At 46.2% G+C, this 57,671-nt stretch carries 44 protein-coding genes and 1 tRNA gene; 13 read left to right on the plus strand and 32 right to left on the minus strand.

Annotation, left to right across the window (positions count from 1 at the left end; translation table 11 throughout):
* Positions 1–760: 760 nt before the first annotated feature.
* Entirely contained in the window at positions 761–1,246 is a 486-nt protein-coding gene (locus IAQ59_RS00005; RefSeq protein ID WP_245189323.1) for a nucleoside deaminase, read from the plus strand.
* 50 nt (positions 1,247–1,296) lie between these two features.
* Here the strand turns inward: IAQ59_RS00005 and IAQ59_RS00010 are convergent, their stop codons facing one another.
* Genes IAQ59_RS00010 through IAQ59_RS00035 form a run of 6 tightly spaced genes read right to left on the minus strand, consistent with a single transcriptional unit; the run spans position 1,297 to position 7,522 of the window.
* Positions 1,297–2,265 (minus strand): UbiA family prenyltransferase, encoded by a 969-nt coding sequence (locus IAQ59_RS00010; protein ID WP_209328720.1) that lies wholly within the window; start codon positions 2,263–2,265, stop codon positions 1,297–1,299.
* A gap of 3 nt (positions 2,266–2,268) precedes the next feature.
* On the minus strand, positions 2,269–3,204 hold the full coding sequence (locus tag IAQ59_RS00015; RefSeq protein WP_209328721.1) for a diacylglycerol/lipid kinase family protein: 936 nt from the start codon (positions 3,202–3,204) through the stop codon (positions 2,269–2,271).
* Positions 3,205–3,229: 25 nt separating this feature from the next.
* Complete coding sequence (locus tag IAQ59_RS00020) at positions 3,230–4,177, minus strand: hypothetical protein (protein WP_209328722.1); 948 nt, start codon at positions 4,175–4,177, stop codon at positions 3,230–3,232.
* A complete protein-coding gene (locus tag IAQ59_RS00025) occupies positions 4,174–5,235 on the minus strand; it encodes a DUF3419 family protein (RefSeq protein ID WP_209328723.1) in 1,062 nt (353 codons plus the stop codon). The genes IAQ59_RS00020 and IAQ59_RS00025 overlap by 4 nt, the downstream gene beginning before the upstream one ends.
* Positions 5,232–6,485 carry an aminotransferase class I/II-fold pyridoxal phosphate-dependent enzyme gene (locus IAQ59_RS00030; protein ID WP_209328724.1) on the minus strand — a complete coding sequence of 418 codons (1,254 nt, stop codon included), beginning with the start codon at positions 6,483–6,485 and terminating at the stop codon, positions 5,232–5,234. The genes IAQ59_RS00025 and IAQ59_RS00030 overlap by 4 nt, the downstream gene beginning before the upstream one ends.
* 8 nt (positions 6,486–6,493) lie before the next feature.
* Positions 6,494–7,522, minus strand: a complete 1,029-nt coding sequence (locus IAQ59_RS00035; RefSeq protein ID WP_209328725.1) for a thiamine-phosphate kinase — start codon at positions 7,520–7,522, stop codon at positions 6,494–6,496.
* Positions 7,523–7,784: 262 nt separating this feature from the next.
* Between IAQ59_RS00035 and IAQ59_RS00040 the strand changes: the two genes are divergently transcribed.
* Positions 7,785–8,588 carry a hypothetical protein gene (locus IAQ59_RS00040; RefSeq protein WP_209328726.1) on the plus strand — a complete coding sequence of 268 codons (804 nt, stop codon included), beginning with the start codon at positions 7,785–7,787 and terminating at the stop codon, positions 8,586–8,588.
* A gap of 192 nt (positions 8,589–8,780) precedes the next feature.
* On the opposite strand, the gene IAQ59_RS00045 is transcribed toward IAQ59_RS00040, so the two are convergent.
* Complete coding sequence (locus IAQ59_RS00045) at positions 8,781–9,830, minus strand: amidohydrolase family protein (protein ID WP_245189324.1); 1,050 nt, start codon at positions 9,828–9,830, stop codon at positions 8,781–8,783.
* 194 nt (positions 9,831–10,024) lie between these two features.
* Here IAQ59_RS00045 and IAQ59_RS00050 point away from each other — a divergent pair, with 194 nt between their 5' ends.
* Positions 10,025–12,724 (plus strand): DUF7133 domain-containing protein, encoded by a 2,700-nt coding sequence (locus IAQ59_RS00050; protein ID WP_209328728.1) that lies wholly within the window; start codon positions 10,025–10,027, stop codon positions 12,722–12,724.
* 138 nt (positions 12,725–12,862) lie between these two features.
* Positions 12,863–13,243 (plus strand): hypothetical protein, encoded by a 381-nt coding sequence (locus tag IAQ59_RS00055; RefSeq protein WP_245189325.1) that lies wholly within the window; start codon positions 12,863–12,865, stop codon positions 13,241–13,243.
* Between the two features lie 254 nt (positions 13,244–13,497).
* Here the strand turns inward: IAQ59_RS00055 and IAQ59_RS00060 are convergent, their stop codons facing one another.
* The 22 genes from IAQ59_RS00060 to IAQ59_RS00165 all read right to left on the minus strand — a co-directional run bounded on the left by IAQ59_RS00060 (position 13,498) and on the right by IAQ59_RS00165 (position 42,043).
* Complete coding sequence (locus tag IAQ59_RS00060) at positions 13,498–14,802, minus strand: ATP-binding protein (protein ID WP_209328729.1); 1,305 nt, start codon at positions 14,800–14,802, stop codon at positions 13,498–13,500.
* Position 14,803: 1 nt separating this feature from the next.
* The gene (locus IAQ59_RS00065) at positions 14,804–15,673 is read right to left on the minus strand and encodes a tetratricopeptide repeat protein (protein ID WP_209328730.1); all 870 of its coding nucleotides are present in this window, start codon (positions 15,671–15,673) and stop codon (positions 14,804–14,806) included.
* Positions 15,674–19,204 (minus strand): eCIS core domain-containing protein, encoded by a 3,531-nt coding sequence (locus tag IAQ59_RS00070; RefSeq protein ID WP_209328731.1) that lies wholly within the window; start codon positions 19,202–19,204, stop codon positions 15,674–15,676.
* Positions 19,205–19,219: 15 nt separating this feature from the next.
* On the minus strand, positions 19,220–20,794 hold the full coding sequence (locus tag IAQ59_RS00075; RefSeq protein ID WP_209328732.1) for a contractile injection system tape measure protein: 1,575 nt from the start codon (positions 20,792–20,794) through the stop codon (positions 19,220–19,222).
* A 248-nt stretch (positions 20,795–21,042) separates the two neighbouring features.
* Entirely contained in the window at positions 21,043–23,727 is a 2,685-nt protein-coding gene (locus IAQ59_RS00080) for a hypothetical protein (RefSeq protein WP_209328733.1), read from the minus strand.
* Positions 23,728–23,739: 12 nt separating this feature from the next.
* Positions 23,740–26,415 (minus strand): hypothetical protein, encoded by a 2,676-nt coding sequence (locus IAQ59_RS00085; RefSeq protein WP_209328734.1) that lies wholly within the window; start codon positions 26,413–26,415, stop codon positions 23,740–23,742.
* Positions 26,416–26,424: 9 nt separating this feature from the next.
* Entirely contained in the window at positions 26,425–29,565 is a 3,141-nt protein-coding gene (locus tag IAQ59_RS00090; protein WP_209328735.1) for a baseplate J/gp47 family protein, read from the minus strand.
* A gap of 7 nt (positions 29,566–29,572) precedes the next feature.
* Positions 29,573–29,983 carry a GPW/gp25 family protein gene (locus IAQ59_RS00095; protein ID WP_209328736.1) on the minus strand — a complete coding sequence of 137 codons (411 nt, stop codon included), beginning with the start codon at positions 29,981–29,983 and terminating at the stop codon, positions 29,573–29,575.
* Between the two features lie 10 nt (positions 29,984–29,993).
* Complete coding sequence (locus tag IAQ59_RS00100; protein ID WP_209328737.1) at positions 29,994–30,284, minus strand: PAAR domain-containing protein; 291 nt, start codon at positions 30,282–30,284, stop codon at positions 29,994–29,996.
* Between the two features lie 18 nt (positions 30,285–30,302).
* The gene (gene vgrG / locus IAQ59_RS00105) at positions 30,303–32,048 is read right to left on the minus strand and encodes a type VI secretion system tip protein VgrG (RefSeq protein ID WP_209328738.1); all 1,746 of its coding nucleotides are present in this window, start codon (positions 32,046–32,048) and stop codon (positions 30,303–30,305) included.
* A gap of 5 nt (positions 32,049–32,053) precedes the next feature.
* A complete protein-coding gene (locus tag IAQ59_RS00110) occupies positions 32,054–32,734 on the minus strand; it encodes a CIS tube protein (protein ID WP_209328739.1) in 681 nt (226 codons plus the stop codon).
* Positions 32,735–32,738: 4 nt separating this feature from the next.
* Complete coding sequence (locus IAQ59_RS00115; protein ID WP_209328740.1) at positions 32,739–32,903, minus strand: DUF5908 family protein; 165 nt, start codon at positions 32,901–32,903, stop codon at positions 32,739–32,741.
* Positions 32,903–33,346, minus strand: a complete 444-nt coding sequence (locus tag IAQ59_RS00120) for a phage tail protein (protein ID WP_209328741.1) — start codon at positions 33,344–33,346, stop codon at positions 32,903–32,905. Before IAQ59_RS00120 ends, IAQ59_RS00115 begins: the two co-directional genes overlap by 1 nt.
* Positions 33,347–33,348: 2 nt before the next feature.
* Positions 33,349–33,777, minus strand: coding sequence for a phage tail protein (locus IAQ59_RS00125; RefSeq protein WP_209328742.1), 429 nt, complete (start codon positions 33,775–33,777; stop codon positions 33,349–33,351).
* Between the two features lie 27 nt (positions 33,778–33,804).
* The gene (locus IAQ59_RS00130; protein ID WP_209328743.1) at positions 33,805–35,775 is read right to left on the minus strand and encodes a phage tail sheath family protein; all 1,971 of its coding nucleotides are present in this window, start codon (positions 35,773–35,775) and stop codon (positions 33,805–33,807) included.
* 11 nt (positions 35,776–35,786) lie between these two features.
* Positions 35,787–36,638, minus strand: a complete 852-nt coding sequence (locus tag IAQ59_RS00135; RefSeq protein WP_209328744.1) for a hypothetical protein — start codon at positions 36,636–36,638, stop codon at positions 35,787–35,789.
* The gene (locus IAQ59_RS00140; protein ID WP_209328745.1) at positions 36,635–37,234 is read right to left on the minus strand and encodes a Pvc16 family protein; all 600 of its coding nucleotides are present in this window, start codon (positions 37,232–37,234) and stop codon (positions 36,635–36,637) included. Before IAQ59_RS00140 ends, IAQ59_RS00135 begins: the two co-directional genes overlap by 4 nt.
* Positions 37,235–37,707: 473 nt before the next feature.
* Positions 37,708–39,381, minus strand: coding sequence for a DUF6909 family protein (locus IAQ59_RS00145; protein WP_209328746.1), 1,674 nt, complete (start codon positions 39,379–39,381; stop codon positions 37,708–37,710).
* Positions 39,382–39,560: 179 nt separating this feature from the next.
* Positions 39,561–40,133 (minus strand): peptide-methionine (S)-S-oxide reductase MsrA, encoded by a 573-nt coding sequence (msrA, locus tag IAQ59_RS00150; protein WP_209328747.1) that lies wholly within the window; start codon positions 40,131–40,133, stop codon positions 39,561–39,563.
* Positions 40,130–40,390, minus strand: coding sequence for a DUF3253 domain-containing protein (locus IAQ59_RS00155; protein ID WP_209328748.1), 261 nt, complete (start codon positions 40,388–40,390; stop codon positions 40,130–40,132). The genes msrA and IAQ59_RS00155 overlap by 4 nt, the downstream gene beginning before the upstream one ends.
* Positions 40,387–41,448 carry a PA0069 family radical SAM protein gene (locus IAQ59_RS00160; protein WP_209328749.1) on the minus strand — a complete coding sequence of 354 codons (1,062 nt, stop codon included), beginning with the start codon at positions 41,446–41,448 and terminating at the stop codon, positions 40,387–40,389. The genes IAQ59_RS00155 and IAQ59_RS00160 overlap by 4 nt, the downstream gene beginning before the upstream one ends.
* Before the next feature lie 49 nt (positions 41,449–41,497).
* Entirely contained in the window at positions 41,498–42,043 is a 546-nt protein-coding gene (locus tag IAQ59_RS00165; protein WP_209328750.1) for a class I SAM-dependent methyltransferase, read from the minus strand.
* Between the two features lie 240 nt (positions 42,044–42,283).
* Between IAQ59_RS00165 and IAQ59_RS00170 the strand changes: the two genes are divergently transcribed.
* The 7 genes from IAQ59_RS00170 (at position 42,284) to IAQ59_RS00200 (ending at position 54,019) form a co-directional block, all read left to right on the plus strand.
* A complete protein-coding gene (locus IAQ59_RS00170; protein WP_209328751.1) occupies positions 42,284–43,939 on the plus strand; it encodes an amidohydrolase family protein in 1,656 nt (551 codons plus the stop codon).
* 120 nt (positions 43,940–44,059) lie between these two features.
* Positions 44,060–45,451, plus strand: a complete 1,392-nt coding sequence (locus IAQ59_RS00175; protein WP_209328752.1) for an amidohydrolase family protein — start codon at positions 44,060–44,062, stop codon at positions 45,449–45,451.
* A gap of 210 nt (positions 45,452–45,661) precedes the next feature.
* Entirely contained in the window at positions 45,662–46,963 is a 1,302-nt protein-coding gene (locus IAQ59_RS00180) for an amidohydrolase family protein (RefSeq protein WP_209328753.1), read from the plus strand.
* A 136-nt stretch (positions 46,964–47,099) separates the two neighbouring features.
* Positions 47,100–48,266 (plus strand): C40 family peptidase, encoded by a 1,167-nt coding sequence (locus tag IAQ59_RS00185; RefSeq protein WP_209328754.1) that lies wholly within the window; start codon positions 47,100–47,102, stop codon positions 48,264–48,266.
* Positions 48,267–48,520: 254 nt separating this feature from the next.
* Entirely contained in the window at positions 48,521–50,626 is a 2,106-nt protein-coding gene (locus IAQ59_RS00190; protein ID WP_209328755.1) for a M28 family peptidase, read from the plus strand.
* Positions 50,619–51,845 (plus strand): MFS transporter, encoded by a 1,227-nt coding sequence (locus tag IAQ59_RS00195; protein WP_209328756.1) that lies wholly within the window; start codon positions 50,619–50,621, stop codon positions 51,843–51,845. Before IAQ59_RS00190 ends, IAQ59_RS00195 begins: the two co-directional genes overlap by 8 nt.
* A gap of 122 nt (positions 51,846–51,967) precedes the next feature.
* Positions 51,968–54,019, plus strand: coding sequence for an FG-GAP repeat domain-containing protein (locus IAQ59_RS00200; RefSeq protein ID WP_209328757.1), 2,052 nt, complete (start codon positions 51,968–51,970; stop codon positions 54,017–54,019).
* A gap of 22 nt (positions 54,020–54,041) precedes the next feature.
* Here the strand turns inward: IAQ59_RS00200 and IAQ59_RS00205 are convergent, their stop codons facing one another.
* Entirely contained in the window at positions 54,042–54,701 is a 660-nt protein-coding gene (locus IAQ59_RS00205; protein WP_209328758.1) for an ABC transporter ATP-binding protein, read from the minus strand.
* Positions 54,702–55,068: 367 nt separating this feature from the next.
* Here IAQ59_RS00205 and sucC point away from each other — a divergent pair, with 367 nt between their 5' ends.
* Complete coding sequence (sucC, locus tag IAQ59_RS00210; RefSeq protein WP_209328759.1) at positions 55,069–56,286, plus strand: ADP-forming succinate--CoA ligase subunit beta; 1,218 nt, start codon at positions 55,069–55,071, stop codon at positions 56,284–56,286.
* Between the two features lie 48 nt (positions 56,287–56,334).
* Positions 56,335–56,408: transfer RNA gene (locus tag IAQ59_RS00215), tRNA-Arg, on the plus strand.
* Between the two features lie 66 nt (positions 56,409–56,474).
* On the opposite strand, the gene IAQ59_RS00220 is transcribed toward IAQ59_RS00215, so the two are convergent.
* Complete coding sequence (locus IAQ59_RS00220; protein WP_209328760.1) at positions 56,475–57,092, minus strand: NADPH-dependent F420 reductase; 618 nt, start codon at positions 57,090–57,092, stop codon at positions 56,475–56,477.
* 27 nt (positions 57,093–57,119) lie between these two features.
* Positions 57,120–57,647 (minus strand): hypothetical protein, encoded by a 528-nt coding sequence (locus tag IAQ59_RS00225; RefSeq protein ID WP_209328761.1) that lies wholly within the window; start codon positions 57,645–57,647, stop codon positions 57,120–57,122.
* Positions 57,648–57,671 lie beyond the last annotated feature (24 nt).

A 57,671-nucleotide genomic window follows, 5' to 3' on the forward strand; every position in this document is an offset into this window, starting at 1 on the left:
AAATTGGTCCCATATCCGTGGGAAAGGGAAGACTATGCCCCGAAAATTGACCACCTACAGCCAAAAGCGAAAAAAACACACTTTCGGCGAAAGGAATTCCAATCACAAAACCTTAACTTAATAGCATTGGGTAATGGCTCCCTTAGCATTTTGTAACGCTTCGTTCCTTCCCTTAAATGGTGGGGTCACAAGGGTGTATACTAACCATATTGAAAATAGTCCAGGGGCTGAATCGGCAACACCCCAATCGTAAAATAGATGTTCATTCTGATAGGGGCGGTAATAGCTTATCGAGAATTTATTGATAATGGCTAGACCAAGAATTTTTATATAATAGGTCTTTATGGAAAATGAATGAACCTGGTTCATCAACGAACAATGCATCTTCGCGAGGATTAAATTATCTGTAGATGTTCACCATGATACAAATTTAGCTTTGTAGACTGAAAAAATATTTCAGTGGGTACACTAATTCGAAGTTTGATCAGCTGATGTATTTTGAAGTTAGACCGTGCTATTCTTGGCGTTTCTTTAAAGAATGAAGGTAGGGGCAAATTGGGTTGGTAGTGGTGGCGAATGACGTACAGCAAGTCTGGAGCAAATAGTAAGGCGAAAATTATTATTTAACATAATATAAATTATGTAACAAAAAACAAAGTAACCTTAAAAACTGGTCTCCGCAATCAAAAATGATTATTTTACCACGCTATCAGAAACAAACCTTTGCACCATCACTTAGCCAAAATTAAATAACCCTAGAATGTGTACAACGAACAAGCCACCTGAATACTGGATGAAAGAAGCGATCGCATTGGCAAGTTACGGGATGCATCGTGGATACGGCGGACCCTTCGGCTGCATCGTCGTCAAAAATAACCAAATAATCGGTAAAGGATTCAATTCAGTTCTTGCCACCAACGATCCGACTGCGCATGCCGAAATCGTAGCCATACGGGATGCCTGCAAATCCTTGGGGTCTTTTCAGCTAACGGGATGCGACCTTTATACCTCCTGCGAGCCCTGTCCCATGTGTCTGGGGGCCATTTACTGGGCACGTCCCGATCGCGTATTCTACGCCTGTACCAAAGAACAGGCGGCAGAAGCCGGCTTCGACGATGCCTTTATCTATAAGGAACTGGATCGGGCTCCCAATGAACGCAAGATTCCCTTTATACCTCTCCAAATTCCCACATCTGATAAACCCTTTCAGGATTGGAAAGAAAAAGAAGACCGTACAAATTACTGATGACAAAATCTGCAGGTCTCACAACGACGTTTTTCGAAAAAAGCTAGTAATCAGACCTGGTAGGCAGACGGACGCTTATAAAGCGCCCATTCAAACAACGCATAAAAAACCAAGGCAATCCAATACCAATCCGGCTGAAATTGAACAATAACCGCGAGATGCAAGAGAATAAATCCTCTCACCGTGGATTTGATTGGTATCAACGCTCCTACCTCGTTTTTCTCGCTGGTCAAATGGGCAGCCACTTGGCCAAAGACCATCACCGTAGTTCCGGTGACACCAAAAAACCAAAACCAACGTTCCCCTAGCGGTTGCAGCCAAAATAACAAGAGAGATAGCAATACAAAGAGATCCCCTACCCAAACCGTTTTGGTCCAGCCATATACCACCGGAAAAGTACGGTAATTAGTGGCCCTATCGGCCTCAATGTCTTTCAGGTAACCGATTAGCACAAAATTGGCATAACTGATCAGGGTTAGGAGTATATATCCATAGTAGGCGGAAGGAAATTCCCAATCGGTGGACACGCGGACACCAAAATAACCCATCATAGGTAGTAAAGCAACGATCCAACCGTTGTAAAACGGCCCTCCAAACCAAAAATGCCTTTTAATATAGGAATAGGTGGATAACCCCACTACCGCCGTCAAACTGAAAATGAAACTCAGTGGATGTAGCCAAAAAAGGATCAAGCCAGATAGCAAAAGACCCAACACACTGGTAATCAAAACCGAACGTATGGAAATGATTTCTTGCGACAAGGGCCTATAAGGAGCCGATAGCTTATCCGTATCGGTTTGAAAACAATCGGTAAGCGCCTGACCAAAGCCATATCCCAAAAATAAGGGGAGAAATGTCAGACACCACTTCCACACAGCTTCATCGCCCTGACTGCCCATAGCGATACCCGTTGCCCCTGCCGCTCCGGATACAAAAAGCAGATAAGGGCGCATTTGGATCCCATAAGCCTTCCAAAAAGGCCATTCGAAAGCGGTAAAAACGCTAGTTGGTGTTTTCATAGGCTAGTCGGAACCTAGTAGTTTGATTGCTTGGTTTTTTACCGAAAACTTTAGCATGCTCCCTTCAGCTGTTTCCCCGTCACATTCAAAAACAAGGGGTTCACTGCATAGTATCTCTAATCTGTCTGTAAAGGTTGACAGCCGGTTTTCGCTGGGCTCAAAATTACCCTGTCCCAATTGAATCAACGTTTGGATCAGCTGCCATTTGCTCATGCTTCTACAGATATGCAGGCCCAATAACCCTGCTTCTGATTGTGGGCCTTGAGGATAACGTAGGTTTCCTGATACAAAGCGGGATCTTAGGAGATGTATGTTGGATACCTGCATGTCCGAGTCAATGTCGTTGTATCTGATGCGCAGCCTTCTATTTCGGTGCGTCAGAATGGTCGATAGCGCGGTCAATGGTATCGCCGCATCGGTGCTTCTTTTCTTAAGCCATTTGATGAAGAACCCTGGATGATTGAAGCGTTGGTTGCCCTCCGCTGTCACCCCTATGCTGGCGTTTATCAGGAAATATTTCTGCTGTGGTGTCCGAAAACTGTCTTGGTACGAGACTTCTCCTACATCTTGAAGGGTATCCTTCACTACATTAATACGGACCGGAACTTTTCCTATACATGCTTGAAAAGGTTTTAGAAAATCATTGCTTGATCCGAGGCCGACAGCGCCCAAACCTATGTCGCTGGCCCGGCCTGATCGCAAAAGCACATTGGCGAGTTGGTGCATGCTACCATCGCCACCGGCAGAAACGAACGTGCCCTGATGAATCGTGGCAAGGATCTCCCCTGCCCGATTGGCCATTTCACTTACACTTTCCGTAATTATTTCCGCTGCGCCGGGAAGTCGCTTTCCCACCTCATTACGAATGGCTTGCCATCTTTTCCATCCCGCTCCGCCGTGACAGTAAGGATTGACGAACACAAATACGGGCTTTTGCATATCTGAGGTTAAATGCTGTTTTAAACTAAAGACATCGTACATCAAGTTGCACAGCGTCGCTCGACCGCAGCGGAAAATCAGTTACCAAGTAATACCCGTACCGATTGATTGCTAGGTGGCGGATTGACCGATAGACCATGTCCCCTTTGCGGCAGCATACGAGCAGATGGGCAATTCCGGATTGTTCAAGATCCTCCAATACAGGATTCAAGTGAGCTATGTTGCTTGCCGACTGATTGTAAAGGATGGAAAAGGACAGGATATCTCCTTCGTTTGGGACATCCTTGTATTTGCTCGGATGGAGCCTTTTAAGAATTCCCATACCCCATTTGATTATACTCTGTATCTTTCTGATTTTCAATGTATAAACATGATGCATATGAAAGCACCCCAGGCCACTCCTATAGGCAGTGTAGTACCTGTCAGGTATCTTTTCCGCATCGAATAAGCGTACGCCAAAAAGCTCCTTTCCCGCCTTCACATGGGGTATTCCATTGATTCTGGCATTCGTGGGAATGGTCAGGTAGACAAAATCATACAAGAAGATACGAGAAAGAATTCCTGCCGTCATCCGGATGACAGGGGCATTGGACAATTTGGCTGTAATGAAATTTTTTGTCAATCCATGGGGAGAAAAAAAACGCCTGTACATTTCTCTTGCCATATGTTTACCCACCCCCCTATTCCTGGCGCTAGTAGCAACCTTTGCATCCAAACCAAACCCGACAGGTATCGTAGTGCCGTTAATCTGAATCGTGGTCCTTGCAGCGATGGCCGTTCCCAGGATGTCGCCATGCACATCAATAGCCATTCCGGCATAATGCTCTTCAAAAAGCAACGCTCTACTCAGAAAATGCGCTTTTACCATTTGCAATTGGATGTTTTTGCCTTGGACGATGGAGCTTTCAAACTTCAAAAGTTCCTCGTCATAATCTTCCCGATAGGAAATTATTTCGTAGTTAGACGGGCTCATAGACTATTAACATAAGAAAACACCTGATACATCCCTGTACTTTCATCAGAGGTATGATCCCTTACGGAGTTATTGCCTGGAAGCCTGCCCTGCCAACCACCAACCATTCGGTTACGTAGAAAGGTGCGCCACACCAAAACATGTTCTTGGTTGGTTAATTTATCGATCAAGTGATACAGGTAATCCGTGTCCTCAAAACTCAAGATATCTGACAGGGAATAAAACACCGGTTCAGTAAGCCCCCAGGTGTTTTGGGTTACAAATCGTAATACATCCACGTGGTGGTATTGGATGGTGATTGATGTTCGTAATAGGTTGGATTTAACCTCGGAAAGCACGGCTTGACGCACAGAAGGAGGCAGATCCGTATCGTCCATGTCATGTAGGTTTCCCTTGAAAATCAGATGAGCCATAAAGCAGCGCTGCATCTTATTGGGGTTGCTCAGTTGCTTCAGCCCTTCGGCGATATAATTCACTTGTGCATCTTTGCTGACAAATGCCATGTCTTTGTTGCCGGCTATGCGGTAAATGGCCCTGAGGGAAAACAGGTTGAGCAACAGGTTCCATCTTATCCTAAGTAATCCTTCGAATGACGTTCCCCGGTGAAATGCATCCTGAAAGTCCTTTCCAAGGTATTTGATCACCCAGGGCCTCAGGCGGCCCAAGAACCGTTCAAAATGTCCCGCATGGATAACTCCTCCTTTAATCAGCCTTTTTTCTTCTTCCCAGTAGGCTATACATGAAAGGGAAAGACCCGCTTTCAGTTCTTCAAACCAATTTATTCGGATGGAGGCTACCGCGGGCTTGTGCCCACAAAAACGTAGATAATCGTCAACGCTTAGCATCTTCAGTGCGCAAATTTTTAATTCCAACAGGAAAAGCGCTGCCGTATTTACATCTACAGCATGGACGGTCTGAAGCCCCTTCTTGTCCAACAAGGCAATGACCCGTTCCCCGCTACCGGTTACAGCGACCAGGGTTTTGCAGGATGTCTCCTTAAGCAAGGCCTTTTCCACCCGATTATCCTCATTTACGTGGGTATAAAACAACCTCCTCATAATGGGTACGCGCTTGGGTCGTTCCAGACTTCATCAAGCGCGGTAGCGAGCCGATCGATATCTTCTTTGGTATGCGTGGCCATCAGACTGACCCGGAAGCGTTGCTTATTAGCCGGCACGGCGGGATATTCAACGGAGTTGACAAATATTCCCTTTTGATGCAACAACCAAGCTGCTTTTCGAATATCCATTCCGGCCGGTATAGCTAAGGTTAGAATCGCAGCCTGTGGTTCTGCATACAATCCCAAGTGCCTTAGTTTGCCCACCGCATAGGCCATATTCTGAAATAACTCAATACGTAGCCACGGTTCTCGCTCCATCACTTCCAATCCAGCCAGTACAGTGGCTGCAACGGGTGGCGGAATAGAGGCCGAAAACATGTACGGTCGGGCGTAGTACCGCATATATTCCACCAGAGGTTTGGATGCTGCGACGAATCCACCACAGGTAGCGAAAACTTTGCTGAAAGTCCCCATAGAAAGGGCTATTTCTTTTTCGCAGTTCAAATGGGAAGCTGTACCTCTCCCACCTTCACCCAAAACCCCTGTACCATGGGCATCATCGACGATCAATGCAGCGCCATATTGCAAGCATAACGCTGCGATTTCATCTAGCGGGGCCATGTCTCCATCCATGGAGTAAACGCCCTCTACGCAAACGTAAACCGAGCCTTCCGTGTCGGCGCCGTAGCTCTCCAGTAGTTGGCTTAGGTGGCTTACATCGTTGTGCCTTAAAATATGTGATTTCGCTCTGGTAGTCATTAGGCCATCGTAGAAAGAAGCGTGACTTAATTCATCGTAGATTATGGAGTCCCTATGCTCGGCCAAGGCTCCCAAAATGCCCAAATTGGTCATAAATCCAGACGAAAACAGCATAGCAGATTCTTGCTGCTTGAATGCGGCCATGCGGTCCTCTGTTTCTTCTATTAACTTAACGTAACCATTGAGCAACGGAGGCCCGCCAATTCCAGCGCCATACCTGTCCATCGCTTTCTTCACTTGTTGAATGACGTAGGGATGGTTGGCGAGTCCGAGGTAATTGTTGGATGCAAACATGAGCATCCTACGTGGCAAATGGGTCAGTGGGTCAACCACCTCTACCTCCCTTTCTGACGCACTGTAGACGGTTCGCCTATAGGTATGTTGCAGGTCAGACATAAACCGTGAAAATTCATCCACCCTTTCCGGTAGTTTTTTTCGCCTTGTCTGTAGATGCATGGTTCTTAGGTTGGCAATCGTGGTGTTTGTCATGGCTAAGTTCATTTTTGTGAGCACCAGGAGGTATGCTGCGCGTACAATCGTTCCAGGTAATTGGAAAGATTGCCGTCTGCTCCAGCATATAAGTTGGGAATAGTGGCCGGCTGGCATTGCACCCGTAAGCCGTCTGTATCAAATGAAAGGTATGGCTCCGCAGTTATCCGTCCCAGATATACCGGGGCCCATTCATCAATCACACAGGCCTTCAAAAACGGCGCATTCAAAGCTTCCGAGACGGTAAATACCAATTCATAGTCTCCGTGGGGTCCAGCCAACAAGATCCATTCGGGAAGGTTGGCATGCCTATGTATAGTCAATGCCTCATCTATCAGCAAATCGGTCACCGGCACCTCCAAGCGGCAACCGATGTGGTTAATTTCACATAATACTGCCAGCGCAGGAAGCAACCCATCGCTGCTGTCCATGCAGGCACTTGCAAAACCCCGAATGGTCTTGCTTTCCTTTAGTCTGGCAAACGGCTGATAGCGCAAATCGACAGATGCATCAAAAAAACGGGCATACGCAAATGCATTGCCCGCCCCTGCAAGCGATGTGGTATAGACATGGTCACCGGGAGCCGATCCACTGCGCATCAAAGGCCTGCCCGTTTTGATATGGCCAATTGCCGTTGCGCTGATCGAAAATCCATCGGCAAAGCTTGTGTCTCCACCCAGCACGTAGACGCCATAAAAGCTGCAGGCCGCGCTGATTCCCTCTTGAAGCGCCGTCTCCCAGCACTCCTGCCGGTGCTTGGTTACATGCAATGAAAGTAACAGTCCCCATGGGACTGCACCCACGGCAGCCATATCACTTAGGGGGGCGATAACTGTCATCCAGCCGATCAGAAAAGGATCCGTATACAGCCCGAGGGTAATCTCCTCGTGTATGCCATCCGTCTTTAGCACCAGATACTCCCCGTGACACCGAATGATCTCCGCATCAGCTTCCATCAGACCATTTACCTGCAAAGGATGTCTCGGAAATACGCCGACAAGTTTACGTACGAAGTCAATTTCCAGGTTATTTTCCATAATACACTGAGTCAGCACATTGATCTACTCGGATTAGGACATCTCCGTTGTTGCCCCATCCCTGTCTTAAACGTTGTTAAAAATCTGAATTAATGTCCGGTAATGGAAATTGGATATTGCTAATCGATCGACTATTTTTTGCAAAAAATACTAAAGTTTTTATAGCAATATCTAGCTATATTTGATTAGACACAACCCTATCAGATATACCAAGCCCCTTATATATATCCTATGTTTTTAAGTTCATCTAGCATATTGTCCCATGAAAGAAGATCCACATAAAAGCGTTTATCCCGAAAATAACCAGGGATTGGAATTTGAAAAATTCAAATACAAGGTTGAGTTGGTAAAATGGTTCATTGGCAGCGTTACGTTGGTTATCGTTTCCATGGTCATCGAATGGGGATTTCGGGATCGTGCGGCTGGATTAAGTGAAATAAAGGAATACGATAAATATGCAACGGAACTCATAATCCTAAACCACGACCCCGTCAAAAAACGGATGTTGGCGCAATATTTCTCCTCGGTCACTCCCTCTAAAAAGCTGAAGCAGGGTTGGCTGGACTACTATAACCAAGTGGATAAGGAATATCAAGCATTTATGTATCAGGATTCCCTTGATAGAGTTAGAATTGCGCAGCTAAGGGGCGACTCGGTAGCTTTACTTGATCCAACGACAAAGAATGAACTACAGGAATTGGAAGAACGAGTTAGTGAAAGCAATAGAATAATAGCGCAACCGCTGATTCTACCCGATAAGCCAAAAGTACAGCCAATTGTCTACATTCAAATTGGGGATAATGCCGGTCGAAGTAAGGCTAATATGCTAAGAGCAAAGATCACCACAACTGGAATGCAGGCACCTGGGGTGGAAGTTGTGGAAAGTGCCAAGGGGTTAGCGATACATGAAATTCGGTATTTCTGGGAGCCCGATGCGATCTATGCTAACATGCTAAAATCTTTACTGGACGAAGATGATATCACAACTGTTGTTAAATTCATACCAGCCTTTAAAAGTACTGCGAAAGAGGGAACCATAGAATTGTGGTTGAGCTCAAATTACTAATAGCCAAAAATCATCCCATTAACTTGGTGCCAAAGGGGATCTGGGAATTGGGAAGAACGCGAGTCTTTCCAATTCCTTCAAACCCAAACGAACAACCACCCGGCAGGTCGTTCCCTCCTGATATGGGCAATTCGGGTTATTGGGTGTAGCCAATACTGATATTTCCACATAGTCTGCAAAGCATTTCTCATTTTAATCCACAAGCCCAAACCACTTCACCGCATTCTGGTAGAAAACCTTATCTACCACTTCCCTGGGCAAATCCAGCCCTTGAAAAGACGTATCTATCAGCGAACTCTCCATCGTGTTCGAAGTGACAAAAAACTCCCAATCCCTTTTCCAGTTATCTTCCATGGCCTGATTGAGTTGTTCCCGGGTTCGTTCGCCGTTGTCTGCCAAGTCCGTTCCGTACAGGATGCGGTCCTGGTACTGGATAAAAAAATTACGCACCTTTTCCCTATTCTCCGCGGTTTGGTAAAACACCTGCCCCATTCGAGCGGCAAGGTCCACTGCCATATTGGGGAAGCGATCCAGGCGCTTGGCCAACTCATCCACGTCGTATTCCAAACTGCCCATGTGGGCACCTACAAACTTCAGGTCAGGGTTTTTCTCCAATACCCGGTCCCTTCGTCCTATTAACTCCTCATGGGAAGGCATATCTGGTTGCAGGTACATGTGGTATTCGGGATGCCGTCCATAATACCGGCGGTCGTTATTGGTAGTCATTTCCTCCAGTGGCAACCAACAGTTTTTGGGTTCGGCCAAGTGCCCCATCAGCACTTTGCCCCGGCTTTTTATATGCGCAAAGATTGGATCAAATTTCGGGTCGTCGATCTGAATGAGGTTTCCCGCTGTGTCTCGGGATACCATGCCGATATTTTTCCACACCTTCACCCCTACCGCACCCGCGTCAAAGCAGGAATCCAGCCAAGCCAAGGTTTTCGACTCCCAAGCAGGGTCATCCCAATCCGACACCGCAAAAGCAGTAACCATATCAACCCATCCCGGTGCTGCCTGATGTTGATTTAGCCCAAAAGCAAATTTTCGAAATACATCTTCCCAACCCTTGGTGTACTCCAAGGATACATTTACCAACCGAACATTATGTTCTTTGGCCAGGTCAACAAAAAGAGGTCGCTCGGTTTCCAAATGTACGTGAACATCCAGTTTCGGTACATTTTGATAATCCGCCAACGTGTACTTTTCCGGAGCATGTTGACAAGAAACTAGAAGCGTCGACAAAGCGATGAAGCAGGTGGCAAGAGTTATCGATATCTTTGGCATCACGAGGGAAGGGCTGAGAGGTCTATTGGATTTTATCTGAACGGGGTGAAATTATTCCTAAAATTACGTTAATTTGGCCAGCAAAGGGTATAGCTACAAATCAGCTTTGCCATGTTGAAACAAGATTTAATCGTAAACTCTCTTCAAATTTAATGAAATACGCGAGAATTGCGCTGTATGGTGTCTTTTTTACCCTATGTATCAGCGTAGGATGCAATCAAACTACCCGCCCACCGGAAATATCTCCCTTGGATCGATTGGACCCAAAGCGTGCGGAAGCTCCTTTTCCAAAAGTCCAGATTCCAGAAGGTGTAGATTTGGAATCACCCAGATGGCAGGGAATTGACCTCTCGCCCGTGCCACCGGTGATGCCGCTTTCAGCCTCCCAGCAAAAAGAAACCTTTATTCTTAAGCCTGGCTACCGGATCGACCCAATCCTTACCGAACCGCAGATAAAGGAACCCGCAGCCATACAATTTGACGGTAATGGACGCATGTACGTGCTGGAGCTGCGCAGCTATATGCAGGACATCGATGCTACCGGGGAGCTGTTACCTACCTCTCGAATTTCCCGCTGGGAGGATAAAGACAACGACGGGTACTATGAAACCGGCGTAGTCTTTTTGGATAGTCTGGTCTTTCCGCGTTTCGTAGTTCCGTTTGGTCCGAACACCATTCTGTCCATGGAATCCAATGAAGACCATGTATATAAATACACCGATACGAATAATGACGGACGTGCTGATAAGAAGGAGCTGTTTGCCACCGGTTTGGGAAGATCAGGGAATGTAGAACACCAAACCAGCTTCCTGACCTGGGCGATGGACAACTGGATGTACAGCACGTACAATGCCAAACGAATCCGCTGGACCCCTGACGGCGTACTGCAGGAACCTACCGGTAACCCTTGGGGCCAATGGGGAGTAACCCAGGACAACTACGGGCAAGTGTGGTTTCAGGACGGAGCTGGCGGGGTTCCTCAAAACTTCCAGTTTCCGCTTGTTTATGGAAATTACCGTGTCGAAGGCCAATTTCAAGAGGGTTTCCGCGTCCCGTACAGTCTCGTAAAGCTTGCAGACTTCGAACCAGGCATGCGGGAAACCAAGCCCGACGGCTCACTAAACAACGTAACCGGAGCTGCCGGAAACGACGTATTCCGGGGAGACCGCTTGCCCAAGGAATTGGTTAACCAATATTTTTATGGCGAGCCGGTTGGACGGATTATTCGTCAGGTTCGCTCGGACAAGAAAGAAGGACTTACCTACATTCAGAATGAATACATAGATTCAGAAAGTGAGTTTATCCAATCTACCGATCCCTTGTTCCGTCCGGTAGATATTGCAACCGCACCGGATGGGACCATGTACATTGTAGACATGTATAGAGGGATCATTCAAGAAGGAAACTGGACGCAGGAAGGCAGCTACCTACGAACTAAACTGCTTCAATACCAAATGGATGACATCATAGAAAACGGTCGTATATGGCGGATTACTTACGATGGAATGCCCCGAAGCAAGGAAAAACCCCGAATGTACGAGGAAACCTCGGCCCAACTGATAAGACACCTCTCCCACCCAAATGGCTGGTGGCGTGACATGGCCCAACAGACCATAATCCTAAACCAAGATAAATCGGTTGCTAAGGAGTTGGAAGAACTGGTGAAGACATCTGACAACGAGTTGGCACGAATCCATGCGCTATGGACCCTGGAAGGCCTGAGTATTTTGGACATACAACTCGTGAAATCGCTGTTTAAAGACACAAGTACCAAAATGCGGATTCAGGCGCTTCGGGCCGCGGAAACGCTCTATAAATTTGGTGACAAAAGCCTGGAGCAATCCTTTAAAGAGTTAGCCCGTGACAGCGATTCGGAAGTAGCCATTCAGGCCATTCAGAGTGCCTATGTACTTGCTATAGATGGGCTGGAAGACCTGCTGAAATCCAGCCATCAGACCGTAAAGGCAAAAGGTCCTCAGTTGGTTGTAACCCAATTAGTAGATCGCATGGAAGAGGCCAAAAAGGTTGCGGAAACACAATTTACGGCTGAGGAACGTTCTTTGTTTGACCATGGAAAGTCCATCTTTGACAGCTACTGCGCCACCTGCCACGGACCGAAGGGACTTGGCACGCCAACAGGCGGTGCCGGAGGAGAACTGATCGCTCCGGGATTTTCGGGTTCTCCCCGTATCATGGGGCACCCGGAATATGCTGTTAAAGCATTGCTGCACGGCCTTACCGGTTCAATAGAAGGAAAGGAATACGAGGGTGTAATGATTCCTATGGCAGTGAATGATGATCGTTGGATAGCTGCCGTGGTTTCTTATATACGCAATGATTTTGGAAATAAGGCTTCTTTTGTCTCTCCCGACTATGTCACAGCGATTCGAACTCAAACCGCCGGCAGGAAAGAGAACTATCGGTATGATGAATTGATTCAAGAGGTTCCCAAAAGCATGTTTCCTCAGGAAAACTGGATGGTGACCGCAAGTAGTACGGCCCTGCAAGGAGTAGGTTCTACACGGGATCCTTCGTATGCATTTTCATACAAAGGATGGAAGACGGAAGGTCCACAGCGAAGCGGAGGCTGGTATCAGATCAGGCTCCCAACTCCCGCAACGGTCACCGAAATTCAATTTGAATCGGACGGTGACCAATTTCCAGTATCCTATGGCGTATCTGTTTCTTCAGATGGACAGACTTGGAAGGAAGTAGCCGGGGGATCAGGCACTAAAGGATTGAACACACTAGCTTGGAGTCAACAAGATCCGATAAGAGCAATCCGGATTCATTGTACGCAGGACGCCGATCAGCCCTGGATGATGAAAAAACTGACCTTGTTTGCAAGGTAAGGGACGATTGTTTTCTGACCATTGATTAGTGGCTCTAACCAATGGTCAGAAATTATAAATTTTAGTCATTTGCGATGGATGAAGTAACTTCCAAACCAAACGCCCAGGTACGCTTGTTCTATTTAACCTTATCTACCTATGAATTATAGATTGATTACCTCTTTCATTATATTTTTTGCTTTTCATCAGCTACATGCCCAAGAGCAGGTAAAAAATGACTCGATAATGATCACCATCTTTTTAAAGCACCACCAGGATAAAAATATCGATGAGCTAATCGAAATACGGGAGCGAAATGGATTTACCGAAAACTTTCCACCGGCCTCGGCAAGGGTCATGTCCTGGTATGTCATGATGGGTATCGGACAGGTAGTCACTGTAAAAATCCCGGCATCGGAGCTTCGAAATCTGAATATATCGGTAGAACGAAGTGTCTGGGGAGCATTTTCTACCGAGTTTTATCCTACTTACGACCTATACCCGACGGTATTGGAAAATAAAGCGAAGTTGGAGAAATAAGGTAAGCTAGTGAGATCTGCCACCGCCTTATCTACCCAAGGAGCTGATGAGTTCATTATTTCTGATTTCTGTTTCTCAAAAAATGAATCGCCGCTAGTAGCGGTTTAAAATATTTCCAACTATACCTAAGTATATCCCCTTACTGCACCAATTGACGCAAAACTGGGGTTATTAGTTGACTAGGGAAAATACACCTTGCCAGTGAAAAAAATTTCAGTGCGGATAAATAATTTGAACCAAAGGGATAGAACGGATTAGTGCATCTTGCCTTCTTTACTAAGCTCATTTTTAATCGCTTGAAAAAGGAGCTCCTTTTGAATCGCTGCCCCGCAAGTGGCCATCGTTCTTAGCCCCACCTGCTGTATGATGTTTACAATATTCGCACCGGTAAGGGTAAATCTCCGAGCCAGTTCGTCAATGTCTATGCCATCTTCCAAAGGGACATTTTCGGGCAGGCTATTTTTCCAAAGGGTAACCCGCTCCTTATAGCTGGGCATATCAAAATCCACCACAGTTTGAAACCGGCGCAAGAAGGCATTATCAATATTGGATCTGAAATTTGATGCTAAAATTACGAGACCGGGATGGCTTTCTACGCGTTGTAGAAGATAGGACACCTCTTGGTTGGCATACTTGTCATGGGCATCCCGCACAGTTGTACGCTTTCCAAATAATGCATCTGCCTCATCGAAAAAGAGAATCCAATTTTTATTCGCTGCTTTATCAAACAACTGGGACAATTGCTTTTCCGTCTCTCCTATATATTTGGAAACCACCAGCGATAGATCTATTCGAAAGACATCTCTATTGGTATGCTTTCCCAATAGACCTGCCGTCAGCGTTTTGCCCGTGCCTGGCGGTCCAAAAAACATGACACGATATCCCGGCTTAATAATCCGCCCTAGTCCCCACTCATCCGTTAATCGCTCATGGTATTGGAGCCAATGTTCGATCTCCCGGATCTGATCCAGGGTTTTTGTCGGAAGAACCAGATCTTTCCATTCCATCTGGGTTTCTATGTGTTCTGCAGGGAATTGGCTGTTAAAGGTAGGCCTGCGCGGCCCTCCGAAAAGTAACTTTTCCAGGTATTCATCTTCCAACAGCAGGGGGCCAGAAAAAAAGGGTTCTTCCTCCCCTGTTGAACCCAGCCTTACGATCTCCATTTTGAAAAGAATGGAATCTTTGAACAAAGGAAGGTATTTTCTCCGAACATCTACATCTGAACCTGCCAACAAGTATAATAACGTTTCGCCAGTGGGAATGATGCCCCTGTGATGCTTGCTCCTCACTCCTCCAAACTCGGGAAACTCTCCACCCTTTGGAATATATCCTGCTATCTTTTGAGACAAAAATTGAGGCGACAAATAAGGCAAAAGCGTCAAGAACAATACCAAAAGGTCTTTTTTTTCGAGCGCTAGGCTCTTAATCAGGATGGCAATGGGATCCATTTCGTCTAGGATCACATTAATCTGTGGCCTAACCAGCGTATCTGTCCTTCCAAATTCCCGATCTAATCGTGCCGTTAACACAGCGTCCAAATAATTCAATATCGCCTCCATCCTAGTCTTTTTGGATCTCCCGGATTCGGTTTTTGTAAAGTAATGCCTTAGGATGGTCGGATTGAAGGTTCAACGCCCGATCAAGGTAGGTTTCTGCTTCTGCATACCGTTCCATCCCGCACAAGACGACGGCGGTATCCGTGAGTAAATCCGTATCATTAGAAAAGAGCTTTAACAGGAAGCGGTACTGTTTTAGTGCTTCCTCGTGTTTTCCAAGTGCCAGCAAGTTTACGGCAAAAAAATTGCGGGAAGCTTTATCATCGGGATTTTCGGCTAGGGCTCTTTTAAAGGCACGATCAGCCCTTCCATAATTCTTGGCTAAAAATTCTGCTCTACCCACCTGAAACCAAATCTCTGTGGAATCCTTACTCTTTGCTAGCTTGTAAAGTAGCTGCAACGCTGTATCAAATTCTTCGAGTTGAATATGCAATAATGCAAGTTGATAGGGGTAAGTATGTTCTTGGGAGACTTCGGTCAGTTTTTCGTATAAAGCGATGGCCTCATTTAATCTGCCTTGGTGGGTATATAGCTTTGCAAGGGATGCAAACGCAGGAAGGTAATTCTCCTCAAGGTTCAAGGCCCGCAGGTAGTTGGCTTCTGCACCGCCCAAATCACCTTGCATGGCAAGCGCATTGGCTTCGTTTACCAGGTAGTTGGATTTAGGTTCTAACTCAAAAGCCTGCTGAAAGTACTTACAGGCCTGCAGAAAGTTTTTTTGCTGGTGAGCGAGGAGTCCCAGGTTATTCCACACAGCCGGGTTTTCATTATCCAATTCAAGCGCCCTTTGATAGCATTCGCCAGCCTTATCCCACTCCTGTTTGAAGAAATGCCCTACCCCTTGATTGTTCCAGTTGATCGCGTCTTCTTCCATTTACCCAAATAAATCATTTTTAATGGATCTAGCAAGTCCCACTGCAGTATCCACTACTTGGATGTCGGGGTATATTACCTCTATGTCATCTAGAGACATATCGAAGGCTTCCCCTTCCTGATAATGTATGGGAAAGATAATGCCAAACTGAATATCCGGTCCCCAATTGAATGAAGCCAAGTTGTGCCGCCAAGTCTCCGATACGGATAGCCAGCCAACACCGAGTGATGCACGGGCAAATGCATTGATATCAAATGTAAACTTGGGATTAACCGTGATACTGCCTCTGGCATCCAATATCAATCCCGTCTGCGGAGTCCAGTTGATATCTACTCCCGCGGCTGCCTCTCCCTCCAGTCCTAACGTACCGGCTATCTCAATGCCACCAGAAAGACTGGCGATGGCCACGCTTAAGCCTAGCCCCATATCTCCACGAAGTGTGAGGCCTGCATCTGCGGGGATCACGAAGCTTCCGCCACCCCTTACACTGGTTTCTTCTTCGTGATCCGGATTATAGGTAATCTCGGCCGAAAGGTTTCGAAGTTGGCCCGGGCCAAATCCAGCCTTAAAGTCTAATCCTCCGCCAATCTGAGCGACCAATCCCAGACTGCGTGGTCCTAGCGGGATCGCAAACAAAGGTATTTCTATGGTGGGTACTCGAAACAGGTTTTTGGTATACTCCTTTCGTGGAAATACATCATAGGTGTCTGTCGCAAGGCGTGCTGTCACCTCCATTTCTCCATTAGGAAGGAATTTAACCCCTGCGGTCGCAGCCAGCCAGGGAGTTAATTGGAGCGTTAGCGTACCTCCTCCAAACACCCGGATGGTGTCGTCCGGATCTCCCGATGGCTGTCCATCTTCCCCAACAATGCGGTTGGTGGCGCCTAGCTCCAGGGAGCCACTGAGCATTCCCCTGTTATAAGCGGCTGTACCTACGATGGTCAGGGCCCCGTCTTCATAGGTAACGCCTAGACTTGAATTGATACCCGGGATATCCGGCTGCGCAGTTCCGGAGACGATTATCCGGTACCCCCCCTCTCCCTCACCCCGGGATACCCGGGCCTCTACATTACCGCCTCTTATGCCTGGGACATCACTTGAGATAGCAAAGTTGCCTCCGATCGAAAACCCGTCCGCTCCATAGGTGACATTCATAGACCCCTTTTCGATACCGGGAATATCCAGCTCGGCCTCACCCTCGGCGCTAAAGGTATTTTCACTGTAACTTGCGGTGATGGTAGCATTTTTTACTCCCTTCACCTTCCCGGCCGGTATCCCGATAGTTCCGCCAATGGTCCACACATTGTTTTTATACTCCACGTTTATCTCCGCGGGATCGAAGAGTTGTGAGTCAAAATTGAATTTACCAGCAAGTTCAAACCCTCCAGAGGTAGATGCCGAGGCACCAATGGATCCCTCGCCAACCTGCTGAATACCAAAATCAATGTTTCCCGTTACACCGAAGCCTGAGCTACCCAAAAACACCTCCAATGTCGACGAACTAATTTCAAACGGAGTAGGAACATTTAGCTCTCCGAAATTAAACAGTTTACGTAGTCGTACCTGCTGGCCTTCAAAAACAACATCAATGTCTGCATTGCTGATAAGGGGAATAGAGGGATGCACTTTGCCGATGGCATACAGATTCATCCCTCCTACCACGTCAATTGACTCCTCATCCAACTCCACCGGGCTCATTTTTTTCAATTCAAAAAAGTTTCGCAGACGGCTTCTCAAGCCACGAACCAAAAATACGTCTGTTTCCTGCTGCTCTACCTCATAGGTTGAGGTTTCTGATTTCCGGACATTATCCTCATCAACAATCGGGTCTAAAATGATAGTATTTACCTGATGGTTGGCGACATCTCCATCAACATAGATGGAAAAACTACCGGTTCTATAACCATTTGCATTGTAGGGTACTACAAATCCCCCACCGCGTTGGGAGGTTTTTAGAAAAAAATGCCCCTCAGGCACTTCAAAGTTACGAATGTCAATCAGAGAATCCTTTAACGGGTTCTGGACTGCCGTTGGGTTGGTAATCTGGGATTGAACAATGGTAGAACCCGCTACATCTATTTCCGGAGAGACCGATTTCACGTAGATATTGTAATCCTGCACCGCCTGATTGGGATCTTGGGTGACACCGGCATTTCTATAGTGGTTTAGTACACGTTCAATATGCTGGTTTTTAAGACTTCTTACCCTTTGACCAAGGTCGTTGTTGACTCCTCCTTCGAGCAGTATTAGGTTATGAATGTTATCAACGTTCTTGTTGCCACCTGCAACTTGCCAATCTACAATATGCTCCACTTGGTAGGTTGTCGGATTTCCTCCATTATCCCACTTTGGAATTAGGACTTCGTTTACCAGCTGAGTTAGTGTCCCTCCGAAAGTGACCGTAGGATTATTCTTTAATACCAGCGTATACTTATTGTCAGGGGTGGATATACCGGTTACTTTACTCTCCAAAATCTGTCTTACTCCCTCTCTCACACTTTGATTCCAAATAGCTATTTGGCGTGTGCTGCGTTCTCCGGATTTCGGCAATTTGTAATCAGGACCCTCCCACATCCCGCTCAGGTTGCGCTTCACTTTAAAGTTATTTAACTCCATCTTATAGCTCCCTCCTTCCTGAGAAATCTTTCCGTGAGGGGAAACCGGGATATCATCCACACTTACTGTCGGTGTTGGACTGGTAGTCTGTCGCTGCACATTCGGTTTGCTAGACCCTTGCTGTAGCGTATGGGTCAGTTCATGGGCAAGTAGATGCTGACCCTCCTTGGATCCGGGGTTGTATTTGCCTTCGTTAAAGTAAATGTCGTTGCCATGGGTAAAGGCTTGTGCCCCCAATTCGCGACTTAATTGCACCGCATGGCTGTCGGTATGGATAGTTACCCCACTGAAATCGGCCCCAAAACCGCTTTCCATGTGCTTCCTTTCGCTGGACCCCATCGGAGAGCCTATACCTTTTGTGGATCGGATACTGTGCTCAACGGAGGGATGAACCCGCCCACCAGAAGAACCACTGGCCTGCACTTCATCATCCTCTTGTCTTTGTGCTTCCTCATCGGTGGACTTTTGGGCCATTTCTTCCTCCTTGGCTTGAACTGCATCTTCCGCCTCTAGGGGTTCTCGATTAATCACCGAATCGGAGCTTTCTTCCTCAAGCGCAGCCTGAACCGATGGGTCCTCCTCAGGCTCGTATCCCCGCTTATTCACCGTATCTTCTTCCTCTTTTGTCTGAACCAATTCTTCTTCCTCTTTCATTTGAATCGGTTCTTCGTCCTCTTTGGTCTGAACCGGTTCTTCTTCCTCCCCCGACCGCATCAACGCACCCCCGGTAAAAAAAGAACCGTCAACTGGTTTACGTACCACCACTTGATCAGCTGCCTGGTCTGCCTCCTTTTCAAACGCGTCTTCGGGTTGATTCACCTCCATCTTAGCCTGCGGAAGAAAAAAATCGGAAGCCCCTCCTTTTCTGAAGTAGCTATGTCCTTTTGGTTTGGATTGGGGATTGGCCTTTTCCATATCATTACAGTATTTTCACCATTCTACAAATACAAGCTTTTTCTGCCAAGGCAGCTTAACCACCCCTAGGTTAAAGGGAAGACCTTTTAAGAGGACATCTTGCGCCTTTCGCTCAAGGACCAGTCGGTACCGATCGGGTTCCTCAATGATCTTGCCCTCCCGCTGTAAAAAACCAGTTCTTACGGTTTCTTTACCGGTATTCTTCAGCTTCTGCCAGTTTGCCATCAGCGACTCCAGTAGAAGATCACATTTTCTGAGTTGGTCATTGGTGAGCACCAATCCCTTTTTGTAGGGAAATAACCCATTCCAACCAACCAAAAACTTTTCAAATCCAAGCTCAAATTCAAACGGCTTCAAATTACCTGTAGCTACATAATGCAGCAGGTGCAGCCCCAAAACCGAATGGGTCATTTTTTTATCTTTCCCAATTACATCGACGTCTTGAAAAAAAGCTAAAAGAAAGGGATGAAGTAAAATTAAGCCAGCATGAATTACCGGAAGACTGTAATCCAACTGTTCGGTAATGAATTCTTGTTCACCTAAAGCGACCTCCGATGGCAATGATGTATCTAGGCTGGTTTTTATAGGCATTCCTTCCAACAACTCGCTATCGTCAAAAAAATGGTTCAACCTTGTTTTTGACAGTATCGCTTCGATGTGCGACTCAAAGCCATATATCCTTGCTACTTGCTGCCAAAACCGAGTCCACTTCTTTTTTGGAAGAGCGGAAGGACTAATCAGCGGCCAAATTCTTTCCAATGAATCTACCTGCCCACCTGAAAAATCATTGCTCGATTGGCTTTCCAACCAGTAAGTCAGAAATAGGATATGATTAAATTGTTGGATGTTTTGATTGAATTGCTGGTTCAATTCGTTAAACCTGTCCAAAGAGATAGGCCGATTCACTAGGTGGTTCATCAGGTGGACAATCTCCTTCACTCCATACTGCAAATACAACCTGATTTTGGCCTGTGGCATTCGTAACACGGCGCTAGCCAAGGCACTGAACTCCTGAAGTTCAACCCAATTGCTCCCTTGATCGGTATACGACATTTGCCGGGGAATCAGGCTTGCAGCAAACCACGGTTTTATACCGTGCTGCAGGAAATAAAGCCAAGCGTAAAAACCTTTCTGTTCCTCACTTAAAAATGTATATTTGCTTGATTCGTGGCTTTTTAAAAGCTCTTTCTTAAAGTATGTAAACACCTCCGGATTACTCCATCTTTTCCATTCATCAATGGTAAATGGCGGTAAATCAGCCTCCTCAACAACGCCATGTGACGCTTGGTCTTGTACTTCCAGTTGTCGGATTAGCTGATTGGAAATTTGCCGTATCAGTGCGGGTTGTAGGTCTATAGAATCGATTTGATGCAGGTCGATGTCAACGGTGAGGGAAAGGTCGGAAAGCAGCAAGTGGTTCTCTGAGGAAAGAGGAAACCGTTCGCTAAGCCATTTTTCAATTTCGGGAAGTATGCGCTTTTCCAAAAAGTCATGAATATTTCGTTCCACCGCCTTGGCGTTGTCAGTAGATGCCGTTATCACTTCGACAGTTACTTTTTGGATAAATATTTCCTCGTTATTCGTGGGCATAATATTTGTATTGTTCCCTTTTTTTCCTACATTTATACCACGACGACAGTCGATTTTACTGGCAATGTAAAGCGAAATTGGAAAAGGTCAGTACGTTCACAATCTGGGTTTTGGCACATACGTTGAGCAGAGTTTCAATCGTTAAGCTTTTGACTTCAGATAACAAAGTGACGATAACAGGCAGAAGTACAAGGAAGCACGCCCATGAGGGGTCATTCACTATCCGGAAATTAGCTGAATGACCCCTTTCATCTGTCAGGTAAGTTAGAAGGCCCCGCAATCGTTCCCCCTGTCGCAGTTATACGCATACGCTCCATCCCATCAATCATCAAAACCCTACGTGCTACCCTAGGTCCATCAAAGTAGATATCCACAGCTTCACCAAGTGTGGCAATCAGATTTTCAAAGAATGCCCTATCGGACTCCCGGCCCAAAACCAGAAACAGCGATGCTTTCGTTGCTTGGGTTTTATGGTGAAGACCCTGCCGTAGTCGCAGAAACCTTACAATGGGGTCGTTCGTATTGGAACTTGCCCCATATCGGTTGATCATTTCAATACTGACCCAACTTCCATCCAACCAGTCTCCCGTTAAATAGAGTTCAAAGGGTCTTCCGGTGGCATTTAAGCGGTTGAACACACCCATTATGATGTTTAATACTGATTGTGGCAACTGATCTTGGCGGGTAATGAATCTTGGGTTCACCAAGGCGTTGCCGGATCGGGACAACTGATCGATCAAGCGGTACCACTCCGCCCATTTTCCTTGGTATTTGCCGTAATCGTCGTCCTTATTTTCGGGGGCAAATTCCATTTGCAGTTGCCTATAGGTAGTATCCCGATACCTCCTGATTTCTTCACTGCGTAGCGCATTTAGCCTGAATTGTCTATCCGAACGGAACATGCCGTCTTGGGTGTAGGTAAATGCAGGTGCACTTAAGGAAAGCGTTGTGTCCGCAAAGGTGACTCGAAACTGATCATCGTATGCCCGAATGATTACAAAACGCTTCAGATCCTCGTTGAAATCAAATACTAACCCTGCAGGAAAACGTCGATTCAGCGCTTCTGTGATGGCATGCATGCGGCGCATCAGGATCTGTTCCAAAGGCACGAGTATTTCGGTAGTTCCTGCAATTTGGGATACGCCATTTATACTGTATTCCCGTATCACCAAACGGTACACCTTTGGCGTAACACCTACTCGGCGAGGCGTGCCTCGTAGGCTCCTTGCCAAATTATTCAGGTAATTTAGTGTGCTTATCCATGGATAGGTCGATTGGGCCACCTTGACATGTGTCGGCCCTGTGGATTGGTCTGTCACAGCCACCCGATAATCCAACGCAAGGTCTCCAATCACCTCGTTGTTGTGGCTTAATAAAATCAAGGTACCCGATCGGCGAACGCCCGCCAAATGACGGCAAGATCCGTGGGCTTGCAAAAATGTCCGCAGTTCTGCATAATTTTGGTAATCGAATCGAAAAAGGCCAAAATCCAGTCCAAACTGACGTTGAATATTGGTGACTGCCTGGAAAACATTTTCTGCATTACCACGCAAATGACCTCCTAAATAGTAAAAAGTACTGTATTCATTCTCGTTTAACAACGGATTTTCCCCCAGGTTATACCGGTGGTGAATGGGATTAACCTTCTGTTGGATGGACCAATTTTCAAGCAAACCGGTCAAATTGCGGTAATAAAAGGGAATACTGTGTTCAACGTTGCTATTCGGCTGCCCGGCACTAGGAATTAACCGAACCTCCGTCTCATCCTGCAAATTGAATGCATTCAGCATCAAATAGATTTTCTTCAGGTAAAAGCGGATACGATGCTGTTTTTGATGGTAATCTGACACAGCTGGAGAGGGATAGAAAGCATGTCGATAGCCTGCACCTACTAGCCTGCCTAAAAGGAGGTGTTTTGGAAAAGCCTGGATAGAAGGATTTTCCAATCCCGAAAAAGAAGCCACCTCGGAGAGTAACCCTCGATAAACCTCCATCAAATCACTCAAAAAGCGGTATCTGTATTGATTATATTGAAAAGGTCCATTCGTGGGAAAATTGAAATGCTGCCTTATAAGCGAATCAACCTGCTCGCTAAACGTTGCTATCGTAGCATCTCCCTCCCAAAGAAACTGAACACTGGTCAACATAATTGAAAGCTCCTCAATAAGCTCTTCTACACTGTTTCCTTGTACGATTGCGTCTCGGTATAAGCGGTCTAGCAATAATGGTGTATATGCATTGGTATCATTTATCACTACTTTCAATGGATGCAGATACGTCAGTTCCGAAATACCGATTCGAAGTTGTTCAAAACGTTGATAAATGGTATCCGATGCTATCAAACGCTCCATGGCAGCCGTCTCAACTAAAAGGCACCTGAGCGCTGCAACCTGCTCCAAACCCTGATTATCACAGTTTATATCCCCACAGATATCCTGATCGCGTGAATAACTTTCCAGGTAGAGGACTAAAACCCATTGATCCAGATTGGAAAGCCCTGAAAGGGATATTGCTCCTTCTTCCTCCTCATTACAAAGCTCCCATAGGGATACCACTTGAGATCCCTCTTCGTGGAACAAAGGGTATGCTGCTTTATCATCTTCAAAAGGCTTGTAGTGCGTGAACGATAACTGATCAATATCAATAGACTGCTGATTTCGTGGACTTTCTGGAATACCCGACTTAAGCGTGATAAGGTCCCCATCGGTAGTAATGCCATATCCCTGCCCAATTTGAATACGCCTCGCACCTACCTCTTCTACCACTGATACCTTCAAACCATTAACAATGCCTACGCCTATCAATCCAATACGGGTAAGCCTATCCTGATCCTCAAAAAAAGCTATGCTTTCATTTAGCTGAGTATGTGTCAATACCTGATCGGCTTGGTATTGCCGATAATGGGTAAGTATACTGGATAACTTGTTAGCCATGGCCATTTGATTTTAAAGGGTACCTAAATTCGTTCTACCTAATATGATCTTTTCTTCCCAACCCTGCTCGTCTTCTGATGCACAGTCAAACAGACTTCCCTGTGGATAGACTGACTTCAGGTTGGAAAGCACTTCAATAAACGCTTTGTCTGCTGCTTTGCTGCCCTTGCCTAAGTGTTCAAGGAAATTTCTAAACGAATTCTCGAAGAGAACCAAGGGATGTTGATCATCAGGGATTTCGGGATTGGACGAGCCAATCCAGCAGATTTTAGCCAAAATATGGCTAGGCAGTTCTTCCCTGATCAAATTTTCCAAATAGTCCCGGAATACCAAATCAGCCAGTCGGAAACTATTACCTGGAAGAACTACGGTCACTCGGAAGGAATAGGGATCCAAGACACCATCCGCCTGGCAATCTTCTCTACAAAATGGCATAAATGTTTGATTATCCGATTCGGAGGGCTCAAAGGAAGGTCTGAGAAGGATATGTTCCACTAGAAAGACACCTTCATCCAGTGCCTGTTCTGACACAAACTTCACAAATCGCAAAATTGCTGCTTTGATATTTTGCTTCGAATAATACCGGTACTGACTCGCAATAATTCTTTTGGAGTCGTTAGGTTCGGTTACTGCCGGGTTGATAATACTAAAGGAGTACCTGTCCGAAGGAGATTTGGTAATCCGAAAGCATCCCACATCTTGGGTTTCATAGCCGGAATCCTCTGTTTGCAGGAAATGGTTCTCTATCTGTGCCTCTGTGATCCGCCCCACAAGCTGCATTACGAGATAGATTTCTTCGTAGGCATGGCTACTATTTCGATAGTTTTCGGTGGCAGACAGCAGTATACTCCTATTGGTATCCAACATACGCCAACGGAATACGGATTCACCCTTAGAACTTGTAAATGGATAGAGCTGTACGAAGGAATTGAATAGGTGTCTTCTTACGTAGGATTTAAACCCTGCCAGCAAGGAAAGACGCTTTTCAAATCCGGAAACATTCGAGCTGTTCCAAAGCTGTTCCGGACGCTTTCGAAAATAATCAAATGCATTTCCAGACTCGCTACTAATAGCTCCATACTCCCTCAAAAAGTAACCTTGTGCTTCCAACACCTGCTCCTGTGCGACATCTCCGTATCTCTTTTTCATCACAAAGGCATATTCACTGAAGCGTTCTCCGAACCGGGCGATGAGGTGATCAAGCAATTTTCTCCGCTTTTCCAATGGTTGATCCAGAAAGCCCATAAACAAATCGGATAGATCTGCGCTTTCATACCATTCCCCCAAGTATTCCTTGGTATCGGCCATGTCCAGCACAGCTTGGGTAAACAGGGTTTTGGCCTGATTGCCTCTGACTGATAGGAGTTCCCTTATTTGGGAAAGATGTTTGAAATAGCTCGCCAACACCTGATCAAAAAAATGTAAATAGCCCTTTAATTGCTTAGACTGAGCCTTGCGCAAAGGGCTGGCATTTTCGGAAAGGCCAGTTTTTCCAATGCCGTAATTTTCAGGAAAGGCACTCCGGATACTGAAATACCGGTCTACAGCCAAAGTTGAAACTTGAGGCAGTGGCAAAGTGCCCGCATGCATGTTGTTTTTTTCGTCCAGCGCGGCAAGCGCCATTTGTTCCTTGTAGGTATTGACCTTGGCAGTATCGACATTTAGCGGCAGTAAGCCTTTGCTGAAGTTGAATTTACTCTTGTTGCACAGATAGGGTTTACATCCTGGTTTAAGTGGCACGACCCATCTGTGATCATCAGCAGGCTGATCGCAATCTCCGAGCTGAATATCTTTGATCAATTTGACCCCAGGAATGTCCATGATTCGCTTGATGATGTCCGAGAGCCTCACCTCTGTGCGAAGCCCTGCAGCCATCACTTCATTCGGATCCAAAAATCCGTGTCGCAGACTGGGTCCCTCATAAATCTGATCGGTCGAAAATCCTTTTTCGATCATTTCGGCGAAACGGTACCTATTGACAGGGGCTGAAAAATAACGGGAAAGGACATTTTCAATCTGCGCCTGCACCAATTCTTCATCGGCCGTGGGCTGAACTTCAATAAGGGCACAGACACGTATGGGATGGCGTCCTACTTCCGTAACCTCAATCAGATCCTCACAAAGGTTTCGGTTTTTGTGATAGCGCTGAAGGACTTCCTTCTGTACTTGTTCGATGGGCACACTTCCATCCAGATCCAAGAGAACTCTGTGAAGTCCTTTTAAGTCAAAGAACTTTTGGTGTCGTTTTTCCAGACCCTCCCAAACGGTATCTTCGTAGCCCATCTTGCGGTTCTTACAGTCTACAAAAACCCGTTTGGAAAATGGCGCTATCCACGCGTTTCGTACCCCTTTGCAATCAATGAAAAGCATGCGGTAATCCAATTCGTTCAGAGCCTTTATAGGCAAAATGCTTTCTGCTAGGTGAAATTGATGCCCCCATCCTTTTTTTCTATCTCCGGCCAACAGCTGCTCCATGGGAAGTGAGAGACGGTATTCCAGATCGGTTATGGCATAGCATACGGCTTCCAGAATAGTGATGCCTGGGTCGTGGGTATTATAATCTGTCCATAGGGCAGCTGCTACCGACTCAATGTAGCGGATCCCCTGCTCTCTTAAGAATTGAAAATCCTGCCCATCATTTCGGCGGATATTTTTGGGAAGGGCGATATGTGTTGGCTTTCCTGCCATGGCCGTTAGCTAGGGAATGGTCGTTAAGGTGTGGGACTTTGAAGAAACCAAAATATGCTTGGGGCTGGATGGAATCACCTGTTTTTGTACCGGTAATCCGTTTTTCAGAAGAACCAACTCACTTACATAGGACACATAGGGAAGGTTTTCCAAAAAATGAATGAAGAGACTCTCCTGAAGGGAAACGCCAAAATCCATTGAATTTTCTCGCCGAATAGCCCAAGGTGATAGGTATCCAATGATGGCATCCTCAAGCAGGTTCCGGTGCATTGCAGGGTCTAACCCTAGCCGGAATTGTACGGTCAACTGTACTCTAACCTCTTCGTAGACTGGATTTTCGACGTGAAGGAGGATTGAAGGAGAAGATTTGGTTCGCAAAAAATCGTGCATTTCGTTCAACCGGTCAGTGCTAAATCGGGGTTGAAATCTATCGAATACGTTCTTATCGACCGTGTCCGGGATCACCAAGAGTGTTATTTCCCCCGGAGCAAAGAAGCTTGTTGGACTTGTGTGATTTAAACATTTCACCCTATACGCACTTGGAAAGGCCTCTAGTAGAAGGTGTTCATAATCCCACAAACTCACAGCCCGATTTTTATGCCGTAGCCTTTCACTTACGCGAACGTAAAAGGCAGCATCCTTCTCCTCGGGCCTACTTCCGTACGAATTGAAAGGCTGAGATACGGATTTTACACCCGCTAATCGTTCTACCATTTTAGAAATGCTTCCTGCAGGTAGTCCTTGTTCTAAATGCTCCAGGCTATTGGACTCGTTTTCAAATTGTACCTCAAACGCTTGAGGGAGTATGTCCATCAACTGGCAAGAGGCGTCAAACGCACTACTGGAAATAGCCTTTATCCATATATCCTCGTGGGTCATTCTACTGCTTTTCTCAAAAGCAGCTTCGGGTAGCTGAAATCGGATGATGCCGGATTTGAGGAAATTATCTGTTCCATCCGATATAATTTGCTGGCTGTTGAGTGGAACCCAGTGATTTTGGATGAGCACCTGCCAAGTGACATTCCTTTGTCCAGCAAGGGGCGCATTCAACGGGTTTTCACTTCCATCAATCACTTGAAAAAGCAGGGAAAGCTGCTGATTAGGCACCAAATCCTGGATCTGAAGAAATAGTTCGCCGACGGATTGCCGGGGAAACGAGGTCAAATACACATGTTGTTCCGCCTGAGGGAGAACCGATTTCTGAGCAATATTTTCTTCAAAATACCCAAAATCGTCGAAAAGAAAGACCTTCAGCCCGTTTGGGTTATTCATTTGATATAGGTGGGAGGTCTCGTATCCGACTAAGATTTCCTCTGCCAAGGGAGTATAAGGTTCATTGGGAATCAAGGTCTCCGGATGTTCACTGGCCATGGCCATTGCATAAAGGCGGGGAAACAATTCGTGCAAAAAAGATCTATTTAACGATAGTCTTATGCCCTTTCCTACCGGCAGCTTTCCGGTAGCTGCTAGTTGTAGCTTCGTCTTATAAACACCCGATTCCTTGGTAAATAAGCTCCGTTGGCTTGGCTCGGTTTTGATCCAGTTGACCCCCTCTCGCGTAAACAAATCATAGGTGAAATACCCATCTCCCTGAACAATCAAATTAGTCGGATCTGAATTCACCTGGACTTTAGATTCCTTGAGGGCGGTACTAAGTGCCAAAGGTGTCATTATTAGGTGCTTCAAATTGGTAATGGACGAATCCTTGGCTACAAAATGCTGTGCTACATAGGCCTCTTTGCTAAAGTTTGGGTCGGAAAGGCTTCTATATCCAAAATACAGCATCTTGAAATCCTCCGGTGTATTGTCCCATCTGATTTCCAAGGAGACCTTATTAACCGTTTTATTTTCCCACGAGGGTTCTTGGATGTAAAAATTACTTCCCTGTTTGGGATAGGAAGAAAACGGCATAAAGGGCTTTGCCGACTGAAGCACACCCATATCATTCTCTACTTGGGGTAGGTGGATTCCTTGAATGGAAGACTTTATCTGAATAGAGGTACAGGGATTGGCGGAAATCCCTCTCAGAAAATCATACATTCTTCCTGTCGTCAATGAAAAGGATATCCGAACCAACGGATTCCCACTAACCTCCGCCCTTTCGTGAAGTTTTAAGTCAGCGTTAACTACACTAGGTACCGTTTCCCCTAGCAAGAAGGCAAGGCGAAAGGTATTTCCCTCACAACTACTCTGAAAGTCTCCGGTAATAGCGACCGGGTTTGAGCGTATCCAACCTTTGGATGTTGTCCAATCAGTGTTTATGAGTGAAGTGATTTCCCCGCCCTGTAATGGAGAGGCCAATGGATCTCTGAATGTAAAAGCGATCGAGAATTGCCGGTTAGCACCCTCCGGACTGCGAAAGTGCTCGTCTGCCAAAGTAAATCCGAATCTCCCCATTTCCAAACCAGGGTGACCAAAGGGCCACCATTTCGGAAATTTATCGGGAAACCCACCTCCCTTCCCATCGAATGAATTGCCCACTTGACTTACAAATACGCGCTTTCTTTCGGGGTCATTGTAGCGGTTTTTAATAGCTGCCAACTTAGCCTGATTGGCACCAAAATCACTTAATGCGCGATAGAGTCGTTTCTTTCCCAACGAATCCTTTCCGCCGTCAAATAACGTGCCTTCCGAAATGTGCACTTGATTGACTTTAGCCAGCTCCAAAACCAAAAATGTCCGGTCACCTGCAGCAGGTTTTTTTTCCAGATTCAATATTTCCCGGTAGTAAAAATCCAGGTGTCGCCTAATCAGCTGGTTCATTGACTTGGTGGGCCAATCCATCAATCGAAGAAATGCGTAAAATAACGCTAAATGCGGCGAAAGACTTCCCTTTGACTCCATTGATCGAATCCGGGATTTGATTTGCGTGATCGCCTGTTGATAAGCGTTTGTTCCCTTTGCAGGCAGGGTTTGCCATTGAACGAGGGAATCAAAAAAAACGACCCAATCACCGATTACTTGCTCAGGATATTTCGAATGGAAAAAAGGGATGTATTTAGCAAAGTTACGGGCAAACATAAGCCAATCTTCCAGATCCAAATCCAGCAACCGAAGGTTGGAAGGATCCAGTTCAGAAAGAAATCGGCCGTTTTGTGTGGTGCCTGATCTCCAAAATAGCTTTATTTTTTCCAGTTTTTCAGTACCCATAACCGAATCACCTTGCGTTTGCCTCTACTTTATAAAAAGGAAATACCATATTCTTGCGGGAATTTGTTGCCCGAATAATGTAATCAATTTCAATATGTATGACTCCCAAATCCCCCGGGGATTCCGACATGTTGATCTTCTCTACACCAATGCGTGGTTCATGGTAAAGAATGGCAGTCTCGATCAGATCAGCCAGGTAGGTGACAGTGGTCCGATTTAAGGGGCTAAACTGAAGCTCATCCAGTTGGCAACCAAATGTGGGTTGCATGATACGCTCTCCCAGCTTAGTAGAAAGTAAAATGGCTAAACTGCTTTTGATATCTGCCTCCCCACTGAGCATGTTTACCTCTCCGGCTTGGTGGTCAAAGGAAGGTGGGAAACTCCACCCTTTTCCAAGAAATTCCTGATCGTTTTCCATAGCGGTATTCTTATCCGATTAGCACGCTGGGCTCTCCTCCCATAATTGAGCCACCATGGGTCGTGCTGTCTCCCATGCGGGCGGCTGGCATGCCTCCAATCAGGACTGTTGCCGATCCCGCAAGGATGCTGTCAGGGGGACCGGTACAGGTAGCCATGTCTCCAACCCGTGCGGCAGGTAGGCCCCCAATCAGGACAGTAGGTTCGCACGGCGGCATTATGGGACCACCCACGTGTGGGACGGTACCCGTTGTCAAGGGGCAAACATGCATATCGGTAATTCTGGCAGCAGGGCTTCCCATGGCGGTAAGTCTTTAAGATTAATTTATCTGAACAATGGCACCTTTTAACACGGCAGTCCCCGATGTGATTACTTCCGCACCGCCGCTTCCCTCGGCTTTAAATTGTGCCTGTGCTGAAAGCGTCACATTGTTTCCTTCCAGCACGATATCCCCTGTGCTTTTCAGGGTAATGTCCTTACCACTTTCCAACAAAATGCCGTCCGGTGAAAGGGTCACTTGATTCTCATGATCATCGTAAAGGGTGAGTATATCATCCTCCTCATTAATAGTCAGACACTTACCGATTGGAGTTTCTAGTACAACGGATTTCTTTTCGTCGTCAAATAAGAGTTTCAACCCACTTCTACTTACATAGCCTTTTTCATGATTGTCATCTTGGGCTTGGATAGGCGCTGGTTTGGCGCTACTATGCAGCATTCCGAGCACGACTGCCTGATTGGGGTCTTCATTGATAAAGCCCACAATTACCTCATCCCCTATCTCCGGCCTGAAAACCATGCCCCTCTCCTGTCCTGCATCTAGACTGCTACACCTACACCAAATACCCTGCTCCTCTTCATTGATTATAGGTATTCGTACCAAAATCCGATCTTCCGATTCAGGATCATCCTGTAGTTGCGTGACAATACCACTCTGTAAACCCCTGACTGATGCATAAAGCCCCGCTGCCGGAGGCGCATGAATATGGTGGGTAGTCGAAAACCACTCCGGACTCATTCCAAACTGAATATCCACCGTCCAGTTACCCTCAGCAAAATGATGATATACACCACTCACAAAGACATCACCGCTAAATCGGTCTCCCACGCCTTCCAAGGTAATTATGCCTCCTGGAACTACTTGGGAAACGCCTTGTACCCTTACCCGTCCCCGTATTTTTGCAAGCTGCTGAAAAAGCCACTTTGCATCCGCCCATTCTTGAAGCTGCACATCGCTGAGTCTTCCACCATGCTTTAATTCTAGCGCATCCTGCCGCATGGCATCAGATAGCTCCGAAGGTGAAAGATTGCCAGCCAGTGTCACACTCGGGTCTGAACCGGCAACTTTGATTATTTTTTGATCGGATAGGTTCCACCCTTGCGCAATTACCTCGGGGTATTGATTTCTACCATCCATCTCAGCATCAAACTCCAATAGATTACTTCCAAAACTTGCAGTTCCGGAACTTTCCTGACTTAAATCAGGCTTTTTGATAGTAATCTTCCCTCCATCCACGGCACATACCATGCCGTTGGCCTGGGCACGGGTGATCATAAAATCCCAATCAGAAGTATCGTATTGAACCAATTCAGCGTGGGTATGTGCGATTGTTTCTACATCAGCTGCTAATCCATTTCGGGTTATCAGCGCTTCTATTATTTCACTATCGCTGTTCTCATAATAATACCCGCTTTGACGAATGGAAGTCATCTTGGTTGCGGCATCACGACACTCTACCACTAATTGACTACCCCCCTGCCGGATACGAATCCGCTGGGCGATTACCAGTCCCTTGAAAACAGGTTCTGAAGAACCGTGATATCCAAATGAAATCTCGATTTCTCTTCCGGGCAGAAACAGCGACTCATTACTCACCGGAAAATCAGCGGAGGCAGGGTCCCCATCCACCACTGTCAGCTTAGCATAAGGGATCCTGTTTAGTTCTCTGTGAACTACGACACTCAAAATTTGTATGGAGGCGGGCAGTTCAGTACCGTCTACTTTGATCGTGTGGGATACTAGATCCATGCTTTGTACTGCCGACAATAGTCTTCCGGGACTCATACGCATTATTTGTGAATGGGCGGAAAGTAAATTTCCTGCCCAGGCTGTAGGTTTCTAAAATCTACCAATTTATTAGCTTTGGCCACTTCCAGGTAATATGACGCGTCACCATAAATCTCATACGCCATCAAAGGCAGGGTTTGCCCAGCTCTAACCACCCGGTAATGCGTGAGATCGGGAGACTGATTATTTTCCTTCGCAACTCTGAGGTCATCTTCAACAAAACCTTTGAATTTTGCCTTGGCCACGGCGCGAAGCGGCGTGCCGTCGGAACGAAAGAGTTTAAACTCCACATTCATTTCGGTGAGAGAGCCTTTGAAGAGCAGACTGCCCCAGGATATCATTACGTAATTAGGCTTATGCTGCTCTCCGTTGTAATCCAGCACCACCTTCTTAAACTTCTCCAAGTCATCGATGATGCCATCTTCTGTTCGGGGACGCTCCGGGATAATACCTGTGCGATCAAATACAAAATCCAACTGAAGCTCCTCAGGAAGCTTTTTGTTGAAGCGCGGCGAAGCAGCACTGGTGCCCGTAGCCTGTTGGGTATCTTGCTCGATTTTGTAGGTATACACGTACTTTTCCGGGTTCATCAAGGTAGAAAACTCACCGTCTCCCACTTTATTGTTGAACTTCGGATCACTATATGCAACCACTTTTAATTTTTCCAGCTTGCCTTCCGACATATCCTTATCGTTCTTTTTGTAGCCTCAAAGCCTCCATGATGTCTTCCATCAATTCAGCCCCTTTCGTATCTGCGCCACTTGGTTTACCGCCAGATACGTCTGTCTGCTGACTTCCGGTTCCCTCTCCAACATGGATTCGGATGTTAAGTTCTTTAATCTCTATGGGCATTAGGATAATGTGTTACAGTATTGGTAAGCCAATTCAATGGTTTCCACCACCAGCTTGCTCTCTTGGGCATTAAACTCTCCGACTTCCCACTTGACCGGAAATGCATGAACCACATTCCAGGTAATCAACGGTTCATGTTCTTCGTTCAATAGCTTGATTGTCAAATCACGTAGTTCAAACTCAAAATTCTCAAAGCTATCCATGCACCAATCGATAAGTTTGGAGTCGACCTGCAGCCCTCTTTTGAGTACGAGGTTTGCGTGCTTTGTACGTACTGGCAATTTGTACTTAAACCGGTTTTCTCCTCCTTCAGCCATCTCCTCCGTATCGATGCTCACCGAAAGACCAGACACAGACTGAAATTGAGAATCAGCTGTTTCTCCTTCCAAACCAGTAAATTCTACGCTGAAATGAAAGCCAACAGGAGGATAGCTCATTGCCATGATCAGTCGTTTTGAATGCTCAAGCCTTCGTGTACCAACTCCATTGACTCGATCGCAACCTCGTTCCCATCTGCTTTCAAGTCCGTGGATTGAACCTTCGTCGGCCAGGCATTTTTTACCTTCCAACTGACCACAGGTTCATGCTCCTCATTGAGTAGCTTGATGGTGATATCCCGTCTTTCGATTTGGTTTAGCGACACCGAATTCCACCAGGCATAGAATTCATTATCGCTCTTAAACGTACCCCGCTTCAGGGTAATATTACTGTATTTTTGAAGTCCCGGCATTTTGGTTTTGCTATACTCGGGACTTGCCCCATGACGGTATTCGATTACTTCGGTCTCCACATCCAGCCCGGACACTTCCGTAAAACCTATTTTTGTTCCTCCCCAATCAACTGAGAAATGAAACTTTGACAATGGATAACTCATGATTGAAATGTTATTTGGTTTAACCTGTTATGACTCTTGCATTTTATGCGAAAATTTCAGAATGATGAATTCAGCCGGCCTGACAACAGCCATACCTATTTCAACATTCATCTTCCCTTCCAAAATATCCAGTGCCGTCATCGTTTGTCCCAAGCCCACGCGTACGTAAAAGGCATGGTCCGGCTTGGCACCGGCAAGCGCACCGGCCCTCCACTGCAATACCAAGAAGTTTTCAATCATCGCGCGGACTTTGACCCAAGTATTGGCGTCATTGGGTTCAAATACAAATTGCTCGGTAGCCTTCTTTACGGATTCCTCTACCATGTTAAAGAACCTCCTCACCGGCACATACCGCCATTCGTTATCATTTCCAGCCAGGGTACGTGCACCCCAGATAAGCGTGCCTTTTCCGGTAAATGCTCTGATTGCATTGATGGATTTACCTGAAGTGGTATCTACATTGAGCCGGTCTTGCATCTCATTGGTTACTTTTACAGTAGGTTTGACTACGTAGTTCAACGAGACATTCGCTGGAGCTTGCCAAACCCCTCGATTAGCATCTACTCTTGCATACACTCCGGCGACGATCGCTGACGGAGGCAGCACGACTTTCAATTTATTGATGCCTGATTTTATTTTGTTGTAGGTAGCACTGTCCACTTCTTCAATTTCGCTCATCAACATGCCGTCCAAAACACCATCCGACTCCATGTCCATGCCTTCAATTTCCAATAGCGCGTCGATTAATGTAGGATCGACCAAGCCCATGATGCCTTGGAGTAAAGCAGGTATATTTGCAGTATTTATGGCCGCAAGGGCATCGGCTGCGGCTGTTTTTACTGCCGAACCGTCAGCGGCGCCGGTTAGGGCGGATTGTAGGTCTGTGAGGGCTTGGATAAGGGTACCCAAGTCGGCATCCGATTCCAGCTCTGCGGCCACAGCAGCAGCGGCATCAGCAGCTGCTTCCGCTAGGTCCGCGTCAGCAACCGCCATTGCGGACACGTTGTTGGCATTTTCTACAATTTCCTGGCACAGATCACTGTACTGGGACAGGGAAGTAACTAAGGTTCCTAAGGGATCTACCACGGAGTTTCGGTTAGTGAGTGCGTCCGCGTCATTTTGCCCCTGTATGTCCGCGTTGGCATCTGAAAAAGCCGTCACTTGAGCGGTAATACCTGCAATGATCGAATCTGCCTCCGACATGATTTCATCAACTTCATCGAGGATATCGGTAACCGGCGAGGAATCTACCACGGTATGATTGATCGGAATTTCTTCCGGGTCATAGGCATAATTGAGGATGGTTTCCAAATAGGGGTAATATACCGCCCCATACTTCCGGTATTCGATTTCCGAGGTTATCAGATCCCTCACCCCTTCCGGAGCCCCAATCTCTGTAGCAAGGTCATCTGTATAAGTATCTATGATCGTAAATCGGTCACCCAGTTTGCGACACTGAGTCAGTGCACTATTGTATACCGCGTAAAAATCTGCGGAGTCTGGCAAGGAGGTAGCGTCTGGAAATACAATCAAAGTGGGCTCGTCTTCCTTTTCCAATGCGTCCAATCCGGCTGTCAGGGCGGTGCGGGTGACCGGGTCCACATCTGGGGCGTCCTCGTACACACCTACCGAGACAATATAGCAGGGCCCTCCACCATTGGCGAAATAGGCCTGCATCGCATAATACATTAGAAAAGGGGATTTATCTTCAGAAACAGGGGCCTCTACCAAAATGCTGCGTTCACCGTCCGCTTCACGCACCGTCACTTGTATACCAATTTCAGCCTCCGGGCCTCCGAAAAACCGCTCGTATTCGAGCATGGAGACGATTCGAGTCGGAATGTTTATCAGGGTGTGGGATGCGTCCTCCTCCTGAGCCTTGGCCTTATCGGTGTAGCCGATAAAGGCCGGGATCGCTGTTTCTACTTGTGCAACAGAAGGAGGAAATTTAGAGATCTCCTCTATGTACACGCCGGGGGTTCTGTAATTAGTTGCCATGGGTCATAGAATTATAAATAGATTTCTGATACGACTTTTTCTCCCTCCCACTTTAGGAGGCGAATATCGGGATTGGGAACGGGGGGATCGACCGGCCATTGCGGGTTACCGGCAAAATCCGACTCCAGATCAATGGAAACAAACCCATCCCGGGTCAACGGCTTGACAGCCAACGTCTCCGCTGAAAATGCTGTCTCTGCCTGTAGATACCTCCAATAGGTGGATCTGTTATTGAAGTTTAAATAAAAGGTTGTTGGATGTTGCTTCAGGGTTCCGTTTGCATTCAAGATATTGAAGTCACCGCTTTGTCCTTCCATGGTCAGCACCAACAAGCCCTTGCAACCTGTGGGCAGAACTATTCTCAACTGCGCGCAAAGGTTGCGTATGGTGGAGGGATCGGCAAATATCCCCTCATTCAAATCCGTATATTCATTTGTAGCAATGGGGAGTTGCCCATTTCCAAGTGGAAAACGCACCAAATTATTGCACCACACCATGCCTCCTTCGGAGAGAAAGGGCATTTCCGTATAATGCTCGAAAAATGAATCTTTGTAAAACATACCAAAGACAAAAAAGGTCTCCTGGGCCAATGGGATAAATGGAACCTGCATCTCAGTCGGATTTTGGCGGATTATTGCCTTTAGGTGGGTGTTGGTGGATTTCAGTACAATTTGATGACCTCTTAATACGCGACCGGTTTCTCCCAATGGCATCCAAGATATTAGGTCACGCCAATCATATAGATCCAGCTGTTTTTGCCTGGTAAACTCATCTAATTCTTCAAACCTGCTAGTACCCAAATTCAAAAAGAACCGGTGAAAAATTCTGATAGAGAATAGGGTTTGATAAGCAAGTAACGTCATGACGTGCGGTGTTTAAGTGAATTTTCCACAGTCTCGATTAACGGACCTGTACCTGAAACTTTTCCCGCATGTATAGGAAGCAGGCAAACTTTATAAAGAACTGCGGGCAGCTGCCTGCCGCCAAGTGTACCCCATATAAAATTTAACTCCTCAAACGAAGGGCTGAAAAGGTCTACTGTGAACCTGAACGGCCCAACAGCAGCCATGGAGTTGACCTCACGGTCATAAGTTGTATTGGCCTGCGTGAACACTTTTTTGGATTGGAAATATTCCATGATTACAGAAATATCCTTCAGTGCCTGCGCATATTGGGTACGATTTGCGCTGAAAAGTGCAAATGCGTGAATGTTTACAATGGGGTTTCTATAAACTGTCTGCGTATCGCTTCTGGTATGATTGGGAAAGTTTTTAAGTGCAGGTTCTTCCTGAAAATTAACCAAGGTCATTACTACTTTGTCCCGCATAACCTCCGCTACCTCCGTAGATCCTTCTACAAAGGCTATATTATTTAGGATAACTTCGGAATCCTCTAATCCTACTTCCTTAAAGTAGCGATTAACCTGCTCGGACAATATTTGGAAAATTTCGAAGATCATACCAATTACCAAATCTTTTTTCTTCCACCGAAATTGCAGCCATTGACCCTTTAAATTCTAAAAATGGCTGTTTATTACGTTAAATCTTTGATCCATCCCTATAAACGGTAATTAATTAAATTCACCAACGATCTATGAAGTCAAATGAACTTTTGACTTTATCCAAAAATGCAAAATTAATTCCCGAACTGATCAAATTTGGGACTATTAATTCAGAAATCCTAATTGGAATAAAGATATTTTCAGACTTTTAAAAATTTTTCTTTTCAAACAAAAAAGCTTTATAAATGAGATAGTGGTTTATTAAAAATATTATATATCCATAAAAAAATCATATAAATTATTTTCCAAAACTAGCCAGTTTTAGAAACCGAAGAGCCATCTTCTTCATAATAGGCTTTTTTTCAAGACAATAGGGTTTGAGGACAATTCATTGATTGTCAAGAGACACCTAATTCAAAAAGTCTACAACTCTAAAAAATCTCTCCTAATTTCTCCAAAATCTTGTAAGTAATCAGGTAGGTAGGCCGGATGCCCTCCATTCCCAACGCACCTGAGGCAAGGGTACCACCGGTCTCCAGCGGGTTATCCGATGCATAATACGCATAGTGAACTTTGACATTTTTGCGGATACTGTTTCGGATTTTGCTAGCGGATTGTATCGCCTTCTGATAATGTGCCCCTTCCATCTCTAGTCCGATAGCCTTCCAAGATGACTCCATAAAATACTGAAGCACGTCTCTGTTTTGAAGGGAAGTACCCAGTACCGAAATCATAGGCCCTTCAAATACCTGCAACCCGTATCCTTCAAAATCCTTGGTTTTAAGTTCGTTTTTAAAGGGATAATTATCCGCCGTTCCTTCAAAAACATGACTGCTCGGTATCATGATGTCTCCTTTATTTCCTTTCAAGATACCTGCCTTCCCCATAATGGAAGCGGAGATTACATCTAATGGGACTCTCCTGCCATTTTTTTCGTAGGGCTTGAGAAGTTCGTCAAAGCATTCGTATGCCTGCTCTCCAAATGCATAATCCATTACAATCAATACGGGCTTACGCTTTTCGTCTGTGGGAAGCTGCACATGAGGGATGAGCGTCTTGGAATTCATTTTACTGGTATCAATAAGCTGAACTCCGATATTTGTGCCACTTAGATCGGGAAGCTCGATCAGTCCATGATGCTTCGCGTAGGCTTCAATCTCTCTTGCTTTGCTATTTTTTCCCGCTGTCCCTATTTCCATTGCCTCCTTTTCAATCGCCTCGAAAGAATCAAGACCGAGAGCCTGATGACCATAGATAGTGTTTAAAAAACTATGAAGGTTTGCACTGATGATGTGAATGGGCCTATTGGTAAGCGCTTCCTCGTCGAGAACCTGCTTGATCCTTTCAGCCCAAAGTTCGCCGTATACATGGTGCCCTACCCGCTCTCTCAGCGTAGCGGAAAAACTAATCTGACGGTCTTTCTCGTCTGACAACTCCATCATCGAAAGCCTGCCCAAGTGGTACACAATGGAGAAAAGGCTATTGGTATGGCTGGAGGATTCAAATTTTTCGACCGCCTGATGGGTTTCTTCAAAGGTTCTACCAGTGATGTGGCTCAGGTATGAACAAGCAGCCTCTCTGCTGAATTCTTCGTCTCTTTCCTCTTTGCCTACAATCTTGGCGAGCATCTCCCAATTCAGATTGATCACACCTTTTGGATCCATGCTGTTTCGGGCAATTTTTTTTGATTCGATAAACAAAAACGTAAGATGTGTCAGGATATCATAAATATCACTTTTACCTCGGGTCATCTCCACGTACATCTGATCCTCGTCCACGCGATAGCAATTCCTGCGCCGTTTTGCGGGAATGATGGGATTAAAACCTGACTTTTCATATCCCTCTCTACTGATAAGCCGAATATACCGGCATTCCTCTATCCCTCTCGGAAGCCGCTCCATCACATAAAGCAATCCATCCAATTCGATCTTCTCAGGGTCAGCCACCAAGCCGTAGATTTCCGGGCTCAAAATCAACAGCGAATCCACCAAGGATTCTCCAGAGACCCCGGTTGGCTTGTAGGTGCCTCTTGTAAAAAGGTGCCTCATGGTAATATACAATCGCTCAATGGCTGATCTGGATTGTTGGGCTTTGGTTCTCTTCATGTATTTTAAACGTTGTCTTTAGGGATATCAATGGTCGCAATGAATACGTGAGATTCTGACGTCACCCGAAGATGTTGGCCTTCTGGAATTAGACTTTTAAAACGATGGTGTTTAGGCGGACAGGTAAATCTATCAAAAGTCCTTCCTTCCACAAAGATAGCCTAAATCTCCCAGGGAGCTTACGCCTTGAGTTTATCGCCAAACAATTTCTTGAACTTCTCTACCTTTGGCCGGACCACAAACTGACAATAGGGTTGCGTCCCGTTCAATTCAAAGTAATTCGTGTGGTAGTCCTCGGCAGGATAAAAATTTGCGAAAGGAGTCACTTCGGTCACTATTGGCTGGGTAAACCCACCCTCTTTTGGCAGCTTGGCAATGAATTCTCGCGCTATTTGCGCCTGCTCCATGCTATGATAAAAAATCGCTGACCTATATTGGGGACCTACGTCCGCCCCCTGTCTGTTAAGGGTGGTAGGGTCGTGAATGGAAAAAAAGACAGCTAAAAGCTCCTCAAAAGTAACTATACTCGGGTCAAACGCTACCTGTATGACCTCGGCGTGTCCGGTAGTTCCGGTAACTACCTGTTTGTAGCTGGGATCCGCCACATGGCCCCCGGAAAATCCGGACATCACCTTGTTTACGCCGTTTAGCTTTTGAAAAACCGCTTCGGTGCACCAAAAACATCCGCCGCCCAATGTAGCTATTTCCATACCTTCCGGTGTATCCACCGCTGTTGTGGGTAATGTTGTCATGATTGATACGTTTTTTTGATTGGTTGAATTCTAACAGGGCCTTTGGGTAAAAAGTTTTTATCAACCTCAATTCCTTTCTGTGTGACGGAAATAAGATTTTGCCGGTATAATTTCATCATCGCATCCCGCACAGCCGGCATAAAGTGCCGCCAGGAACTAGGGTACATCCACCTTACCACCTCTGAGGGACAAAAGCTCGCCGTACCTCGCATCCTGCACATCTCCAAGATAGCAATTTCCAAAATTGCTGTACTCATGACGGAAATAACGTTAGTTGGCCATTTCCTTTAAACAGGGAAAAATCGTACTCCGGCATATTGCGGCCCGAGAGGTATCTCGCCGCCGCCTTTTGAAACATCTGCCGAATAAGTTCGGCGATTGCTCCCTCCCCTTTTATCCTTCTGCCCCAATCTGTGTCGCTTAAGGTACCGCCATGTAGGGATTGAATTTGATTTAACACCTTGGACGATCGGTCAGGAAAATGTCGGTCCAGCCATTCCTTAAAAAGGTCTCCCAATTGACCGTTCAGGCGAACAACCGTATAACCGGCCTTCACCGCACCGGCATCTGCACTGTACTTGATGATTGTGGCCATATCTTGTAGGTTAATCCCCGGAATTAGCGGAGCTACCATCACCCCACAGGGAATTCCCTTCTCCGAAAAGTCCGCAATCAACTCAAGCTTTTTGGCCGCTGTGGCGGTTCTTGGCTCCAAAATTGATCTTAAGGAGGAGTCTAGGTGATTAATGGAAAAGTATACATGTACCAACCTTTTTTTTGCCAATTCAATAAGCAAATCCATGTCTCGTTTGATCAACACATTTTTGGTGATGATGCTTACCGGATGCATATAGGAAAGACAGGTCTCAAGTAAACCTCTTGTAAGCCGATACTTCCGTTCTGCAGGTTGATAACAGTCTGTATTTCCAGATAAGAGAATTACCTGTGGCTGGTAGGATTTTGACTGAAAGCTGGAACTCAATGCTTTTACGATATCCTTTTTCACCAAAATGGTAGTTTCGAAGCCTAACCCTGAATCGTATCCCCAATACTGGTGGCTATTTCTGGCATAGCAATAGATACAGCCATGTTCACACCCTTGATAGGGATTTACGGAATAGTTTACACTGAGATCCGGGCTATCGTTTTTACTGAGCGGATTTTTCACCCCTACCTCTAGGTAGTTAGTGGTAGGTTTCTCCGTCCGGATTTCCTCATCTAGTCCCTCTAAAAATTTTTGGACTACTTCTTCACGCTGGAATTTATTAGGTGGGGAATATCCTGCCCCCCGACCTTTGGCTAGGTGACGGTTCATATGGGGAAGTTAGCACTTTTGTGCCAAAGCTACAATCTTCTGCCTATGATTAGGGTTTACAAATCATAATAAGCGTCGGAGGAAAGTTCCGTAGCGTAAAGGTTGTTTTTATACTCTTAAAATAGGGTGCAAATTGGAATTTAAGTAAATAAGAATAGCAAATTTGAATAAAAGTGCCATTGCTCTTTAACCCGGAGCTTGATTTCTCGTAGATCGCAGTTCTGGAGTCTTTGGGAATCAACGAAAACGGAAGTGAAGACAATATCAAATCGGCCATCTGTCCATCAAGGTAGTTATCGATATGCTCTGCCGAATCACAGATTACCTTCACATTTGGCTGTCTGAATTCCTTCTCCAGATTTTTACAAAAATGTTCACTGATCTCAAAAACATACAGTTTTGCTTCGGGGTGCATCCTTTCTATGATTCCTTGCGTGATGCTTCCATCTCCCCCGCCCAATTCCACAATCACTCTGGCATCCTTGAAATCAGCAAATGAAAGCATTTTATTAACCAATGATTTGGAACTAAAAGTCACCGCTCCGGTAGTTTTAATGTTAACAAAAAGCTCTTTAAAAAGAGATCCTCTTCCCATATGATTAGTCTGGTTATTTTAAGAATAGGGGCAAATATAGGTAAAGGAAGTCTGACAATAAATATGGAAATGGAATATTACCGGCTAATAGGTCAAAATAGGCACCTGCCTTGTAGGATTTAGAAGTACTTTTACAAAAGCATCCAACCATTCCTCCTAAAGATGATAATATATGCGTAAAACTGTTTTTTAAAGTTGGATGAGCGAGTATATTTGACGGCTCATTGTTGATGCACGTGTATGTGGTTTACCAAACTGATTGGCCTCCTTTTATTTTTAGGCATTTTTGTGCCCTTTTCAAATGGGATTGCGCAAAGTGATCTTACTGGAAACAGGCCTGTTACCCAAACGTATTTAATTCGTAGCGCAACAGTAATCCCTAGGCCCGGTGTAATTCAATCAGGTCAGGACGTACTTTTTAAGGACGGGATTATCAAATCCGTGGGAAGAAATCTAACTGCGCCACCGGAAGCTGTAATTATACCTGGGGACTCATTGTACGTTTATCCTGGTTTTATCGACGTAGCCAACAAGTTAGATGTCGCCAGTCCCCCAGAGATGGAGAAACCGGATGATTTCGACAGTTCCAATCCGGACGACTACCTAGCCGGCATTCATCCGCAGGTCAACGTACTAGATCACCTCAACACACAGCGCGGAGAATGGCGTAGGCTTGGATTTACCTTGGTACAAAAGGTCCCTATGGGCATGGGCTTATTGCCTGGGAAGACGGCCGTAATCGGATACAGTCATCCCCATGAACAGGTTGTACTGGCAGAAGATGTAGCGGTTTACGCCCGGTTTAATACGGTTGGGGGAATGTATCCGGCCAATAATCTCGGAGTGATGGCTAAATTCAGAGACCTTTTCCAAAACGCCAAACTCCTGGACATACACCTAGCCCAATATAACTCCACAACCGGGGTACGCATTCCGGAAAAAAACCCCGTATTGGAAAGTTTGGTTCCTGTGGTAAATCAAATGCAACCGGTTTATTTCGAGATAGAAGATCAGTTGGATATAGGGAGAGCGCTACGATTACAGGAAGAAATCGGGTTCAAGCTGATCTTGGGGGGCATATCCGAAGGCGAGCAATATATCCCCACCATTAAGGCCCGTCAAGTAGCCGTATCTCTTAGCTTAAACCTTCCGGCAGCACCTACCGATAGTGTGGGGCCCGATTTGGAGGAAATAGAAAGAAAGCGTTTCGAACGAGTATCAGCAGCTTATACAAATAGAGTATCCTTACCGGCCAAATACGCGGAAGCAGGAATTCCCTTTGCCTTTACTACCAAACATTTGGCAAAGGATAAATTTTTTGATAACCTGCACCTTCTTATCGATCATGGCCTATCAGAAGATGCCGCACTTGCCGCGCTGACCATCAATCCAGCCAATATACTGGGAATCAGTCGGGTAGCAGGTGATATTCAAGTGGGTAAGCAGGCAAACTTCGTCATTTCTACTGATCCGTTATTCGATAAAGAGGCTCAGATCAAATTTGTAATTGTCAATGGCCATGTGTACGAATATGAAATTAATAAAGGCTCTGTGAAGGCCGCTTCGAATGGCGTGGAGCATTGGAACTACCAGGCTAGTACCCCTGCAGGAGAGTCATCCGGAGAGCTGGTAATATGGAGAGAGTCAGGGAAATGGGTGGGAGAAATCACCATCGACGATCCAGTGAAACCCGGGCAGCTAACCTTGCCATTGGAAGATATAGATAAATCAGCTACCATGCTGGGCTTTGGGTTTAGCTTGGATTCCAACGACAGGAAGATTAAGCTGAACGTTCAGGGCGAGATTTCAGGCACCACCTTTCATGGGACTTTGGATGTAATGGGTACGGAGCAATTTCCCTTTAAAGCCGTAAAGAAAAACATGCCGACCAGCTAACGCCTTTCCGGAGGTGTCTGTAATCCAAAACGATCGTTCCAATTTGGGGAAATTGCTGAGAAATATCAACCCATTAGCGCTGACCAATGGTAGTTAAGTATAAAAAGAAATCATAAATACATGCGTTCTGTTCAATTTTCCATCCTATTCTTCGCTTTTACCTTTTTTTGTAGTTTCCTATTCGCTCAGGAAGCCGACCACAACGACTATTTGATCAAAAACGCAACAGTAATCACCATCACCAACGGTATCTTGGAAGAGACTGATGTATGGATGGCAGACGGTCGAATTCGTCAGATCGGTAAGGGACTGCGCGGATCTAGCAATACGGTGGAAATCGACGGCAGCGGCCGGTTTTTAATGCCGGGAATCATTGATGCCCACTCCCATATTGGCTTGGAATCCATCAACGAGCCTACTAGCCCCATCACAGCAGAGGTCAGTATGCGAGATGTCATCAATCCCTTTGATGTGGGAATCTACCGGGCATTGGCCGGAGGGGTGACCATTTCCCATGCCATGCATGGCTCTGCAAATGCGATTGGCGGACAAAATGTCACTTTAAAACATCGATATGGAAAAAAGGATCCCTATGCGTTGGTCATGGAGGATGCCCCTAGAACCATTAAGTTTGCACTAGGAGAAAACCCCACTAGGGTACATGGCAGGGGCAAAGGGTTACAGCCTAGGAGCCGTATGGGGGTGGAAGCAGTCATTCGAAATGGATTTGAGGAAGCAATCCAGTACAAAAATGCGTGGGAAGCTTACCGCAGTGCGAGCGTGCAGAAAAACAACACCCTCGCACCGCCAAAATACAATGCTCGACTACAGACTATAAGCGATATTTTAGATGGAAAGATTATTATCCATTGCCATTCCTATCGTGCAGATGAGATTTACATGCTTATCGAACTCTGTAAAGAGTACAATATCGACAAGATTGTCTTCTCGCATGTTAACGAAGGTTTCAAAGTAGCCCCAGAACTGGCCAAATACACCATGGGGGCTTCTATCTTTTCAGATTGGTGGGCGTATAAATTTGAAGTTTACTATTCCACGGCATACAACGCAGCGGTTCTGGAAAAAAACGGTGTCATTACGTCTATCAACTCAGACTCAGGGGAAGTTATTCGCCACCTTTATCACGAAGCTGCCAAAACCCAGCGCTATGGCGGACTCAGTGATGCACAGGCCTTGGCCATGATTACCATAAATCCGGCCAAACAATTGGGAATAGAAGACCTGGTTGGATCCATAGAAGTGGGCAAGCAAGCAGATTTAGTACTGTTTGATGGGCATCCACTTTCTATATATGCGGTACCCCAGATGACCTTCGTGGATGGTATCAAATATTTTGACCGGTCTCTTGACAATCCGGATCAACGCCTGAAAATCAGTCCATCTGAAATCGTAGAACCCATTTACCTGTATTCTCAAGAGCACAGTTGTATGCAGGATGTAGCATTTTATTTTAGCAATTTCGGACGTAATCTCTTCGAACACCGACATTGATTAAAATAACGATATAAAGTAACCAGAAAAAAGATCATTACGCCGGTTACGCAAAGCTGAATCCAACAGTTAGGCCCTGACCTAAACGAAAAGGCGTAAATGCTTGGTTAAAGTGATGCGTGTCGGCAGTGAGGTATTCCCGGTCTATCCAAAGGCTGCTTTGTGGTAAACAGGAACAAATCGCAATCGTTGAAAAACATTAAAATACTTATGAGATTTTCCACAAAACACTTCCTTGCCCTTGTCTATATCTTAGCCTCAGCCTCCAACCTGTTCGGACAGGAAGAGGGCTCCGTGCTAAAGGCTGAAAAAGGAAAATTTTTATTAAAATCGGGCACCTTGGTTACCGTTACTCAGGGGATCCTTGCGGACACCGATCTGCTAATTGAAGACGGAAAGATCAAACGGATTGGGAAAATGCTGCCAGAAGCTGATGCTCAGGTCATTGATTGCAAGGCAAAATTTGTATACCCGGGGTTCATTGATTCCGGTACCCGATTAGGCTTGGTAGAGGTAAATTCTCTGGAAGAAACGCGCGATTACCAGGAAATCGGTCAGGTAACTCCGAATATGCAGGCCCTGGTGGCTGTTAATCCCAATGCGGTTGCCATACCGGTAACCCGCGTTAGCGGGGTTACCACCGTGCTTTCACTTCCATCCGGAGGGCTTTTCCCGGGGACTTCCGCTTTGATCCACCTAAATGGGTACACCCCCGATCAAATGTATGCGGGATTTAAAGGAATCGTTCTGGCATTTCCCAACACAGGCAGAATGGGTCCCAACGATACTCGGAACGAAGAGACTGTAAAAAAGGAGGCCGAAGAGGCCATTCAGCGGCTCGATGAAGTATGGGAAAACGCAGCTGAATACCATAAACTACATAACGCGGGTGCTTCATTAGGATACTATCCGGAAATGGCCCAGCTGGCAAAAGTTCTGAATAAGGAATTGCCCCTCATAATCGAAGTAAATGTAGCAGGTGATATCCTAAGTGCTATTGAATGGATCAAAGACAAAGATATTCGGGTGGTATTCAGTGGAGTGTCTGAAGGTTGGCGGGTGGCGGAACAGCTCGCGAAATCAGGTATACCGGTAATAGCCGGACCCATTTTAGCACTTCCTCCCCGACAATCCGACCGATATGACATCGCTTATGCCAATCCAGGGCTGATGGCAAAGGCTGGCGTAAAAGTGGCCCTTCGCACAAATGAAGCTGAAAATGTAAGAAACCTCCCTTTTCATGCTGGATTTGCAGCAACCTATGGAATGGGACAAGAAGAGGCACTAAAGGCGGTCACGATTCATCCTGCTGAAATATTTGGGCTTGAAATGGAAATCGGTTCGCTTGAAGAGGGAAAAATTGCGAACCTATTTGTGTCAGACGGTGACCCATTTGAACCCAGAAGTCAAATTGTACAGGTTTTTATCCAAGGATACAAAATCCCGCTGACCAATCGTCAAATCAGACTTTATCAGGAATTTTTGGAAAGAAGCCCCGGCTTAGCGAAATGATCCCCTTTATAACTTTGTACAAGGCATTCATTTTATCTGAATGGTCGGTATATTTGTTCCCTGTAATCCTGCTTAAGCCTTTCTTACATCCAAGGAGTTAAACAGGGTGTCTTAACCAGTAACAACTCGCCTTTTGATGAAAAAGACTACCTACCTCTTTCTGTTTGCACTTTCGACCATTTGGTTTTCCTGTAGTGATCCCAATAAAGAAGCGAAAGTGGCTGAGATTATTTCTACCGTAAAAGCAACTCATGCTCCCGATAAGCGGATAGCCCTTTGGGAGATTACTTTTGAAAATGGTTTACTAAAGGGCGAAACCAACCTCCCAGATGCACTAAAGGAGCTCGTTGGCCAAATGGAAGCGAATGGAATACCTTACCAAAATCAGGTGAACATCCTTCCAGATAAGGAGTTAGGTGACAAAACCCTCGCATTGGTCACCATATCCGTAGCCAATATCCGAAGCCAACCCAAGCATTCTGCTGAGTTGGCCACCCAAGCCCTCCTTGGAACGCCATTAAACGTGCTTAAGCAGGAAGGCAGTTGGTATCTGGTTCAAACACCAGAGGGATATATTTCTTGGGTAGATGCAGCCGGAATTGCCCTAAAGTCTACCGAGGAGATGGCTGCGTGGACAGAAGCAGAGAAACTGGTATACACCGAAATGTTGGGGGTTCTATTTTCTAAGCCAGACCTGACGCAGTTGCCCGTTTCAGACCTGACGGCTGGAAATATGCTGAAACACCTGGGTGAGGAAGGAAACTTCTATTTGGTAGAGCTTCCGGACGGTAGAAAAGGATATGTGTCACAGGATGAGACCTTGCCCTATGTTTCCTGGCTAGCCTCTCGGGAGTTGTCGGATGAAAACCTGATCGCGACGGCCAAGCGCATGATGGGTGTGCCCTACCTATGGGGCGGTACTTCTCCCAAAGGAGTGGACTGTAGTGGATTCACCAAGACTGTTTTTTTTCTCAATGGAATGATTATCCCTCGTGACGCTTCGCAGCAGGTAAACGAAGGACAGGAAGTGGACACCACTAAAAACTGGGAAAATCTGGAGGTTGGAGATCTGCTGTTTTTTGGCGTACCGGCCGCCGAGGACAAGCCAGAACGTGTGGTACATGTGGGCATGTGGATAGGTGACCAATCGTTCATCCACTCCAGGGGAAGGGTACGTATCAGTAGCTTTGATCCCAATGATGAAAACTATGACGAGTATGAATTAAACCGATATCTGCGAACCAAAAGAATTCGCCATAGTACAGGTGATAAACTTTGGAAGGTAAATAGTCTGATTCACTAGTTGCCTCCAATAAACGAATCAGTGGTTTGGGGTGATAAAAGAAAGAGTGAATAACCTAAAATATTGATTCCGTGATTCCGTCTTTATCTTTAGTGAAGGACCGGTTATTGTCTCCATTAGATTAAGCTCGAAAATTCGATGCCGCACCCAAGGGATACCGTCACGATGCAAGCAACTCGTGATCGAATGACTATCATATCAGCGGTCTTTTGCCAGTAAGTGGCCATTTGACCGATAAATACTACGATTAAAACATGAAAAACCTTCTTACTCTTCTGCTATTTATCCTGACCAGCTCATACCTAGAAGCGCAGGAGCTCCATTATGGATTTTCCAATTCAAATTTGGCTACGCAAAAACAATTGGAGGAGCAGTTCTTGGAACTGGTCGACTTTTCCCGCTTCCGTGTTCACTTAGAGGTTACCGCTTCTGAACCGCATGTGGCTGGCAGCGAAGCCAACCACAAAGTAGGAAGGTATTTGGTCGAAACCATGGAAGCCGCGGGATGGGAGGTCAAGAGCTACCCATACGACGTGTACCTGGCGGCGGAACCTGGAGAGTCATTCGTAGAGATCGTCACGCCACAGAGAAAGCCGCTTAATCAGCAGGAATACATCCTGTCGGAAGACCCCTATTCCAATCATCCAGCATTGGAGAAAGGATGGAATGCCTACTCCGGTAGTGGGGATGTCACCGCAGAGATAGTATATGCCAATTACGGAACGAAGGCGGATTTCGAAAAGCTAAAGGCACTCGGTATTTCGGTAGAGGGAAAAATTGTGATTGCCCGGTATGGTGGCAACTTTAGGGGCTACAAGGCCAAGTTTGCCGAAGAATATGGAGCTGTTGGTTTACTTATATTCACAGACCCAGCCGATAGTGGGTACGCAAAAGGATTGGTGTACCCTGAAGGCATTTACTATAACGAGAGCTCCGTGCAGCGGGGTTCCCTATTGACCGTACCATTTACCGGTGACCCCTTGACACCCTTTCAGCCTGCTTTACCCCTAGATGGAAATAAGCAGGTAGCCAGAAATAGTCCAAAAGAAGCGGGGCTTCCCAACATCCCGGTTTCCCCAATTCCCTACGCGTCTGCAAGGGAAATCATCGGTGCCATGAAAGGACAGCCGGTGCCGGCGGGCTGGCAGGGTGGCCTACCCTTTACTTACAGGGTTGAGGGCGGGGAAGCCCTTACAGTCCGGATAAAGGTCGAGCAAAAGCGGGACTTTGTAAGGATAAACAACGTAGTCGGTATGTTGGAGGGTAGTACTTATGCAGATGAGTGGGTTATCCTTGGCTGTCACTATGATGCATGGTCTTTTGGTGCCACGGACCCGAACAGTGGTACATCCATGCTTCTATCCCTAAGCGAAACACTGGGGAAAATGGCCAAAGCAGGTAAAAGACCTAAACGATCCATCCTTATTGCCCACTGGGATGGAGAGGAACATGGAGTGATCGGATCTGCGGAATGGGTAGAGCAATTGAAGGACGAGCTACAAGCCAAAGCCGTTGCCTACCTGAATTTTGATGGCGCGGTGTCAGGTAAAAATGTCGGAGGGGCGTCCTCTCCCACCCTCAAATACCTGATGGGAGGAGCTACCAAATCCGTGAAGCTTCCAGATTCGGATCAAACTATCTTCGACACATGGGCAGGAGAGAATGCCGAACCACCGATCAGGCCTTTGGGGGGTGGCTCAGATCACATCGCCTTTTATATGTTTGCTGGTATCCCTTCACTTAGTGGAGGCGCTGGAGGCCCTACCCTCTACCATACCAATTACGATAATCTGCACTTTTACGAAAAATTTGCCGATTCCAGCTTCAAAATGGGTGGTACCGTAGAACAATGGGTAGGGATCATGGCCCTTCGTGCAGCAAACGCAGATGTAATACCCTACAAGCCAACGCAATATGCAGAAGATTTAAAAGCCCATTTTGATCAGGCAGAGTCACAGATTTCCACATTTTCCGATGATTTCCCCGGCTTTACCCGCTCAAAAACGGCGATTGCAACGTTGGCTAGCCAAGCAGAAAAATTTGAACAGGCGGTGGAGGTTGCCCTTGCAAAAGACAAACTATCCAATAGGCAGCTAAAGCGCCTTAACCAACAATTACTGGAGTGGGAAAAGAGCTTTCTTGCTAAAGAAGGTATGCCATTCGGAAGTTGGTATAAGTCATTATATGGGTCTACTGATCCTTTTAGCGGATATGCTTCATGGGTGTTACCGGCCATTCAATACTACATTGAGCTAAAAGACCTTACTGCCATGGAAAAATGGGACATCAATTATTCCGAGGCTATTCAGCTACTTTCGAAAAAAATAGAAGCTTCTGCAGAACTAGTGGGAAATGACTAATCCGGCAGGATCAAGGAATGTACAAAACGTGGTAAAAGGCGAAGGTACCGTCTACTCCATTCTGTTCACCATCAGCTTTGCACACTTTCTAAACGATTTGGTGCAGTCCGTAATTCCAGCAGTCTATCCATTGCTGAAAGACAACTACGCGTTAACCTTTACGCAAATAGGGTTGATCACCTTCACGTTTCAGGCCACTGCTTCGCTGCTTCAACCCTTTGTAGGGTACTTTACTGACAAAAAGCCGCAGCCTTTCTCTCTACCGATCGGGATGGGTTTTTCCCTACTCGGCCTCCTTCTTTTGGCGGCTGCGGGATCCTATTGGGGGATTCTAGCGGCTGTCGGATTGGTAGGGATGGGATCGTCGGTTTTTCATCCGGAATCCTCGCGGGTAGCCTATTTGGCTTCTGGTGGCAGGAGGGGTTTTGCACAGTCAGTATTTCAGATTGGCGGTAACGCCGGTTCAGCCATCGGCCCCTTGCTGGTTGCATTGGTCGTAATGCCCTATGGGCAAGGAAATGTCCGATGGTTTGCCGTCGGGACCCTCATGGCGATAATAGCGCTTTATAAAGTGGGCCATTGGTATAGAGCTAACATTGCCGAAAGAAAGTCCTCGGTCGGAAAATCTTTTACCATAGCCAGTCATGGACTTTCGATGGGAAAAGTGAAAGCCTCGGTTGCCATTCTATTGGTGCTGATCTTTTCCAAATATTTTTACATGGCCTGTATGACTAGCTATTTTACCTTTTTCCTTATCGAAAAGTTTCAGGTCAGCGTGGCCACCTCCCAAATATACCTGTTTGTGTTTCTAGCTGCAATTGCCGCAGGAACTTATCTGGGTGGGCCCATGGGAGACAAATACGGGAGAAAGTACATCATTTGGGTTTCCATCTTGGGATCGGCACCGTTCACGCTACTCCTGCCTCATGTCGGGCTGGGCTGGGTGATCCTCCTTGCGATTTTGATTGGCGTAATATTGGCTTCTGCATTTTCGGCAATATTAGTCTATGCTCAGGAACTTCTTCCTGGTAGGGTAGGCATGATTTCCGGGCTGTTTTTCGGATTTGCTTTTGGCATGGGAGGGCTGGGCTCTGCATTGCTCGGAAAGCTGGCAGATCAGACCGATATCCAATTTGTGTTTTTGGTTTGCTCCTTCCTTCCGTTGTTAGGACTGGTGACTTGGCTGCTCCCTAATTTGAAAGAAAAACGGACTACCTAAGAAAACGCCAGCTAAACCAAAATGTGTGTTGATTGGCAGTCTTTCGGATGGTATGATTGTCAATTAGGAAGTATACTAATAACTGACAAGTAATACTTTACATCAACCAAACCGAATGTTTTATGAAGCGTCACTTTTTTTCGATTAGAACAGCCAACCTCCTTTACTTCGCCTACTTCCTAGTTGGAGTTGACGTGTTTGGCATGCAGCAGAGCAGTCCAAACGACATTTTTTCGACGGTCGTACCCGATACGACAAGGCAAATTTCCCCGCTTTCTTATCAAAATCCCTCGCTATTGGTAGACCTTGGCGTAGGACTATGGGCCTGGCCGCTTCCCATGGATTGGAACGAAGATGGATTGATGGACCTTGTAGTGGTATGTACCGATCGTCCTTCAAATGGAATCCATGTGTTTTTACAAAGTGGTGAAACCGACCCTACTACGCTTTTGCCTATCTTTGAACCCAGTTTTCGTATTGGGGCCGCGGGGAGGTCCCCTCAGATCTCCTACCACGACGAGGGCTATCGGGTCACTACTTCCGGCGCTTACTACCCTGATTTCAAAAACTCAGGCTTCGACCATCCCCAAATGCTGGGAAACCCTGAGAGCATTCATCCCGAAGAGGGAAGAATCCGAGCAAATCAATGGAAATTTGTCGACTTCAACGGCAACGGCGTACTCGATCTGATCGTGGGTACCGGTTTCTGGGGCGAATACGGATGGGATGATGCTTGGGATTCGGAAGGTAATTGGAAAAACGGACCATTGCGCGGCTACACCTATCTTTTGGAAAACCACGGTACCGACGCCCAACCGGACTATGCCGCACCAAGAAGAATCCACACTACATCCGGAGAACCTATAGACGTGTATGGAATGCCCTCTCCAAATTTTGCGGATTTTGATTTGGATGGGGATTTGGATTTATTATGTGGTGAATTTCTGGATGGCTTCACGTATTTTGAAAATGTGGGGAATCGAAACAATCCCCTGTATGCACCCGGAAAAAAGCTTACGATTGCCGGCGTACCACTTCGGATGGAACTTTGTATGATTACGCCCACAGTGGTAGATTTTATAGGCAACGGCATCTTAGACCTGGTCGTTGGAGACGAAGATGGACGTGTAGCCCTCCTTGAGGGAACAGGTGCCGTTTTAAATGGTGTGCCTCAGTTTTTACCTCCTCGGTACTTCAAACAACGGGCCGACAAGGTGAAGTTCGGAGCCTTGGCCGCCCCGGTCAGTGTGGATTGGGACGGAGACGGGCTTGAGGACCTGATCGTCGGAAATACAGCAGGTTATGTGGGGTTTATCAAAAATATGGGAGGAGATCCACCTCTTTGGGCAACTCCTGTATACTTGGCGGATCAACACGGCGTCATCCGGGAGCAAGCAGGTTCTAATGGATCCATTCAAGGCCCGGCGGAAGCAAAATGGGGTTATACCAATCCTTCGGTAGGAGATTGGGACGGAGATGGATTGCCAGACATCGTTACAAATGGAATTTGGGGAAAGGTGCTCTTTTACAAAAATATAGGCACCCGGACAGCCCCAAAGCTCGCTTCGGGTGTGCCAGTAGAAGTCGATTACAACGGCCCCACCCCTACCCCTGACTGGACTTGGTGGAAGCCCGAGGGAAAAGAATTGGTGACACAGTGGCGCACCACTCCCCACCTCATCGATTGGAATGGAGACAGTCTAATGGACCTGGTGATGCTAGATCAAGAAGGGTATTTGGCATTTTTTGAAAGAAAACGAAAATCCGATGGTTCGCTGGGGTTAGCACCGCCCCAACGGGTTTTTTGGGGAGAAGGAGTATCAGCCTACGATGGAAGCGGCCGACCCCAAAATGAAGATTCCGGCCTATTACGGATGAATCAGCGCCAAGCCGGAGGAAGTGGCAGAAGAACCTTTACCTTTTTTGATTGGGACCACGATGGCGTTTTGGACATTCTGGTGAATAGCGCCACCAATGTAAATGTGCTCAAGGGACTCGGAAAAGATTCATCTGGGCGCTGGCGATTCAAGGACAGTGGCCCGGTGCACCATAAATTACTTGCCGCCCATTCCACCACGCCTACCATTGCACAATGGGCTGGAAACCGCTATTTGATTATTGGCGCGGAAGATGGCTACTTCTATTACCTTCCCGTACCTGAAACGCTCAAGTAGGAGCAAAAAGCATATCTATCGTTTAAGCGACGAGGATCTTTCCATCCTTCATGGTCAACATCCGGTCTGACATTTGAGCCAGACTTTGGTTATGTGTCACAATGACAAAGGATTGGCCAAACTCATCCCGGAGTTTAAAAAAAAGTTCATGTAGCGATTGCGAAGAGTGCGTATCGAGGTTTCCACTCGGTTCATCTGCAAAGATGACCGTGGGGTTGTTTATCAGGGCACGTGCCACGGCTACACGCTGTTGTTCACCTCCGGAGAGTTCCGAAGGCTTGTGGTGCAATCTTGGACCTATTCCAAGCAAATCCGCCAATTCGGATGCGCGAGCCTTAAGCGGACTTTCTTTACCTCCTGCGATCAATCCCGGTATGATGATGTTTTCTTCCGCTGTGAATTCCGGAAGCAAATTATGAAACTGAAAGATGAAACCAATCTTTGCGTTTCTAAACCCGGCAAGCTTGTCCCCTTTCAAGCCGGACAGATCTACTTCATCTAGAATGAGTGATCCTTGGTCCGCCTCATCTAAGGTGCCTAAAATATGAAGCAGGGTGCTCTTTCCTGCACCAGAGGCCCCGACAATCGATACGATTTCTCCTTTCTTTATCTCCACATCCACCCCTTTCAATACGTGAAGATCTCCGTAATATTTATGTATGTCTTTCGCAATTACTAACATGTCGGAAATTAACTTGATTTTAAAATGCCGTCTCACAGCGGTTTGAACTTAGCGTTTAAAAGTAACAGTTTTTCGTCTAAATTCTCAATTCATGCAATCAAATCGGTTTTTTTAATGATATTGGCTTGATTGATAAATAGATAAGGAAATGACTGTGAAACCAAGCCGTCTGAATTATCCAACAAATCACAAAAACAGGAAAGGAAACCTTGAATTATCGAAGTTTAGCCATTAACTTCGGGCAAAATTTTATTGGAATTAAAGCAATTCGGATTTAGTCGGGTTCAATGAAGGTCGGGCTGTTTTAAGGGCTTCCATCCCGAAATTATGAGAAGAATAGTAACCACTTAGATACAATTATAACGAGATGAACATACACGAATATCAGGCGAAGGAAGTTCTCAAATCATACGGTGTTAAAATTCAAGAGGGCATTGTGGCCTCCAGTGCCGAAGAGGCAGTAGCAGCAGCAAAGAAGCTAAATGCGGAAACCGGTACTTCTTGGTATGTTCTGAAAGCGCAGATTCATGCAGGTGGACGAGGCAAAGGAACTATCAAAGAAACCGGATCAAGGGGTGTGGTATTAGCCAAATCGCTGGATCAGGTTCCAGAAATTGCCAAAAACATCCTGGGAGGAACCTTAGTGACGATCCAAACCGGTGAAGAAGGTAAAAAAGTGAAGAAAATTCTCGTGGCGCAAGATGTATATTATCCTGGTGAATCAGATCCCAAGGAATATTACCTCTCCATATTGCTTGACCGTGCGACGGGAAGTAATGTAATCATGGCATCCGTAGAGGGTGGGATGGATATAGAAGAGGTTGCTGAGCATTCCCCTGAAAAAATAATCAAAGAGTGGATAGACCCTCAAATAGGTATCCAAGGATATCAGGCTCGAAAGGTAGCCTTTAAGTTAGGTCTCGAAGGCAATGCTTTCAAGGAGATGGTGAAATTTATCCTATCCCTTTACAAAGCCTACGAAAACACAGATGCCTCCCAAGTAGAAATCAATCCGGTTCTAAAGACGTCTGATAACCAGATTTTGGCCGTAGATGCCAAAGTCAACTTAGATGACAATGCCCTTTACAGGAATAAAAATCTCGCAGCAATGAGGGATTTGGACGAAGAAGACCCGCTAGAAGTAGAAGCTGGTGAATCAGGATTGAACTACGTAAAGCTGGACGGTAATGTCGGTTGTATGGTCAATGGTGCAGGATTGGCCATGGCGACAATGGATATGATCAAACTTTCGGGCGGTGAGCCTGCTAACTTCCTGGATGTAGGTGGTGGAGCGAATGCACAGACCGTTGAAGCGGGATTCCGCATCATCTTGAAAGATCCCAAGGTTAAGGCTATTTTGATAAACGTATTTGGCGGCATCGTTCGCTGCGACCGAATTGCAAGCGGGGTGGTTGAAGCCTATAAGTCGATCGGAGATATTCGGGTTCCCATCATCGTGAGGCTTCAGGGAACAAACGCCGAAGCGGGTGCCAAAATCATCGACGAATCTGGCTTAAAGGTGACCTCTGCAATCACGCTGAAAGAAGCTGCGGAAAAAGTGCAACAGGTATTACAAAATGTTTAACACACAGTTTTGAAAGCGCAAAGAAAACACTATCTTTGCGCTCGAATTGCACCCGTAGTTCAACTGGATAGAATATCGGATTTCGGCTCCGAGGGTTGAGGGTTCGAATCCTTCCGGGTGTACATTTATAAAAAGGCACACAAAGCGAAAGCAGGTGTGCTTTTTTTATTTTCCGACTCCTTTGGTTACTATCTTTTTAAAATCTTCATTCCGATATCTCTTCCGTGGCCCTGTACCATCGCCAAATTGATCCAAAACCAGGCCAACTGCTCTAACAAGGCAAACCGATCGTTGCCTCCAATATCGTAACACTCGGCAAAACCCGCATGTTCCGATAACTGCCGGGCAACGAGCTTTCCCTCTAGGCTATCCCCCGCCATGAACATATCCAAAGCCAGCGATCCATACGATGGGTTGCTCATATTATTGTAGCCGGTGGTATTAAAGCACTTTACCACATCGCGCGTCTGAGTATTGGCCAAGATCGCCTCTGATACGGTATCAAATCCGATCGGCCCCCTTCCCAGAATAATATTGCCTGCATCCAAAATGATCTTGCCTGTGGTATCTCCTAGCGATTGTGCGATTTCCACTGCATTGGTAGCGGGTGTCGCCATCAATATCACTTCGCTCTTCGCTACAGCATCCGCAATGGAATAAACAGTGGTGTTAGGATTGCTGAGCAGTTCCGTACCTTTAAAACGCTCCATATCCCTTACTCCCAAATTGATTTCATGCCCCTTATGAGCCCAAGCGGTGGCCAACGCTCCTCCTACGTTGCCCGTACCAATGATCGCGATCTTCATGGTGTATTCGTTAATTTACATGTTACATTACTTTTTAGGGTATTGCTTGGCAAAATCGGCTAAGCCCCGCTGTATTCTTTCTTCCATCTCATCGGACAATTTAACCACACCACCTCCTACCGCATATCTTCCAGAGGACAAATCATTGATCCATCCTAAAACAGCCCATCCTGCGGTCAAAAGGCCTGCGAGGTACGCAAAGTCTTCTTCAACCACTTCGCGCTGCGCTTTGCCTCCAAAATCGCTGTAGGTAAGTGTCGTAATAGGAGCCATACGTACCTTGTATCGTATGGGTTCAAATTCCATTGTATCCAAAAAAACCTCCAGTTCCCGCATCACATCGGCTTGGTTTGCTCCTTGCGTATATGTCTGCCATTGACCACTGGCATAGGTATCCCGGATTTTGTTCCGCTGCTGAAAGTTTGCTGAGTAGGTTATTGCCACTCCGGCATAGCCAAGCTCTAACACTTCCTTCACTTTAGCCAAGATTGTCCGGGCCTGATCCTTTGACGGAATGACTCCGGCACTGTTTCTAAACGGTAATACGAAATTCATAAAGCATCCATGCATAGGTCCTAG

The organism is Lunatimonas salinarum (assembly GCF_017811155.1).
GTDB classification, from domain to species: Bacteria; Bacteroidota; Bacteroidia; order Cytophagales; family Cyclobacteriaceae; genus Lunatimonas; species Lunatimonas salinarum.

Bases quoted from the DNA above. Each gene is read 5' to 3' on its own strand.
- IAQ59_RS00005 (WP_245189323.1), top strand. From the start codon at position 761: ATGTGTACAACGAACAAGCCACCTGAATACTGGATGAAAGAAGCGATC.
- IAQ59_RS00010 (WP_209328720.1), bottom strand. From the start codon at position 2,265: ATGAAAACACCAACTAGCGTTTTTACCGCTTTCGAATGGCCTTTTTGG.
- IAQ59_RS00015 (WP_209328721.1), bottom strand. From the start codon at position 3,204: ATGCAAAAGCCCGTATTTGTGTTCGTCAATCCTTACTGTCACGGCGGA.
- IAQ59_RS00020 (WP_209328722.1), bottom strand. From the start codon at position 4,177: ATGAGCCCGTCTAACTACGAAATAATTTCCTATCGGGAAGATTATGAC.
- IAQ59_RS00025 (WP_209328723.1), bottom strand. From the start codon at position 5,235: ATGAGGAGGTTGTTTTATACCCACGTAAATGAGGATAATCGGGTGGAA.
- IAQ59_RS00030 (WP_209328724.1), bottom strand. From the start codon at position 6,485: ATGACAAACACCACGATTGCCAACCTAAGAACCATGCATCTACAGACA.
- IAQ59_RS00035 (WP_209328725.1), bottom strand. From the start codon at position 7,522: ATGGAAAATAACCTGGAAATTGACTTCGTACGTAAACTTGTCGGCGTA.
- IAQ59_RS00040 (WP_209328726.1), top strand. From the start codon at position 7,785: ATGAAAGAAGATCCACATAAAAGCGTTTATCCCGAAAATAACCAGGGA.
- IAQ59_RS00050 (WP_209328728.1), top strand. From the start codon at position 10,025: ATGAAATACGCGAGAATTGCGCTGTATGGTGTCTTTTTTACCCTATGT.
- IAQ59_RS00055 (WP_245189325.1), top strand. From the start codon at position 12,863: ATGAATTATAGATTGATTACCTCTTTCATTATATTTTTTGCTTTTCAT.
- IAQ59_RS00060 (WP_209328729.1), bottom strand. From the start codon at position 14,802: ATGGAGGCGATATTGAATTATTTGGACGCTGTGTTAACGGCACGATTA.
- IAQ59_RS00065 (WP_209328730.1), bottom strand. From the start codon at position 15,673: ATGGAAGAAGACGCGATCAACTGGAACAATCAAGGGGTAGGGCATTTC.
- IAQ59_RS00070 (WP_209328731.1), bottom strand. From the start codon at position 19,204: ATGGAAAAGGCCAATCCCCAATCCAAACCAAAAGGACATAGCTACTTC.
- IAQ59_RS00075 (WP_209328732.1), bottom strand. From the start codon at position 20,794: ATGCCCACGAATAACGAGGAAATATTTATCCAAAAAGTAACTGTCGAA.
- IAQ59_RS00080 (WP_209328733.1), bottom strand. From the start codon at position 23,727: ATGGCTAACAAGTTATCCAGTATACTTACCCATTATCGGCAATACCAA.
- IAQ59_RS00085 (WP_209328734.1), bottom strand. From the start codon at position 26,415: ATGGCAGGAAAGCCAACACATATCGCCCTTCCCAAAAATATCCGCCGA.
- IAQ59_RS00090 (WP_209328735.1), bottom strand. From the start codon at position 29,565: ATGGGTACTGAAAAACTGGAAAAAATAAAGCTATTTTGGAGATCAGGC.
- IAQ59_RS00095 (WP_209328736.1), bottom strand. From the start codon at position 29,983: ATGGAAAACGATCAGGAATTTCTTGGAAAAGGGTGGAGTTTCCCACCT.
- IAQ59_RS00100 (WP_209328737.1), bottom strand. From the start codon at position 30,284: ATGGGAAGCCCTGCTGCCAGAATTACCGATATGCATGTTTGCCCCTTG.
- vgrG (WP_209328738.1), bottom strand. From the start codon at position 32,048: ATGAGTCCCGGAAGACTATTGTCGGCAGTACAAAGCATGGATCTAGTA.
- IAQ59_RS00110 (WP_209328739.1), bottom strand. From the start codon at position 32,734: ATGTCGGAAGGCAAGCTGGAAAAATTAAAAGTGGTTGCATATAGTGAT.
- IAQ59_RS00115 (WP_209328740.1), bottom strand. From the start codon at position 32,903: ATGCCCATAGAGATTAAAGAACTTAACATCCGAATCCATGTTGGAGAG.
- IAQ59_RS00120 (WP_209328741.1), bottom strand. From the start codon at position 33,346: ATGGCAATGAGCTATCCTCCTGTTGGCTTTCATTTCAGCGTAGAATTT.
- IAQ59_RS00125 (WP_209328742.1), bottom strand. From the start codon at position 33,777: ATGAGTTATCCATTGTCAAAGTTTCATTTCTCAGTTGATTGGGGAGGA.
- IAQ59_RS00130 (WP_209328743.1), bottom strand. From the start codon at position 35,775: ATGGCAACTAATTACAGAACCCCCGGCGTGTACATAGAGGAGATCTCT.
- IAQ59_RS00135 (WP_209328744.1), bottom strand. From the start codon at position 36,638: ATGACGTTACTTGCTTATCAAACCCTATTCTCTATCAGAATTTTTCAC.
- IAQ59_RS00140 (WP_209328745.1), bottom strand. From the start codon at position 37,234: ATGATCTTCGAAATTTTCCAAATATTGTCCGAGCAGGTTAATCGCTAC.
- IAQ59_RS00145 (WP_209328746.1), bottom strand. From the start codon at position 39,381: ATGAAGAGAACCAAAGCCCAACAATCCAGATCAGCCATTGAGCGATTG.
- msrA (WP_209328747.1), bottom strand. From the start codon at position 40,133: ATGACAACATTACCCACAACAGCGGTGGATACACCGGAAGGTATGGAA.
- IAQ59_RS00155 (WP_209328748.1), bottom strand. From the start codon at position 40,390: ATGAGTACAGCAATTTTGGAAATTGCTATCTTGGAGATGTGCAGGATG.
- IAQ59_RS00160 (WP_209328749.1), bottom strand. From the start codon at position 41,448: ATGAACCGTCACCTAGCCAAAGGTCGGGGGGCAGGATATTCCCCACCT.
- IAQ59_RS00165 (WP_209328750.1), bottom strand. From the start codon at position 42,043: ATGGGAAGAGGATCTCTTTTTAAAGAGCTTTTTGTTAACATTAAAACT.
- IAQ59_RS00170 (WP_209328751.1), top strand. From the start codon at position 42,284: ATGTGGTTTACCAAACTGATTGGCCTCCTTTTATTTTTAGGCATTTTT.
- IAQ59_RS00175 (WP_209328752.1), top strand. From the start codon at position 44,060: ATGCGTTCTGTTCAATTTTCCATCCTATTCTTCGCTTTTACCTTTTTT.
- IAQ59_RS00180 (WP_209328753.1), top strand. From the start codon at position 45,662: ATGAGATTTTCCACAAAACACTTCCTTGCCCTTGTCTATATCTTAGCC.
- IAQ59_RS00185 (WP_209328754.1), top strand. From the start codon at position 47,100: ATGAAAAAGACTACCTACCTCTTTCTGTTTGCACTTTCGACCATTTGG.
- IAQ59_RS00190 (WP_209328755.1), top strand. From the start codon at position 48,521: ATGAAAAACCTTCTTACTCTTCTGCTATTTATCCTGACCAGCTCATAC.
- IAQ59_RS00195 (WP_209328756.1), top strand. From the start codon at position 50,619: ATGACTAATCCGGCAGGATCAAGGAATGTACAAAACGTGGTAAAAGGC.
- IAQ59_RS00200 (WP_209328757.1), top strand. From the start codon at position 51,968: ATGAAGCGTCACTTTTTTTCGATTAGAACAGCCAACCTCCTTTACTTC.
- IAQ59_RS00205 (WP_209328758.1), bottom strand. From the start codon at position 54,701: ATGTTAGTAATTGCGAAAGACATACATAAATATTACGGAGATCTTCAC.
- sucC (WP_209328759.1), top strand. From the start codon at position 55,069: ATGAACATACACGAATATCAGGCGAAGGAAGTTCTCAAATCATACGGT.
- IAQ59_RS00220 (WP_209328760.1), bottom strand. From the start codon at position 57,092: ATGAAGATCGCGATCATTGGTACGGGCAACGTAGGAGGAGCGTTGGCC.
- IAQ59_RS00225 (WP_209328761.1), bottom strand. From the start codon at position 57,647: ATGAATTTCGTATTACCGTTTAGAAACAGTGCCGGAGTCATTCCGTCA.